Annotated in this window: 63 protein-coding genes, 4 tRNA genes and 1 other RNA gene (2 of these 68 running past the window's edge); 37 read left to right on the top strand and 31 right to left on the bottom strand. The window is 63.6% G+C overall.

The genetic code is table 11. The features are described from left to right. The 4 genes from M4578_RS18850 to M4578_RS18835 form a co-directional block, all read right to left on the bottom strand. Positions 1 to 877: the 5' portion of a TolC family outer membrane protein gene (locus M4578_RS18850; protein ID WP_258094846.1), read on the bottom strand. 569 nt of this gene lie to the left of the window's left edge; only the first 877 of its 1446 coding nucleotides appear in the window; the start codon lies at positions 875 to 877; the stop codon falls past the left edge of the window. Positions 878 to 915: 38 nt separating this feature from the next. Further along, entirely contained in the window at positions 916 to 1566 is a 651-nt protein-coding gene (locus M4578_RS18845; RefSeq protein WP_258094845.1) for a protein-L-isoaspartate O-methyltransferase family protein, read from the bottom strand. A 127-nt stretch (positions 1567 to 1693) separates the two neighbouring features. Further along, on the bottom strand, positions 1694 to 1999 hold the full coding sequence (locus M4578_RS18840) for a hypothetical protein (RefSeq protein ID WP_258094844.1): 306 nt from the start codon (positions 1997 to 1999) through the stop codon (positions 1694 to 1696). A gap of 7 nt (positions 2000 to 2006) precedes the next feature. Continuing rightward, positions 2007 to 2351 (bottom strand): ElaB/YgaM/YqjD family protein, encoded by a 345-nt coding sequence (locus M4578_RS18835; protein ID WP_258094843.1) that lies wholly within the window; start codon positions 2349 to 2351, stop codon positions 2007 to 2009. A gap of 113 nt (positions 2352 to 2464) precedes the next feature. On the opposite strand from M4578_RS18835, the gene M4578_RS18830 reads away from it, so the two are divergent. Further along, positions 2465 to 2538, top strand: a tRNA-Cys gene (locus tag M4578_RS18830). A gap of 62 nt (positions 2539 to 2600) precedes the next feature. On the opposite strand, the gene M4578_RS18825 is transcribed toward M4578_RS18830, so the two are convergent. The 3 genes from M4578_RS18825 to M4578_RS18815 are packed head-to-tail and all read right to left on the bottom strand — an operon-like array spanning position 2601 to position 4132. Beyond that, positions 2601 to 3686 (bottom strand): tyrosine-type recombinase/integrase, encoded by a 1086-nt coding sequence (locus M4578_RS18825; protein ID WP_258094842.1) that lies wholly within the window; start codon positions 3684 to 3686, stop codon positions 2601 to 2603. After that, positions 3673 to 3918: a hypothetical protein gene (locus tag M4578_RS18820; RefSeq protein ID WP_258094841.1), complete on the bottom strand. Its 246-nt coding sequence runs from the start codon at positions 3916 to 3918 to the stop codon at positions 3673 to 3675. The genes M4578_RS18825 and M4578_RS18820 overlap by 14 nt, the downstream gene beginning before the upstream one ends. Continuing rightward, complete coding sequence (locus tag M4578_RS18815) at positions 3911 to 4132, bottom strand: hypothetical protein (protein WP_258094840.1); 222 nt, start codon at positions 4130 to 4132, stop codon at positions 3911 to 3913. Before M4578_RS18815 ends, M4578_RS18820 begins: the two co-directional genes overlap by 8 nt. 136 nt (positions 4133 to 4268) lie before the next feature. Between M4578_RS18815 and M4578_RS18810 the strand changes: the two genes are divergently transcribed. Then, the gene (locus M4578_RS18810) at positions 4269 to 4949 is read left to right on the top strand and encodes a helix-turn-helix domain-containing protein (protein WP_258094839.1); all 681 of its coding nucleotides are present in this window, start codon (positions 4269 to 4271) and stop codon (positions 4947 to 4949) included. Here M4578_RS18810 and M4578_RS18805 read toward each other — a convergent pair. The 5 genes from M4578_RS18805 to M4578_RS18785 all read right to left on the bottom strand — a co-directional run bounded on the left by M4578_RS18805 (position 4919) and on the right by M4578_RS18785 (position 12297). Next, positions 4919 to 6532, bottom strand: coding sequence for a type I restriction-modification system subunit M (locus M4578_RS18805; RefSeq protein WP_258094838.1), 1614 nt, complete (start codon positions 6530 to 6532; stop codon positions 4919 to 4921). The genes M4578_RS18810 and M4578_RS18805 overlap by 31 nt on opposite strands. Further along, the gene (locus M4578_RS18800; RefSeq protein ID WP_258094837.1) at positions 6529 to 7614 is read right to left on the bottom strand and encodes an AAA family ATPase; all 1086 of its coding nucleotides are present in this window, start codon (positions 7612 to 7614) and stop codon (positions 6529 to 6531) included. Before M4578_RS18800 ends, M4578_RS18805 begins: the two co-directional genes overlap by 4 nt. Continuing rightward, positions 7611 to 8888: a restriction endonuclease subunit S gene (locus M4578_RS18795; protein ID WP_258094836.1), complete on the bottom strand. Its 1278-nt coding sequence runs from the start codon at positions 8886 to 8888 to the stop codon at positions 7611 to 7613. Before M4578_RS18795 ends, M4578_RS18800 begins: the two co-directional genes overlap by 4 nt. Beyond that, positions 8885 to 11851: a type I restriction endonuclease subunit R gene (locus M4578_RS18790; protein WP_258094835.1), complete on the bottom strand. Its 2967-nt coding sequence runs from the start codon at positions 11849 to 11851 to the stop codon at positions 8885 to 8887. Before M4578_RS18790 ends, M4578_RS18795 begins: the two co-directional genes overlap by 4 nt. A gap of 227 nt (positions 11852 to 12078) precedes the next feature. Continuing rightward, entirely contained in the window at positions 12079 to 12297 is a 219-nt protein-coding gene (locus M4578_RS18785) for a helix-turn-helix domain-containing protein (protein WP_258094834.1), read from the bottom strand. A 75-nt stretch (positions 12298 to 12372) separates the two neighbouring features. Here M4578_RS18785 and M4578_RS18780 point away from each other — a divergent pair, with 75 nt between their 5' ends. The 6 genes from M4578_RS18780 to M4578_RS18755 are packed head-to-tail and all read left to right on the top strand — an operon-like array spanning position 12373 to position 14767. Then, positions 12373 to 13218: a hypothetical protein gene (locus M4578_RS18780; protein ID WP_258094833.1), complete on the top strand. Its 846-nt coding sequence runs from the start codon at positions 12373 to 12375 to the stop codon at positions 13216 to 13218. 4 nt (positions 13219 to 13222) lie between these two features. Further along, positions 13223 to 13519: a hypothetical protein gene (locus M4578_RS18775; protein WP_258094832.1), complete on the top strand. Its 297-nt coding sequence runs from the start codon at positions 13223 to 13225 to the stop codon at positions 13517 to 13519. 10 nt (positions 13520 to 13529) lie between these two features. Then, complete coding sequence (locus tag M4578_RS18770; protein ID WP_258094831.1) at positions 13530 to 13703, top strand: hypothetical protein; 174 nt, start codon at positions 13530 to 13532, stop codon at positions 13701 to 13703. 28 nt (positions 13704 to 13731) lie between these two features. Further along, on the top strand, positions 13732 to 14298 hold the full coding sequence (locus tag M4578_RS18765; RefSeq protein WP_258094830.1) for a metallophosphoesterase: 567 nt from the start codon (positions 13732 to 13734) through the stop codon (positions 14296 to 14298). Between the two features lie 5 nt (positions 14299 to 14303). Then, complete coding sequence (locus M4578_RS18760; RefSeq protein ID WP_258094829.1) at positions 14304 to 14531, top strand: hypothetical protein; 228 nt, start codon at positions 14304 to 14306, stop codon at positions 14529 to 14531. After that, on the top strand, positions 14528 to 14767 hold the full coding sequence (locus tag M4578_RS18755) for a hypothetical protein (RefSeq protein WP_258094828.1): 240 nt from the start codon (positions 14528 to 14530) through the stop codon (positions 14765 to 14767). Before M4578_RS18760 ends, M4578_RS18755 begins: the two co-directional genes overlap by 4 nt. A 213-nt stretch (positions 14768 to 14980) precedes the next feature. Here M4578_RS18755 and M4578_RS18750 read toward each other — a convergent pair whose 3' ends face one another. The 4 genes from M4578_RS18750 to M4578_RS18735 all read right to left on the bottom strand — a co-directional run bounded on the left by M4578_RS18750 (position 14981) and on the right by M4578_RS18735 (position 19695). Next, on the bottom strand, positions 14981 to 16420 hold the full coding sequence (locus tag M4578_RS18750) for an ATP-binding protein (RefSeq protein ID WP_258094827.1): 1440 nt from the start codon (positions 16418 to 16420) through the stop codon (positions 14981 to 14983). 131 nt (positions 16421 to 16551) lie between these two features. Further along, on the bottom strand, positions 16552 to 17208 hold the full coding sequence (locus M4578_RS18745) for a hypothetical protein (protein ID WP_258094826.1): 657 nt from the start codon (positions 17206 to 17208) through the stop codon (positions 16552 to 16554). After that, positions 17205 to 18611 (bottom strand): plasmid recombination protein, encoded by a 1407-nt coding sequence (locus M4578_RS18740; protein ID WP_258094825.1) that lies wholly within the window; start codon positions 18609 to 18611, stop codon positions 17205 to 17207. Before M4578_RS18740 ends, M4578_RS18745 begins: the two co-directional genes overlap by 4 nt. Before the next feature lie 286 nt (positions 18612 to 18897). After that, positions 18898 to 19695 (bottom strand): helix-turn-helix domain-containing protein, encoded by a 798-nt coding sequence (locus M4578_RS18735; protein WP_258094824.1) that lies wholly within the window; start codon positions 19693 to 19695, stop codon positions 18898 to 18900. Between the two features lie 70 nt (positions 19696 to 19765). On the opposite strand from M4578_RS18735, the gene M4578_RS18730 reads away from it, so the two are divergent. After that, positions 19766 to 19853 (top strand) — tRNA-Ser (locus tag M4578_RS18730). A gap of 192 nt (positions 19854 to 20045) precedes the next feature. Here the strand turns inward: M4578_RS18730 and M4578_RS18725 are convergent. Both M4578_RS18725 and ygiD read right to left on the bottom strand, forming a co-directional pair. Further along, complete coding sequence (locus M4578_RS18725; protein WP_258094823.1) at positions 20046 to 21002, bottom strand: glutathione S-transferase family protein; 957 nt, start codon at positions 21000 to 21002, stop codon at positions 20046 to 20048. A gap of 11 nt (positions 21003 to 21013) precedes the next feature. Next, a complete protein-coding gene (gene ygiD / locus M4578_RS18720) occupies positions 21014 to 21835 on the bottom strand; it encodes a 4,5-DOPA-extradiol-dioxygenase (protein ID WP_258094822.1) in 822 nt (273 codons plus the stop codon). Positions 21836 to 21967: 132 nt separating this feature from the next. On the opposite strand from ygiD, the gene M4578_RS18715 reads away from it, so the two are divergent. Next, the gene (locus M4578_RS18715) at positions 21968 to 22864 is read left to right on the top strand and encodes a LysR family transcriptional regulator (RefSeq protein ID WP_258094821.1); all 897 of its coding nucleotides are present in this window, start codon (positions 21968 to 21970) and stop codon (positions 22862 to 22864) included. Between the two features lie 13 nt (positions 22865 to 22877). Here the strand turns inward: M4578_RS18715 and M4578_RS18710 are convergent, their stop codons facing one another. Both M4578_RS18710 and M4578_RS18705 read right to left on the bottom strand, forming a co-directional pair. After that, positions 22878 to 23453 carry a hypothetical protein gene (locus tag M4578_RS18710; protein WP_258094820.1) on the bottom strand — a complete coding sequence of 192 codons (576 nt, stop codon included), beginning with the start codon at positions 23451 to 23453 and terminating at the stop codon, positions 22878 to 22880. Positions 23454 to 23670: 217 nt separating this feature from the next. Beyond that, a complete protein-coding gene (locus tag M4578_RS18705; RefSeq protein WP_258094819.1) occupies positions 23671 to 23976 on the bottom strand; it encodes a hypothetical protein in 306 nt (101 codons plus the stop codon). Positions 23977 to 24117: 141 nt separating this feature from the next. Here M4578_RS18705 and M4578_RS18700 point away from each other — a divergent pair, with 141 nt between their 5' ends. The 17 genes from M4578_RS18700 (at position 24118) to M4578_RS18620 (ending at position 39534) form a co-directional block, all read left to right on the top strand. Beyond that, on the top strand, positions 24118 to 25194 hold the full coding sequence (locus tag M4578_RS18700; protein WP_258094818.1) for a hypothetical protein: 1077 nt from the start codon (positions 24118 to 24120) through the stop codon (positions 25192 to 25194). Next, on the top strand, positions 25194 to 25979 hold the full coding sequence (locus M4578_RS18695) for a 23S rRNA (adenine(2030)-N(6))-methyltransferase RlmJ (RefSeq protein WP_258094817.1): 786 nt from the start codon (positions 25194 to 25196) through the stop codon (positions 25977 to 25979). The genes M4578_RS18700 and M4578_RS18695 overlap by 1 nt, the downstream gene beginning before the upstream one ends. A gap of 33 nt (positions 25980 to 26012) precedes the next feature. After that, the gene (locus M4578_RS18690) at positions 26013 to 26690 is read left to right on the top strand and encodes a hypothetical protein (RefSeq protein ID WP_258094816.1); all 678 of its coding nucleotides are present in this window, start codon (positions 26013 to 26015) and stop codon (positions 26688 to 26690) included. Further along, complete coding sequence (locus tag M4578_RS18685; protein WP_258094815.1) at positions 26687 to 27370, top strand: hypothetical protein; 684 nt, start codon at positions 26687 to 26689, stop codon at positions 27368 to 27370. The genes M4578_RS18690 and M4578_RS18685 overlap by 4 nt, the downstream gene beginning before the upstream one ends. Positions 27371 to 27437: 67 nt before the next feature. Then, positions 27438 to 27866, top strand: coding sequence for a tellurite resistance TerB family protein (locus M4578_RS18680; protein WP_258094814.1), 429 nt, complete (start codon positions 27438 to 27440; stop codon positions 27864 to 27866). 72 nt (positions 27867 to 27938) lie between these two features. Then, on the top strand, positions 27939 to 28382 hold the full coding sequence (locus M4578_RS18675; protein ID WP_258094813.1) for a tellurite resistance TerB family protein: 444 nt from the start codon (positions 27939 to 27941) through the stop codon (positions 28380 to 28382). A 70-nt stretch (positions 28383 to 28452) separates the two neighbouring features. Then, entirely contained in the window at positions 28453 to 28896 is a 444-nt protein-coding gene (locus M4578_RS18670) for a tellurite resistance TerB family protein (protein ID WP_258094812.1), read from the top strand. Between the two features lie 391 nt (positions 28897 to 29287). Next, entirely contained in the window at positions 29288 to 30064 is a 777-nt protein-coding gene (locus M4578_RS18665; protein WP_258094811.1) for an ABC transporter ATP-binding protein, read from the top strand. Positions 30065 to 30108: 44 nt separating this feature from the next. After that, positions 30109 to 30831: a transporter substrate-binding domain-containing protein gene (locus M4578_RS18660; protein ID WP_258094810.1), complete on the top strand. Its 723-nt coding sequence runs from the start codon at positions 30109 to 30111 to the stop codon at positions 30829 to 30831. A 47-nt stretch (positions 30832 to 30878) separates the two neighbouring features. Further along, positions 30879 to 31760 carry an ABC transporter permease gene (locus M4578_RS18655; RefSeq protein WP_258094809.1) on the top strand — a complete coding sequence of 294 codons (882 nt, stop codon included), beginning with the start codon at positions 30879 to 30881 and terminating at the stop codon, positions 31758 to 31760. Between the two features lie 106 nt (positions 31761 to 31866). Next, complete coding sequence (locus M4578_RS18650) at positions 31867 to 32673, top strand: ABC transporter permease (protein ID WP_258094808.1); 807 nt, start codon at positions 31867 to 31869, stop codon at positions 32671 to 32673. Between the two features lie 104 nt (positions 32674 to 32777). Further along, positions 32778 to 33194, top strand: a complete 417-nt coding sequence (locus M4578_RS18645) for a hypothetical protein (RefSeq protein WP_258094807.1) — start codon at positions 32778 to 32780, stop codon at positions 33192 to 33194. 97 nt (positions 33195 to 33291) lie between these two features. Continuing rightward, positions 33292 to 34635, top strand: a complete 1344-nt coding sequence (locus tag M4578_RS18640; RefSeq protein ID WP_258094806.1) for a glutamine synthetase family protein — start codon at positions 33292 to 33294, stop codon at positions 34633 to 34635. A 63-nt stretch (positions 34636 to 34698) separates the two neighbouring features. Then, positions 34699 to 35382, top strand: a complete 684-nt coding sequence (locus M4578_RS18635) for a type 1 glutamine amidotransferase (RefSeq protein ID WP_258094805.1) — start codon at positions 34699 to 34701, stop codon at positions 35380 to 35382. Continuing rightward, positions 35379 to 36737: a glutamine synthetase family protein gene (locus tag M4578_RS18630; RefSeq protein WP_258094804.1), complete on the top strand. Its 1359-nt coding sequence runs from the start codon at positions 35379 to 35381 to the stop codon at positions 36735 to 36737. The genes M4578_RS18635 and M4578_RS18630 overlap by 4 nt, the downstream gene beginning before the upstream one ends. 151 nt (positions 36738 to 36888) lie before the next feature. Beyond that, a complete protein-coding gene (locus M4578_RS18625) occupies positions 36889 to 38190 on the top strand; it encodes an NAD(P)/FAD-dependent oxidoreductase (RefSeq protein WP_258094803.1) in 1302 nt (433 codons plus the stop codon). Between the two features lie 132 nt (positions 38191 to 38322). Further along, positions 38323 to 39534: a DegT/DnrJ/EryC1/StrS family aminotransferase gene (locus tag M4578_RS18620; protein WP_258094802.1), complete on the top strand. Its 1212-nt coding sequence runs from the start codon at positions 38323 to 38325 to the stop codon at positions 39532 to 39534. 111 nt (positions 39535 to 39645) lie between these two features. Here the strand turns inward: M4578_RS18620 and phaR are convergent, their stop codons facing one another. From phaR to M4578_RS18600, 4 genes are all read right to left on the bottom strand, one after another. After that, positions 39646 to 40194 (bottom strand): polyhydroxyalkanoate synthesis repressor PhaR, encoded by a 549-nt coding sequence (phaR, locus tag M4578_RS18615; RefSeq protein ID WP_258094801.1) that lies wholly within the window; start codon positions 40192 to 40194, stop codon positions 39646 to 39648. Between the two features lie 228 nt (positions 40195 to 40422). Continuing rightward, positions 40423 to 41043 carry an NUDIX hydrolase gene (locus M4578_RS18610; RefSeq protein ID WP_258094800.1) on the bottom strand — a complete coding sequence of 207 codons (621 nt, stop codon included), beginning with the start codon at positions 41041 to 41043 and terminating at the stop codon, positions 40423 to 40425. Between the two features lie 138 nt (positions 41044 to 41181). After that, positions 41182 to 42078, bottom strand: a complete 897-nt coding sequence (rpoH, locus tag M4578_RS18605; protein ID WP_258094799.1) for an RNA polymerase sigma factor RpoH — start codon at positions 42076 to 42078, stop codon at positions 41182 to 41184. Between the two features lie 219 nt (positions 42079 to 42297). Then, positions 42298 to 43335, bottom strand: coding sequence for an RluA family pseudouridine synthase (locus tag M4578_RS18600; protein ID WP_258094798.1), 1038 nt, complete (start codon positions 43333 to 43335; stop codon positions 42298 to 42300). Between M4578_RS18600 and M4578_RS18595 the strand changes: the two genes are divergently transcribed. After that, positions 43334 to 43645, top strand: coding sequence for a DUF6476 family protein (locus M4578_RS18595; RefSeq protein WP_258094797.1), 312 nt, complete (start codon positions 43334 to 43336; stop codon positions 43643 to 43645). The genes M4578_RS18600 and M4578_RS18595 overlap by 2 nt on opposite strands. Positions 43646 to 43684: 39 nt before the next feature. Here M4578_RS18595 and M4578_RS18590 read toward each other — a convergent pair. Beyond that, positions 43685 to 43768 (bottom strand) — tRNA-Tyr (locus tag M4578_RS18590). A gap of 129 nt (positions 43769 to 43897) precedes the next feature. Here M4578_RS18590 and rlmB point away from each other — a divergent pair. The 6 genes from rlmB (at position 43898) to M4578_RS18560 (ending at position 47937) form a co-directional block, all read left to right on the top strand. Then, the gene (gene rlmB, locus M4578_RS18585) at positions 43898 to 44677 is read left to right on the top strand and encodes a 23S rRNA (guanosine(2251)-2'-O)-methyltransferase RlmB (protein ID WP_258094796.1); all 780 of its coding nucleotides are present in this window, start codon (positions 43898 to 43900) and stop codon (positions 44675 to 44677) included. 158 nt (positions 44678 to 44835) lie between these two features. Continuing rightward, on the top strand, positions 44836 to 45129 hold the full coding sequence (locus tag M4578_RS18580) for a TFIIB-type zinc ribbon-containing protein (protein WP_258094795.1): 294 nt from the start codon (positions 44836 to 44838) through the stop codon (positions 45127 to 45129). Positions 45130 to 45264: 135 nt separating this feature from the next. Next, positions 45265 to 46389: a 3,4-dihydroxy-2-butanone-4-phosphate synthase gene (gene ribB, locus M4578_RS18575; RefSeq protein ID WP_258094884.1), complete on the top strand. Its 1125-nt coding sequence runs from the start codon at positions 45265 to 45267 to the stop codon at positions 46387 to 46389. Continuing rightward, complete coding sequence (locus M4578_RS18570; RefSeq protein WP_258094794.1) at positions 46389 to 46940, top strand: 6,7-dimethyl-8-ribityllumazine synthase; 552 nt, start codon at positions 46389 to 46391, stop codon at positions 46938 to 46940. The genes ribB and M4578_RS18570 overlap by 1 nt, the downstream gene beginning before the upstream one ends. Beyond that, positions 46937 to 47428 (top strand): transcription antitermination factor NusB, encoded by a 492-nt coding sequence (gene nusB / locus M4578_RS18565; protein ID WP_258094793.1) that lies wholly within the window; start codon positions 46937 to 46939, stop codon positions 47426 to 47428. The genes M4578_RS18570 and nusB overlap by 4 nt, the downstream gene beginning before the upstream one ends. A gap of 176 nt (positions 47429 to 47604) precedes the next feature. Further along, positions 47605 to 47937, top strand: coding sequence for a hypothetical protein (locus M4578_RS18560; protein WP_258094792.1), 333 nt, complete (start codon positions 47605 to 47607; stop codon positions 47935 to 47937). 80 nt (positions 47938 to 48017) lie between these two features. On the opposite strand, the gene ssrS is transcribed toward M4578_RS18560, so the two are convergent. After that, positions 48018 to 48174: non-coding RNA, 6S RNA (gene ssrS, locus M4578_RS25850), on the bottom strand. Between the two features lie 139 nt (positions 48175 to 48313). On the opposite strand from ssrS, the gene M4578_RS18555 reads away from it, so the two are divergent. Continuing rightward, positions 48314 to 48751 carry an MmcB family DNA repair protein gene (locus tag M4578_RS18555; RefSeq protein WP_258094791.1) on the top strand — a complete coding sequence of 146 codons (438 nt, stop codon included), beginning with the start codon at positions 48314 to 48316 and terminating at the stop codon, positions 48749 to 48751. A gap of 59 nt (positions 48752 to 48810) precedes the next feature. On the opposite strand, the gene M4578_RS18550 is transcribed toward M4578_RS18555, so the two are convergent. After that, entirely contained in the window at positions 48811 to 49005 is a 195-nt protein-coding gene (locus tag M4578_RS18550) for a DUF6324 family protein (protein WP_258094790.1), read from the bottom strand. Between the two features lie 105 nt (positions 49006 to 49110). On the opposite strand from M4578_RS18550, the gene M4578_RS18545 reads away from it, so the two are divergent. Beyond that, positions 49111 to 49593, top strand: a complete 483-nt coding sequence (locus M4578_RS18545) for a GNAT family N-acetyltransferase (RefSeq protein ID WP_258094789.1) — start codon at positions 49111 to 49113, stop codon at positions 49591 to 49593. Between the two features lie 53 nt (positions 49594 to 49646). Next, positions 49647 to 49723, top strand: a tRNA-His gene (locus M4578_RS18540). Positions 49724 to 50044: 321 nt separating this feature from the next. Here M4578_RS18540 and M4578_RS18535 read toward each other — a convergent pair. From M4578_RS18535 to M4578_RS18520, 4 genes are all read right to left on the bottom strand, one after another. Then, the gene (locus M4578_RS18535) at positions 50045 to 51454 is read right to left on the bottom strand and encodes an SLC13 family permease (protein ID WP_258094788.1); all 1410 of its coding nucleotides are present in this window, start codon (positions 51452 to 51454) and stop codon (positions 50045 to 50047) included. A gap of 129 nt (positions 51455 to 51583) precedes the next feature. Then, positions 51584 to 52372, bottom strand: a complete 789-nt coding sequence (locus M4578_RS18530) for a metal ABC transporter permease (protein ID WP_258094787.1) — start codon at positions 52370 to 52372, stop codon at positions 51584 to 51586. Further along, positions 52372 to 53139, bottom strand: coding sequence for an ATP-binding cassette domain-containing protein (locus M4578_RS18525; protein ID WP_258094786.1), 768 nt, complete (start codon positions 53137 to 53139; stop codon positions 52372 to 52374). The genes M4578_RS18530 and M4578_RS18525 overlap by 1 nt, the downstream gene beginning before the upstream one ends. Next, positions 53136 to 53546 carry the 3' portion of a transcriptional repressor gene (locus M4578_RS18520; protein ID WP_258094785.1) on the bottom strand. 69 nt of this gene lie beyond the right edge of the window, so 411 of the gene's 480 nt are visible here — the last part of the coding sequence; its start codon lies off the right edge, out of view — the gene reads right to left on this strand; it ends in the stop codon at positions 53136 to 53138. Before M4578_RS18520 ends, M4578_RS18525 begins: the two co-directional genes overlap by 4 nt.

Here is a 53546-nt window from a genome sequence, read left to right as displayed (position 1 = left end):
CGGTGACGGTCGGCTCCATCCGGGCCTTGGCGATGTCGATGCCCAGCTCGTTGGCCGCAACCACATGCTTGAGCTGAATCATGTTGGGATGATCGCGCAGCGCCTGTGCCTTGGCGGTCTCGACCCCGCCGGGCAGACGCGGCAGGCTGCGCGGCGTCACCAGACCGTTCGGGTAATGCCCGATCACCGCCTTGTAGGTTTCGCGATTCACCATCAGCTCGCCTTCGGCGGCGGCCAGGGCGCTGCGCGCGGCGGCAAGGCGCGCCTCCGCGGCGGCCACGTCGGTGCGGGTCACCTCGCCCACCTCGAACCGGTCGCGCGCGGCGCGCAGCTCTTCGTTGATCACCCGCACGTTGTTGCGGCGCAGCGCCACGGTTTCGGTGGCCCGGCGCATCTCCATGAAGGCCGAGACGCCGTTATAAAGAACCTGCTGCTCGACCGAGACAAGCGCCGCGCGGGTCGCCAGAACCGCCTCGCGGGCGGCGTGAAAGCCCATGACCCGCGATCCGCCCGCATAAACCGTCAGCGATGCCAGAAGACTGGCGGTGGCGGTGGTGCTGGTGCTTCCGCGCCAGACCCAGTCGGTGGTGGTGACCGGCACCAGACCGACATAGCTTGTCTGCGACTCGAGGCTGCGCTGCGACCCATAGCTGCGCGTCACGTTCCCGGACCAGCTCAGCACCGGACGCAGCGAGGCGACGGCCTGGGCGACGTCTTCGTCGGCGGCCCGCAACACCGCGCGGTTCTGATCCAGCAGCCCGCTGGTGACATAGGCGCTGGAGAGCGCGCTCGCCAAGGTTTCGGCCGAAGCCGGCACCGTCGATACCGCCGCGAAGCAAAGCCCCGCCATCATTCCGAACACCGTCCTGCGCGCCATGACTGGCTCCCTCTGCCCGATTGCCGCCTGTTCGCGCCTCAGAGCGCGAAGGCCACTTCTTTTTCAAAACCCGGAAGTACCGGCGCTGCCGCGTTGAACGCGAAGCGCCAGGTGATCGCACCGTCGATCTTCCAGCCGATCCGGACCGTGCCAAGCGCCCCGTCCATGAACAGGCAGGCGATCCGGCCGCCATCCTTGAGCTGATCGGCGATCGCCGCCGGCAGCTCTCCGACCCCGCCCTCGATCACGATCGCGTCATAGGGGCCGTGCTCGGCCGCGCCCGCGGCCAACGGGCCGGTGTGCAGAATCACATTGTCGGCATGCTCGCCCAGAAGCGCCTGCGCCTCTTCGGCCAGCGCCTCGTCTTCCTCGACGGCGACTACCGCCTCGGCAATCCGCGCGATCACAGCCGCGGAGTAGCCCAGGCCGCTGCCCAGATCGAGCACGAGGTCATCATTGTCGAGGTTGAGCGCATCGAGCATCTTGGCCAATGTGCGCGGCTCCAGCACCACGCGACCGTCTGCAAGGCGCACATTGCGTCCGGCATAGGCGGCCTCGCGCCGTGCGTCCGGCACGAAGGCTTCGCGCGGAATTTTCAGCATGGCCTCGATGATCGGGAACTTGGTGACATCCGAGGGCCGGACCTGCGTATCCACCATCATCCGGCGGCGCGTGGCGAAGTCGGTCATCTGCTAAACTCTTCCGTTCAGTATCGACTGATCCGGTTGTGCCACACTTGTTCCGAGGCCGCAATGTCTCAGGCGCTCACAAATGCCGCGGCCCCCGCCGGAAACCGGCGGAGCGCCCGAAAGCCGGTCATCGCGCCCGTCGGCCGCCATGCATCGCATGGCCCGCCGCGCGCCCCGCGAGAAACGCATCGAGCAGCGCCCCCGACGCGGCGGGCGCGGGTCTGGGACGCGCCCGGACCGGCAGCACGAGCAGCAACGCACCCGGCACCGCATAACACAGACCGAGGACAAGCGCCGCGACCTCGGTGCCATGGGCGGCGGCCAGAACGCCCCATGCCGCCACGGTCAGGAAGGCGGCGGCAACGGCCAGGCAGAGCGCCCCGGCCAGCCGGCGCCTGCCCGTCAGCAGCCATGTTTCGATGTCCTGAAGCATAGTGGGCCTATCTGCGCGCGCCGAGATAGCCCACGAGAAAGCCAGCCGCCGCCGCGAGCCCCATCGCCTGGAACGGCGTCGCACGGATGCGCTCGGCGGCGCCGTCTTCGATCTCGGCGACTTTCCGGCCGGCGTCGCGCAGCGCCTCTTCGCCCTGCCCGCGCAGATCCTGTGCCCGGGTTTCAAGCGCCTCGCGCGCGGCCTTGCCGCGGCGCTGTCCGATCTCGCCGACCAGCTCGGCCAGCGAGGACAGATCTCCCCGCAGGGCGGCGATCTGATCGCTCAGCGCGTCGATGTCGCGCTGCACCGGATCCGCGCCTTTGCCGGCGCCATTTGCGGATGTCTGTGCCATGGTCGAATCTCCCGTCTGTTGTCGGTCGTCATGGCTTTAACGCGCTGCGTCCTCACAAGGTTCCGGTTCCCGCTTGACGCGCGCCGCGCCACGCCCTAGAGAGGCGCAGCTCTGGCGAGTTGGCGGAGTGGTGACGCAGCGGATTGCAAATCCGTGTACACCGGTTCGATTCCGGTACTCGCCTCCATTTACTTTCAAGCACTTGCGTCATCATAGCCTCCTTGAGAGTGCGACCGTTTACAGGTCGGTTTACAGTTTTGTTCCATTTTTTGCCTTCTGGGCAGCTTCCAGCGCCCGCTTCACACGGTCAGTTTCGTCTTCGGAAATCACCGCATAATGCTCGATGACTTGGCTGGCGTAGCGAATGCTCCAGCCCATGTATGACGCGATATCGTTCAGCCCCAGCCCCGCCTCCAGCAGCCGCGTTGCCGCCGTGCCGCGCGCGTCGTAGAGCCGAAGATCGAACCCCTTGGCCTCAGGCGTCAGCTCTGGGATACGGTTGCGCCATCGGCTCACCGCCTTTGAAGCGCTCTCCGCATCGAGCTTTTGCCCCTTGTCCCCCACGAGGATCAGCATTCGGTCACTTGGCGTCGCATCCAACAATGCTGCGAGCTTTTGGGATACTGGAATTGTCGCGATCTTGCTGCGCTTGTTCGTACGCACGCGCAACCTTCGACCATGTCGCGTCTCGTGAATGTGCCCACGGTTGAGCCCCGCCAGATCGCCGGGGCGCAACCCCGTTTCACAGGCACAAATCAGTATGCGGCGAGCGTATTCGGGGGCAGCTCGGCAAAAGAGATCAACGTCGGCGGGTGTCCAGACAATCTCGGCCCGATCCGCCTCATAGACCTTTGGCAACTTGTGGCAGAAGTGGCGGCTGATCTTACCGTTGTTCTCAGCCCAGTTCAGGAACCTCGTAACAACCGTTCCGCAATAATCGAACTGTTTGGGCGAGTGCGCCCACTGTTGCCGCCATTCAGATACCTCACCGCGCGACTCCGGCTCGGCGAACATGGCAAACGGGTCGTCAGAGAACTCTTCCTGAAATCGCAGCATCCATTTTTTGTAGTCTTTCTGGGTACGCGGCTTCGTGCTGAGGAACTCGGCGGAGTCGAGGAACTGATCAACAACAGTCTTTGTAAAGTTGCGCGGCTCGGTCGGTCTCGCCGCATGGGTCGAAAAGGCCGCAATGTACTCAACCCCATGCTTTGGAAAGCTCATATCGCTTGACCAGAAGCAAGGACCGCCGCGCCAAGCATAATGCCGCTCTCGATACGTGCCATTCGCCAGCTTGCGCCTGACACGGTGTACGCCTTTCAATTCAATTCTTGCCACGTCGCGCTCTCCTGATCGCGACGAAACTTTCTTTGCCTGGGCCAGCCATGTCCTGACGGACCAACCCTTGAGCTTCGTCTAATCGAGCGCGGACCAACTTAGGGTCGTAAAACCCGCGTCGGCCAGGCACTGGGGTAATGCGCATTTGGCTACACCAATCCCGGAACGCGTTGTTCACGCCGGAATAACCGAGCGACTGGGCCAGCTCCTCACCAGTGACCAACTCAATCATGGCCGCCCTCCTCTAAGGGAACAGCTTCTGCTTCTGGCTGCAACAGCACTGCTAAATGCTTGGGATTCAAAAGCATTGCGCGGCCCAGTGACAGGTATTGTCCCGTTTCACGCGCCTTTGCCCGCAACGTTCGCGCCGAAACGTGCGCACCTTGCTGCCGCAGCATTGCGCACCACTCTTCCGGCGTTTTGGCTCCATCCACAACTGTCTGCATGTACGCCTCCTGAACTGCATGTAACTACACGTTTTTGCGGTCAAGCATCACAAGTCCAGAATTGTCAGCGTGTCTTTTCACTCAAGCTTAAAAACGGTAGAATACTGCCTATTTGCTAAAGGTATGAAAGTTCAACATGTCCTCCTCCCACCACCAAGGCTGGCACACGCGTCGGCAGCGCCAGAAGACTCGTCAGCAACAGAGGGATATCTGGCAACAAGATGCCACTGAAGCCCGCAAGGAGGCCCGCCGAGGACTGGACCTTGCGGCGGGCCTAAAGGCATATCGCAAATTTTTAGGACTGACCCAAGCCCGGTTCGGGTGCGAGTTCGGTTACTCTGAAAAGTCGATACGGGATTACGAGGCCGGCATTCGTGATGTGCCCGGAGCCCTCATTTCCAAGATCCTGCTACGCGGTGACACTGAACTGCACTCGCTCTTCAACGTCAAACCCGACCCTGTCCCTCGACACATAAAATCGGCCATATTTCAACGCCTTCTCGAAGCGACAAGGTATTTTCAAAAGAAAAATCTGTATGATCTATTTGACGCACAAGATGACATTATTGAGATTGGCTTCGAGCTGAAGCACTTCGGCGCTGACCAAGATAGCGTTGTTCAAGATCGTGTTGATCAGGCCTGGCAAAGCATCGACGCCATGTACAAGAACGGATGGCTTGGACACGCAAATGTGGAATGGGAACAAGAGGCATTGGAAAAGCAGCTAGAGAGCGAAAAGCGTCGCCAACTCCGTCAGCGGCGGATCAAAAAACGCGCCGCTACTCTTCAAGGCAACTCTGGCAGCCCAAGTTCCTGAAGAAACGCATTGTGTTCCGCCTTCGCCGCCGAGATCTTCTCCTCCAAGCCCTTTAGCCGCTGATTGGTCTTGATCAGATCAATTTCTTTCTCGGCTTCGGCTATGCTGACATACCGGGCAATGTTGAGATTGAAGCCCTTTTCTTCGATCTCGTCCATCTCAACCCGCCGAGAATAGCGGTCGTCTTCTTTCCGAAACTGATACGTTTCAATGATGTCTCGAATGTGCTCAGGTGCCAATTGGTTCTGACGCTTGCCCTTCTTGAACCGATCCGGCCCCGTGGCATTGATGAACAAGACGTCGTCGAATTTCTTGCACTTCTTCAACACCAGAATGCAGACGGGGATACCTGTCGAGAAGAAAAGGTTCGCAGGCAAGCCGATCACGGCGTCGATATGCCCGTCCTTCAGGAGCTTTGTTCTGATCCGTTCCTCGGCCCCGCCTCTGAACAAAACGCCATGCGGCAGGATGATCGCCATGGTGCCTTCATCTTTGAGGTAGTGGAAGCCATGGAGGAGAAATGCAAAATCAGCGGCAGACTTTGGCGCAAGACCATAGTTCTTGAAGCGTGCATCCTCACCAAGGGCCTCTGAGGGGTCCCAGCGATAGCTGAAGGGCGGGTTTGCGACTACCGCATCGAAGCGCGGCATCTTGGCGGGATTTGCCTCCCTCAGCATGTCCCAGTCATTGGTTAGGGTGTCACCGTGGAAAATCTCGAACTCGGTATCCTTGACCCCATGCAACAACATGTTCATCCGGGCTAGGTTGTAGGTCGTGATGTTACGTTCTTGGCCGTAGATCTTGCCGATGCCGCGCGGCCCAAGCTGGTTACGCACGTTCAGCAACAGGGACCCCGAACCACAGGCGAAATCGAACACACTGTCGATGTGATCCTTCTTGCCAAGCGCGGGGTCTTGGCTATCCAGGGCGACGATCTCTGACAAGATGCTTGAGACTTGTTGCGGCGTGTAAAACTCGCCTGCCTTCTTGCCCGATCCGGCGGCGAATTCGCCGATCAGGTATTCGTAGGCATCGCCCAAGGTGTCGTTGTCGGTCGAGAACCCGACCAACCCTTTGGCGATCTCCTTGATGATGCTGCACAGCTTTGTGTTGCGCTCGGTGTACCCCTTGCCCAGCTTTTCCGAGTCCAGATTGATCTCGGAAAACAGCCCGTCGAAGGTGCTGGAGAATGACTCGTTCTCGATGAACTTGAAGCCCGCCTTGAGCTTGGTTAGCAGGTCATTGTGCCCCACCCGCGCCATTTCGGCGATGCTGGCCCAAAGGTGCTCCGGTTTGATCACATAGTGTGTCTTGCGGCGCATCAGCGCTTCAAAGGCATCGACGTCGCCTTCGTTTTGTTCATACCAGACGGACAGAGGCGTGCGGCGGTCATCCTTTTCCAATGCAGGATAGTCGCGCCCAAGTTCGCGCTCTGCGGCCGCCTCGTAGTTGTCGGACAGGTAGCGCAGGAAAAGGAAGGACAGCATGTAATCGCGGAAGTCGTCCGCGTTCATCGCGCCGCGCAGGGTGTTGGCAATGTTCCAGAGCGTCTTGCCCAGTTCTTGTTGTTCTTGATCGGTCATTGGGCTGGCTCTTTCTGCTTGATGATCTCGGGCAGCTCGAAGCGATATCGTTCGAGGAACGCTTTGAAGATGTCTTTGAACAGGTCTTTGTTGTCGCCCACCATATCGCGCGGCTCATAGATCGAGTACTTGCCATGGCTCAGCAGGTTCAGGGCGCGTGAGTAAAGGGCTTCGTCGTCGATCCCGTGGATGCAGGCCGAGAAATCCTTGTATCCGAAGAACGTTGCGGTTTTCTCAAGGATGCTGCGCATCATGTTGAAATGGTGCGTGTAGAGCTGGTCGCTTTCGACGGCCATCTGCAATTCGCTTAGCATGGCGACATGGTGGAAGAACGGCGTTTCGTCGGTCGTGCGCAGGGTATGCAGCTCGACACCCTGTGGCCGGTGGTAGAAGTAGGCCTTGTGCTTGACCTTCTTCAGCTCGTTCCACATGACGTTGAAGAACAGGCTGTGATGGGTCGAAACCACCGATTTCGCTCGGTCCTTCCCGGATTTCAGCAGCTGGGCCAGATCACTGGCGACGGCAATTGCGTTGTTGTCGTCGAGGGACGAGATCGGGTCATCAACATAAATGTGCTTCACCCACTTGTAAGCCTCGTGGTTGTCGAGAACGAGCTGGCAGATCGCCAGGAAAACACACCAAATGAAGAGGTTCTGCTCGCCGCGCGAAACCTTGATGTTCTCGGTGGCATCGCGGTAGAAAATCACACGCCAGTTTTCATAGTCGATCCGAAAATTGAAGCTGGCATAGCGTTCAAGAAAACTGAAAATCCGCTCCTCCAGATCGAGCGACTGGAAATCCTCGAAAAATGCCGAGGCACTGTTGATGTTCAGATAGCGGTTTTCGTCGCCATCCAGATCGTTGTCCCAGACGAACAGGTCTTCGGTGAAGGCGTTGAAATAGAGCGTGTCGCGCTCGCCCTTCTTCTTGGCCACATCCTTGAACGCCATCGACAGACGGGTCTTGCCCGTGCCGTTATAGGCGAAAAGCAAGACAAAGCTGTGATCATTCAGATCGTCCCGGATGCGGGTGACGAGCTTGTCGATGGACTTGTACTCGTACAGTTTCGGCGTGTTCGTCATCCGTCCACCTCATCGAGGGCGGGGAAGAGCTGTTGGAGCAGGCCAAGTTTGTGCAATCTCAAGCGCTCGATGCGATTTTCCTGCGATTCCATCAGGTTGTCCGCAGCCGTGAGAACCTTTGATACCTTCAATCGTTCACTCGGATTGCGCGGCATTCTTAGCTTGATGGATTTGACGATTTCACCCGAAATGTTCCCCTGCCCACCTTGAATATAGGTGTTCACAATCCACTGCTTTAAGTGCGACCAGTACTGAGCAACAAATTCGCTGTCAGGGCCAACCTGGAGACAGATGATTGCTTGGTTAATTGCCCCCGCGATCTTGGAGACGGCAACTTCGCCGCTATTGGCACCGTAGAGAGCGATCAATACGTCGCCGGGTGCCACCAGCTTTGCTGCTGAATTTGTCAAACCCTCAGGGGTAAGAAATAGCTCCGTCCTCTCAAGCGCGATTTCGGCAGATCGGATAAAAGGAATTTCGCCTCCGTAGTATTCATCACGCGAGGTAGGAGGCGTGCCACCACTGAAAGGCTTGCATAGTTGATCAATCCGCGTTTCTTCCCAGGCACCTTCGTTTGCAAACTCTGGGAAACGGCGCTTTGGCAGGTCTTCCCCTTCGGTGGGGAAAAGCTGCTGCATCAGCCCTTGCTTGTGGTCCCTGAGCGCTTCGAGCTTTTCGGTTTCCGCCTCGATTAGGGCGTCAATCGAGGCAAGGCATTCGGCGATCCGCTCCTGCTCCTCAAAGTTGGGCGGAAATGGAAGCTGAACGCCGTAGAATTGGCTAGCGTTCAGGTTGAGCAAGCCATTGCTGCGAGCCCCGCTGGTGATGTGCGCTGCCAACTGCCGACCGTGGGTGTTCCGGTCAAACAGCCCTTTGAGAAAGGTGGGGTCGTATCCGTCTTTGAGCTTGAAGCATATGAACGCACTGGATGCCGCGACTTCGTCGAATTCGTGGAGCTGGCATACATAACCTTGCGGAAAACTCTTCGAGTTTCCCTTGTTATAGGCGAAATCGCCTCGCCGCAGGTAAGTGTAGTTCTTGTATTGCTCGCCAGAAATATCACGCCCGAACTTGTCGGCTTGTGGCACAAACCCGACGCCAGCGGTGATACTGACAGGCGTAATTTTGTGTTCCCCGACCTTTTCCTTGATGGGTTCAGAAATCTCGCCGATGGTCTCGGTATGCCAAGCGCCATCTTCCCCGAACTCTGGAAACCGGACTGTTGGTCGGAGGTCAGGCTGACCGTTCCCGTTCTTTTCGCCTGCCCGCCTCATTGCTCATACGCCCCAAGACCGGCGATCTCGCGCCCGTGGGCGCGCTTCTGCAACAGCGGGATCAGGTCTTCCATCAAGGCCAGCTCTTTCTGTGTCCTTGCCTTCCAGCCCAGATCGAGCGGGGCCAGAAGATCGCTCAGCGCCTCCCCATCAAAGATCATCCGCCGCAGGATGGCATCGACAAACGCCTGCAAGGCAGCGACATCCAACTCGTGCTTGTCCGCGATGGCCGCAAGCGCCTTGGCGTTCTTCTCGGCTTTGAATTTTTCGAACTCTTCGCGGATCGCCTTTTCGTTCAGCCCCTCGCCCACGGTCAGCGTGTCGATATAGGCTGCGATCTCCTCGCGGTCATCAAGGAACTTGGCATCCGACTGGATCAGCCCAATCAGCTGCGCGCGGGTCATCTTCTGTTTGCCCGGCTGCTGCTGCGAATAATCCGCGATCAGCCCCATGATGTAGTCATAGTCGATCACCGCCGAGGCGAAGAGCACGAACTCGAAATCGAGCTGATCGACATCTTCGGGGGTCTTGTCCGGCCCCTTGTCCTGCTGACCCTTCAGCCGCTGCGCGGTGTCCAGATAGACACCCCGGAAGCCCTGAAGTTGTTCCTTGGGCATGACATCTTCGATGGTCGCTTTGTCCTCGGGCGACAGGTCGGTGTATTGGTCGATCTGGGTGTTCAGCCGCTGGACCTCTTTGAAGAGGTTGATGAACTGGCTACGCGCCGCGTCGCCCCTGAGGTTAGGAACCTCCTCCGGCGCACAGGTCAGGCCCTGCGATTGCATGAAGTCATCTAGGGTCTTCACCGCTGTCTTGAGCTTGTCGATGGCAACCGGGGCCGTGTCAGCCAGCCAGATTTCCTTGGGAGGCCTGCTGGACTCCCCCGAGAACATTGTGATGGCTTTGTTTACGGCGTCTTGTTGCTGGCGGAAATCAAGGATGTTGCCGTATGGCTTTGTGTCATTCAGCACGCGGTTGGTACGCGAGAAGGCCTGGATCAGGCCGTGATGTTTGAGGTTCTTATCGACGTAGAGGGTGTTCAGGTACTTCGAGTCAAAGCCCGTGAGCAGCATATCGACGACAATGGTGATGTCGATCTTGTACCAGTGGGCCAAGTCCTGGTTCGGGAACTGCTGGTCTTTGATCCGCTTCTGAACATCCTGATAATACAGGTCGAATTCGTTGATGCTGTAATTGGCCCCGAATTGTTCGTTGTAGGCCGCGATGATTGCCTTCAACGCTTCCTTCTTCTTGTTCGGCTCGACGGCGTTGTCGGCCTTTTCCTGGGGCAGGTCTTCTTGCAACTGCTTGACGTCCTTGCTGCCTTCGGCAGGAGGCGAGAACACGGCGGCGACGTTCAGCGGCACGAAATCGGGATCAGCGGCTAGGCGTTCCGCCTGGATGGTCTTGAACAAGCCATGGTACTCGATGGCGTCATTAATCGAGGCCGTCGCCAGAACCGCGTTGAAGCGGCGACTCGCCGTTACCGCGTCATGCTTTTCAAGGATCGTTTCCACGACCTTGCGCTTCTGCACCGTGTCACCAGCTGCCTTCGCGCCCTTCCCATCGGGCTTGAAGTAGTCGACGTGGAAGCGAAGGACGTTCCGATCTTCAATGGCGTGGGTGATCGTGTAGGCGTGCAGCTGTTGCTGAAAAATGTCATCGGTCGTGACATAGGAGGCCTGTTCGCCGTCTATCTGCTGATATGACGCGTTTTCATCGAAAATTGGCGTTCCGGTGAAACCAAAGAGTTGAGCATTGGGGAAGAACTCTTTGATCGCGCGATGATTTTCGCCAAACTGGGAGCGATGGCACTCATCGAAAATGAAGACGACGCGTTTGTCGCTGAGCGGCGCGAGGCGCTCCTTGTAGTTCTTCTTGTTCGTGCCATCCAGAGCCAGTCCCAGCTTCTGGATTGTCGTTACGATCACTTTGTCCGCGATGTCGTCGGAGAGCAGCCGACGGACAAGAGTCTCCGTGTTGGTGTTTTCCTCAACGCAGCCTTCTTGGAAGCGGTTGAACTCCTCGCGGGTCTGCCGGTCGAGGTCTTTTCGATCCACCACGAACAGGCACTTCTCAATCTCGGGGTTGTCCTTGAGGAGCGTCGAGGCCTTGAACGACGTCAGGGTCTTGCCGCTGCCGGTCGTGTGCCAGATGTACCCGTTTCCGCAGTTCTGCTGGATGCAATCGACAATCGCCTTGACGGCGTAGATTTGGTACGGGCGCATCATCAGGAGCTTTTGCTCGCTCGCGACCAAAACCATGTATCGGCTGATCATCTGCCCCAGAGTGCATTTCGCCAAGAATTTCTCGGCGAACTGGTCGAGGTGCGTGATCTTCCTATTATCTTCACTGGCGTATTGATAAAGCGGCAGAAAGCGCTCATCCGCGTTGAAGCTGAAATGACGGCTATTGTTGTTCGCAAAATACCAGGTGTCGCTACGGTTGCTGACGACAAACAGCTGTAGGAAGCACAGCAAGGTTTTGCCATAGCCATTCCCAGGATCGTTTTTGTAATCGACGATCTGCTGCATCGCACGACGCGGACTGATCGTGAGAGTTTTTAGTTCAATTTGCACCACCGGAACGCCGTTGATCAAAAGGATCGCGTCATACCGATGGTGGCTGTTTTCGGTGTTTATGCGGAGCTGGTTGATGACCTCGAAGTGGTTTTTGCACCAGTCCTTGGTATTGACCAAAGTATAATCCAGGGGCGTGCCATCTTCGCGCTCTAGCGTATTCTTTTCTCGCAACATTCGCGCCGCGGCAAAAACGTCGGGAGTAATAATTTCCTCCAAGAGGCGCGCAAACTCAGCATCCGTCAATTTGACACGATTGAGCTTCTCAAAGTGGAAACGAAAATTATTCTTCAGTGCGTCCAGGTCACGAATATCGCCCCTATATTCGTACTTTAGCTCCTGTAACTTCCGGAGCAAATCCAACTCAATTTCGTTCTCTTTCATTCGCCCACCGCCCCAACACAACGCTTGCAGGTGTTTCCTGTCGTTTGCTTACAGATAGCAGCAGTTTCTCGCAGTTGCAGCCCCTATCGAACGACCATCGGCACATACCGAATTTACCGAAGAAGCACTCTGACAGGCCTTAACACCGAGCCAAGCCGCATCCGCAGCCTACACCCATAGCAACCGCTTACCAGTCTCAGCGCATCAAACCCATATCCCAAGTTCCGTCAGCCCGCACTGAACAGTTCAGCCACAGGCACCCCAAGAGCCTCAGCGATCCGAAGGATCGTCTTGAGGCCCGGATTCCGTTCCCCACGCTCGATGCCGCCGATGTAGGTTCGGTCCAGCTCCACGGTCAGGGCAAAGCCCTCCTGCGAATAGCCCTGTGCCTTGCGCAGCTCGCGCAGGCGCTTCCCGAAATCCTCGACTGTAAACTTGCGCTCCATACCGCTGTAGCGCAAAAAAGGTGTTTAATCGTCCACGGACTAATCGTATCAACTTGGATAGCAGAGGAGATTTCGATGAGTTTCGTACGATTTGCCCGCAAGTTGTTCATGGCTTCGCTGATTTCCGGTGCAGCGGTGGCCGCCTACGCGCAGGACAGTCTGACCGAAACGCTGACTCCGGAGCCGCGCCCTTACCCCTACGCGATCCTCGACATTCAGCCGGGAGCGGCGGCGATGGAAGCGAGCAGCATGTTCGGGGAGCGGATGATGCTGATCCTTGTGCCTGAGCAAGTAGCGCTGCGTGTCGAAAACGGTGAGGGGCGCGCCTTTGCGCTGAGCTTCGACCAGAAACTGGTGACGCAGGGCGTGGGGCTGCACACCCGCATGGGCCGCGATCCCTATGCCGAGATCAACGCCACGCTGGCGACCGAGGCCATGGGTGGACGGGTGCTGCAAATCAGGCGCACGATCCGTGAACCGAACGAGAACCTGCCAGAACCTGCCGCGCTGATCGCGCAGTTGGAAGAGCGCTATGGTCCGCCCTCCAAGCGCGACGGGAGCAGCGCAACCTGGGCCTGGGGCGAGGATGGCTTCATCCCCGATCTCGACGGCCAGCCGCTGCATGAGATCACCACAGTCAGCCAGTTTGGGTCGCGCAAGACGATCCAGTACCGACCCTGCTCAACGGGATTCAGCGCCGATGCCGAGTACCGCTTTCGCCAACACCGTGAAACGCCGATCATGCCGGGTTGCACGGCGCTGTTCACGGTTGGGGTTAGCGGCGGCGCGCAGATCTCGACGGTCAGCTTTTCGCTGACCGATTTCGACCTGATCCGCCAGCATGTGGCCGAGGTGGATCGTCAGATCCTCGAAGCCTTGACCACCGACGCGCCGGTCGCGCCCGCCGATATGGACCTGTGACGCCATGACAGACGCCACAGCGGAAACCCAGACCTGCCCGTTTTGCTACACCGAATTGGACGCCCGTGCGACGGTCTGCGGCCAATGCGGCGCTGTCAAAGACCTCACCCCCGCTTGGATGAGCCGCCTGAAGTTCTATGGATTGAGCATCGGGCTTGTGCTGGTCGGAGTGTTCCTCGCCTTCGTGGACGGCAAGGGGATCAATTGGTGGGCGGTGCCTTTCGCGGTGATCGGAGCCGCCTTTCTGGTGATGGGCCGAAAAGTCGACCTCTCCAACCAGCTTTGGCACCGTAAGGAATGAGGAGGCCTCTATGGCGTGGTATGATACACTGGCGTGCAAGGAGCAGCGTCAGGAACTTTTCGCTTTGGCAGAGCGCGACCGATCCGAGGCTGAAGAGGCCCGCTTTCAGGAATTGATCGACCTTGTGAAGAAATGCGATGCATACAACAAGGCCGCCGAGGACTTCGTAAACGGCGCGCCATGAGCGGCAAGCCGCCGCGCAAGGTTGAGTGATGGCACATTGGTACACGGCGGACCCGCATTTCGGGCATGAAGCGATTTTGGCTCATGCCGCGCGGCCCTTCCGCAGCATCGAACATATGGACGCAACCCTGATCGAGCGGATGTGGAGCCGTGTCGGCCCCGAGGATGATCTTTGGATCGTCGGGGATTTCGCCTTTGGCCCGAAGGCAAAGGATGAGGACTGGCTGCTCGGCCTCTTCGGGCAGCTTCCCGGCGCGCGCAAACATCTGATCACCGGCAATCACGACCTTGCCCCGACACTGGCCCTGCCGTGGGACAGTATCGCTCCCTTGGCTGAGGTGCCAGACCCCGAGGTCGAGCGCCCGATTACGCTATGTCATTATCCGATGATCACCTGGAATCACGCCCGCAAAGGCGCGCTGCATTTCTTCGGCCATGTTCATGGTAACTGGCGCGGCTCGTCCAATGCGGTGAATGTCGGCGTCGATGTCTGGGACTATGCCCCCGTCAACGCCAGCGAAGCCGCCGCCCGCGCCCGCAGCTTGCCGCCCAACAGGCACTGGCAGGATGCTGAGCCACGGGCGAAAGCGAGGTAATCCAAATGTCCCGCTCTCACCGCAAAACCCCGATCACTGGCGTAACAAAAGCCCCAAGCGACAAGACCTTCAAGACCAGCGAACACCGCCGGGCACGCCGCGCCCTGAACCAGATCGACCTGACCGCAGATGACGCGCCTCATGAAAAGCAATTCGGCGACCCATGGCGCGCCGACAAGGACGGCAAGCACCCTTTCGACCCGAAGGAAAACCCGGAGTTGATGCGCAAATGACCCGCAACCCTGAGCACCGCCCGACGCATCACGGCAACAACAAGCCATTCCGCATGAAATGCACGCTCTGCGGCACCATTGCGGAAAGCTGGCACTATGCAGCCAAAGCGCCGAAGGGGGCGACGAAGGGCATGGCGTCCTGCGCGTGCGGCAACATCACCGTCGACAGCCTGGGCTACAAGAACCTCGGGCGGGTTTTCGAGAAGCAGCCAGGCACAGCGGAAGGCGTGGAATGACCCGCGATTCTCCGCATCAGGTGCGGAGAATAGGCCCTATAATCTCCGCACCCCGCCTGAAACCCCACAATCGCTCAATACTTGGCGTCTCGCTCATGTGGATTTTCCGGCTCCCGTGTGGCATCCGGCCCCGCCTGACATCGCCCGCCATAAGGCAGGGGAAGGCGGGGTGGCCATGAGCTTTGAACAGACCAGCAAGGCTGCCTCAATCCCTCAGGGCGCTCGCCCTTCGGCGACGTTCTTGCCAACCTGATAGCAATGCAGGGCGCAGGGAAAGTGCCGGATGAGGACCCCGTCAATTTCGCTCTCGGCGGTGATCGTCTTCGTAGTCGCCCCTGCGGGCACGCTGTTGGCAAAGTTGCGTTTGGCGAACTCGACAAGCCCGCGCAATTCGCCTGGTTGATCACTGGCGTAGCGGTCGGACCATTTGATTTCATATGCCCAGGTCGGCTTGAGGCGCGCCGGATCGACACGAACCAGATCAACTTCCAGATCGGTCCTTCCGTGCTTCCACCGCGCATAATGAAGGTTTTTCATCAGATCAGAGTGGAACCACTGCGAAAAAATCGCCGTCTCAGCCATCGCGCCCATCGCATCGTCACCATCGGCAATCGGAGCGAATAGCGCGGCGCGCATTGACGGGTTGGTCAGGTAGACCTTGAAGTTTCGCATCCGCTGAAATGTCTTACCAGTGTCATCTACACGGCGAATTCGGACAATCAGAAAAGCGGCTTCCAAGTATTCGAGATACTTTGTGATCGTGTTCTTGGCTACGCCCGAGCTTTGAGCCAGGCCGTCGAGACTGATTTCCTGCCCTGTATGGTAGGCTATTGTCGTGAAAAGCCGGTTGAGTTCCTGAATGTCCTGAATGCCATAGAGGCTGGGGAGGTCACGCAGCAAAACCTTGTCGATGATATCACGGCCAAGGAAACGCTGCACATCCGCTTGAATCGCCGGGTTGAGAACCGCTTCCGGATAGCCCCCGAAGTTCAGGTAATTGATGAACTCTTCGTTCAGCCGCTCGATATCGGGGGTGGAAAACCGCAAGGTAGCTCCAAGCGGGGCGGATTTGATCAGATCGGTTTCCAACTCCCTAAATGCGAGGAATTCGGCAAATGTGAGTGGCGGAAGGAAAAAGTCAGTGAAGCGACCTGCGCCCGATTCCTGACTTTTCAGGCGCAGCGCCGCCGCCGCCGAACCGGATGCGATGAACCTTGTGTTCGGGTGCTGGTCGGTCAGCACCTTGAGATGGACTTCCCAGTCTTTCAGATACTGGATCTCATCAAAGACGATGATCCGCCTTGCCTGCGCATCGTGCTCAGTCTCTTCCTCAAACAGGTCAATCAGGCGCGAGAGCGGCATTCCGCTATAGAGTGGCGTGTCGATGGATACGAACAGGATGTTCTGGCCGCTGAACCCCTCGTCTATCGCCTTCTCGATCAACTGACGCAGCATGACGGTCTTGCCAACCCGTCGCGGCCCCATCAGGATGGTTGAGCGTCGCACAGACCAGTCCAGGGCAAGCGTCGAGAAGGGGCTAAAATAGGCGCGCGTCTTCTCGGTCGGACTTCGAGTGATCTTATACGAAGTATCCCACCACGGGTTATCCCGGCGGAGACTTTTGAGGATGTCTGATTTCGCGATTTCAAGCATGTTTCTATAGTATCAAAGTATTGATCTTATGTCAACGAAAGCGCTCATAGCACTGATAACATGAAAAAATCCATGTAGTACTAGCGAGCCATACTCCCTGTCTGGACAGCCTCTTACGCTTAACTTCACGCTTAGTCTGCACGCACCACCCGGAACATCCGCCCGTTGTAGCGGGCGAGATCCGACAGTCCTGGGGCGTTCCAGCGGGTGATGGTTTCGCCTTGCGGCACCACGATCATTACGCGGTTGCGGTAGGGGATCAGATCGAACCCGATTTGATGCCGCAGGTCTGCAAAGTGTTCCAGATCGGCGCGCGCTGCATCGCGGTCGGCATCAAGCTGCGCCAAATCGGCACCCATCGCTTCGATCTCGGCGGTCAGCACAGCCTCACGGCTTGCCAACCGATCTGCGAGGGCATGCAAAGCAGCTTCGCCTTCGGCCCGTGCCTGGGCAATCTCCTGGGTGTTCTCGGCTCGGATACGAGCGGCCTCGGTTCGTGCTTCATCGAGCATGCGGCTGGAAACTGCCCCGGTCAGCGCCAGCACCAAAGCCCCGACGAGCGCGACTAGAACGACACCAACAGTCACACGGCGGCGAAGGACCGCGATCCTACTGCTATCGGCTTTGACGGCCTCAGACAGGGTTTGCCGGGCAGCGTCCAGTTCCGCGAGTTTGCTCTGGGCCTCGGCCAACCCCTCCCTCAACTGCGCAAAATCATCCGCAGCCGTGGTGCGGGCTTCAGCTTTTTGTCGCCGTATTTTTGCAAGACGTTCATCGAATTCATTCATGGCTGGCGACCGGGTTGTCGATCTAGCGCCGCCTTCACAGGCTCTGCAATCTGTTCGGAGACTGCCGCTTGTTCCGTGGGCGACAGCCGTTCGGAGAGCAGCGTCCAAGCATCGTGTAGAACCTTCATCGTGTCCTTGATCAACTCGACCAGGTCGAGCTTCTTCGCCCGCTCCCGAAGATCATCATCGCGGATGATCCAGACTCTCGGGTCGGCGGGATCTGGACGCACCGAACCATCAAGCACCCCAAGAAACAGCTCCAGAACAACGCGCGCGGCCTCTTTCGCCGCATTGCGCAGCGCGTCAGCCCGATCCTGGTTGAGCTGCGCCTGTGCATCACGCAGGCGGCGGGCTTCCTGTTCGGCCTCCTGCCGGGCGCGGTGAAGGTCGGCGCGTTCCGCTTCGCGCTGTTGCCGATGCTGAGCCTCAAGTGCCTCCTGCTTTTGGTCAAGCTGCCGCTGGATACGCGCTTCAGCATTCTGGGCATCCCGCGTAGCCTGCTCGCGCAAACGCTGCGCCTCTGCACGATCCGCTTCCGCCTCTTCCAGCGCCTGATCCGCCAGGTCGAGCTTTTCCGCGATCTCCTCGGCCTTGACAGCCAGTGACCGCTCCAGACCGTCTTCCGCGTCAACGACATCTTCCAGCCGCCCGTCGATTTCTTGGCTGATCTGGGCCGTCAGCTTTGCTGCATCCTTCCGCGCCTTCCATTGCTGGCGGCTGAGGCGTTCGCGTTTCGGGCCAGTTCGGGTCAAGCCAGAGGCCAGACTGACATGCTCATAGTAGTGGTCCTGCAATTCCCGCGCCCTCGCGCGATAGGCAGCATTGCCCAATTTCAGCGCAGCTTTGTCGTCATGACCGGCGGCACGGGCAACCTCCATCGCCTCCTCCTTGGCTTGCCAAGCCGGGTTGAGCTGGCGTGCCGAACAGGTCGGATCGTCCAGCGGCAATATGTAAGCGTGGATGTGCGGGTGCTTTTCGTCCCTATGCTCGATCACGGACACCAGCTTGTCGCCGAACTGAGCCTTGAGCCAGGCAAGGTTGTGGTCTCGCCAGCGCTCGTAATCGGCGCGGGCGTCGGGTTTCGTTTCCACCAGATCGGTCGGCAGGGGATGCGATGCGACAGCCGTCAGCAAAGTGTGTCGGTCCTTGCGGATGCCCCGCCGGGCCGTCCGGCCATCCTTCAGGGTTACGTCAACCCCACCGGCGGCAACCATCTCGTCGTGCAGCTTGCGGACCTCGTCAGCGGCCACGCCATAGACGAGAGACGGCGGGCGAGGATCGGCCACATGCTTGCTGTATTCAGGCACACGGGAGGCCTCGGCGAGCACTTGTTCGACAGATTGCCCACCCTCATTGGCTTTGCGTGAATAGGACTGAAGGTGCATGAATTGGGGACCGGACATCACAGCCCCCTAGTTTGATAAGAAACACAATATGGACCGACTATTATGTTGCAAGCAACATGTCGGCCAGGGCGCTGCCCCCCTGAACCCCGCCAAGCGGCTGCGCCGCCGGTCCCACCGGGACCGAAGCAGCCAGCGGCGGCTACAAACCTCTTCCTTCGCCAGCCGTGTGGAAGGCGCTTCGGAAGAGATTTGCGGAGAGGCCTCATTGCCCGGCAGACCAGAAGCCCAAGCGCAGCACAAAAGCCGGTAGAGCAGAAAAACAGGCGCACCTCGACGACCACGATCATGACGCCATCCTCAGCTCGGACGAAGAATTCGCGCGGATGGCCTTTTCCAGCTTCTCAGGCACCGCCCGGCCAGACATCCGATAAATCTGAGAAAGCTGGGTGTGCCAACCGATGCTTCCCTGCGGCTCCGGCCAGCTTCCGGGCAACAGGTAGCAACTCCGCCCCTGCTCGTCGCGAACATGTCGAAATAGTCGGTCCAAGCGTTCAAGCCCGACCGCCTGCAACCTGTCATTCCATGTTCGCTCAAAGACGCCGCCGCCGCCGGGCACCAACCGGAGCGCAATACGGGATTGCCCCTCATCAGGCAAATCCCGTGTCAGCGCTCTTTTTTCCTTTGTTTTTTCTTTCTCTTTTATTGGTGGACATTTTTGTCCGGGTTCGCGCGACATTTCTGTCTGGGTTCCGGGACAGAAATGTCCGCCTTTGGGGCCGCGAAGGGGGACAATTTTGTCCGTCTTTCCCGCCTCCTCTTTTTCGCGTAACTCTTGGGCTGCCTGATGCGATGTTTTGGACGGCACGTATTCGGTAGACTGCTTTTGACCATTCCCGCGCCTGATCTCGAACCACTTACCATCGAGTTCCTTGATCAGGCGCTGGATGGTCTTTTCGCTCTTCAGCCCGAGATCTTCGCAAACCGTTGCATGTGACGGCCATGCTTTGCCGACATTGTCGTTGTACCTAACCACGGCAAGGTATGTGGCGAACTGCACGGCACGAGGGCTGAGCGAAGTGTCAGCGAGCAGAAGGCGAAGCCATTGAAGCTGAACTTCTTTGAACGGGCGCAAATCACTCATCGCACACCTCCTCTGGAGGCGTTTACAGTTTCCTTGTAAGTCCTTGATTTCCCGTCGTGAACAAAACGGGGGCGTTTACAGGAAAGTCCAATAAAATCAGCGATCACAACCGGATTGCAAATCCGTGTACACCGGTTCGATTCCGGTACTCGCCTCCAATATTCCCAAGCACTTGCGTCACCCGGCTTGGATCCCCCCTTCCCCGGAATACAAACGGCTTTCCCCGGCCCGGCCAGTCCAGCAAACCCGGTCGGTTTCCCTCACGCATTGTGCAACATTGCCCCGCATCAGGCATAGCAAACGGACCAGGACGCCCCCAAGCCCCCTGGTCCCCGACAAGCCGCGCCGCGTCAGGCCAGAAGCGCCTCGATATGCGCGGGCCCGGTCGGGCGGATGCCCGTGGGGTTGAGCGCCTTGACCGAGTAATAGCCCCGCGTGATGTGATCCATGTTCACCGTCTCACGCACGCCCGGCAGCGCAAGGATACGCGCCATATAAGCCGAAAGACGGGGGTAATCCCGGATCTGCCGCCGGTTCGTCTTGAACAGACCGTGATAGGCCGCATCGAAGCGGATCAGCGTGACAAAGCTGCGCAGATCGGTCTCGGTCAGACGCGCGCCGAACAGGTAATCTCCCGTCAGCCGCGCCTCGAGCTCGTCCAGCATCTCGAACACACCCTCGACCGCCTCGTCATAGGCCGTCTGCGTCAGCGCGAACCCCGCCTTGTAGACACCGTTGTTGAGCAGATCGTAGATCCGCGTATTGAGCGCGTCGATCTCCGGACCCAGATCCTCGGGGTAAAGCCGCAGATCGGACGGCGCGAGATGCTCGAACGCGGTGTCGAACATCCGCACGATGTCGGCGCTCTCGTTGTTCACCATGACGTTCTGCGCCATGTCCCAAAGCACCGGCACCGTTGCGCGGCCGGTGAAGGCCGGATCCGCGCGGGTGTAGAGCTCGTGCACGTAATCGGAGGCGAAGAGCGGGTCCTCATGCGCGCCGGGATAGGCGCCGAACCGCCAGCCCTCGTCCGTCAGCGTCGGGTTCACCACCGTGACCGGGATCAGATCCGTCAGCCCCTTGAGACTGCGCGCCATCAGCGTGCGCGACGCCCAGGGGCAGATATAGGCCACGTAAAGCCGGTAGCGCCCCGGCTCGGCCTTGAACCCGCCCGTGCCGGTCGGGCCCGCGGACCCGTCCGGCGTGATCCAGTTGCGAAAGCTCGATACCTGCCGCACGAAGCGGCCTTCGCCATCGGCCTTCTGCACGGGCGTCCAGCCCTTGCTCCATTTGCCGTTCACAAGCATCGGAGGTCTCCTCAGTAATAGATGAAGCTGCGCATCGAGACCGAACCGAGGTCGATCGCGTCATTCATGAAGAGCAGCCTGTCCTTGTCGTCCGACGCCCCCGCAACGGTCAGCGCCGGCAGGTAGTGGTCGAGCGAGGGATGCGCCATCTGCAGCAGTTTCCCCAGCTTGGGCCGGTTCGACAGCGCGGCGATGTCGCCCTCGGCAAGCCGGTCGGCGAAGAGCGTGTCGAATTCCTCGGCCCAGTCATGCGCCGGACCGCCGCCCCAGCGCACCGCGCGCAGGTTGTGCACCACATTGCCCGAGCCCAGGATCAGCACGCCGCGATGGCGCAGCTCGGCCAGCGCGCGACCGATCTCCACATGATGCGGCAGGTCCGCGCGCATGTCGATGGAGAGCTGGAACACCGGCACATCGGCCTCGGGATAGAGGAATTTCAGCACCGACCAGGCGCCGTGATCGAGCCCCCAGGTCTCGTCGCCCTCCGCATGGTGGCTGGCCAGCAGCGACACCACCTCGGCGGCCACCTCGGGCGCGCCGGGCGCCGGGTATTGCTGGGCGAAAAGCTCCGGCGGGAAGCCGTAGAAATCGTGGATCGTCTTCGGCGCCCGCGATACGTTCACCAGCGTCGAACCGCGCGTCATCCAATGCGCGGAGACCACCAGGATCGCCTGCGGACGCGGCAGGTTGCGGCCCAGCTCAGCCCAGCTCCGCGAATAGGCGTTGTCCTCGATGGCGTTCATCGGGCTGCCGTGGCCCAGAAACACGACCGGCATCCGGTCCGAGGCTTTCAGACTGTCTTTCAGCTTTTGCAGCGATTGCGAGATGCTCATGGCCCTCTCCCTGAAAAATATATGCGCGGGCAACGGCCCGCGTCGATGAGATCAAGATGCCCCTTGCCCTCATGGAATGAAATGGCGATTATATGGAATAACCATCCCCAATGCGTTCTCAATAAACCGCCCATGGATCTGATCGACGGCCTGCGGGCCTTTGTTGCCACCGCCGAAACCGGCTCTTTCACCGCCGCTGCCGACCGGCTGGGCCTGTCGAACCGGCTGACCTCGAAATACGTGGCCGAGCTGGAAACCCGGCTCGGGGTACGGCTGTTGCAGCGCACCACGCGGCGGGTGGGGATCACGCCGGCGGGAGAGACGCTGCTGTCGCGCGCACCGGCGCTGCTCGACGATCTCGACGAGATGCTGGCCTCGGTCACCGAGGATACGCACGGCTTTTCCGGCACGGTGCGGATTTCGGCGCCGGTGACCTTTGGCGAGAAATACGTCAAGGATCTGCTCAGCCGCTTCGCCGCGCCGCATCCCGATCTGACCATCGACCTGCGGCTCAACGATACGCATGTGGATCTGGCCAGCGACGGGATCGACCTGGCCTTCCGCATCGGCGAAGGCGCGATCTCGTCGCTGAAGCGGCGCAAGCTGGGCAAGATCCGCAGCAATCTTGTGGCGAGCCCGGACTATCTGGCGCAGCACCCAGCCCCGCAAAGCCCGCAAGATCTGCGCGATCACGCCTGCATCGTCGATACCAACCGCGCCGATCCGACGCGCTGGAGCTTTCTGCGGGACGGCGCGGCCGTCTCGGTCTCCGTGCCGACCCGTTTCATGGTCAACAGCGCCCAGGTGGCGCGAGATCTGGCGGTGGCGGGCGACGGCATCGCCTATTGCCCGGTCTTCGTGCTGGGCGACGACATCGCGGCCGGGCGGCTTGTGCCGCTGCTGACGGGGTATGACAGCCCCACCCATCCGATCAGCGCGGTCTATCTCGAGGGCCGCACCCTTCCGCGCAAGATCCGCGCGCTGATCGACTTTGCCGTCGAGGATATGCGCCGGTCGGGCATGAGCTGAGGCTCGGCCCGCGTCAGAAGGCGCTGTTCTCCTCGGCCTGGATCGCCGCGACGCAGGCGTCGAAGTTCCGGCCCCGGTATTCCAGAATCGCAAAGCTCTCGCGCGAGAAGGTCGCCTCGACCCAGAACTGGATCAGGGCAAAATCCTCGTCCTCGCCGGCGGTGGCATCCTTCCAGGCAAAGCCATGCTGCCGTTCGTTCTGGCGGACCGCCATGACCCAGTCCTGCGGTTCCTTCCAAAGCGCGCCCGGGCGGAGAAAGCCGAAATCGTCGGACGCGCCGTATTTGCCGTTCAGCGCGCTGCGGATACCGTCCATCCAGGAGCGGATGCCATGGCCGTAGCGGTCATTCTCGAAAGGCTTCGAGATGGCCATGATGCGGCAGATCCCCGTGGCTTCGCTGTGCCAGACCGCATAGGTCGGAAAATCCGGATGCGGCTGCGGCACCGAACTCAGAGGCGGGCGCGGGCCCGGCTCCGACACCTCATAATTTCCGATGGGATCCCCGATCGTCACACCGAAGGGGCCCGCCACCGCCATGGCCGCCCACAGCACCCCGATCCAAAACGACACCAGACCGGCTAGTTTCATGGCCTCCCCCCAAACGATTGTCCGCCTGCGCCCAGAAGACCCGCTCACCTGTTAATATTCGGTGAATTTTTCGCCGGCATCCGGCGGAGTTGGCACGGTCAGAACAGGGTCTGGAACAGACAGAGCCAGCCCGTCCCGCCCTCAGCGATACAGAACCTGGTCCCCACGCGCTCGCCCACGAGAGAGAGGAACACCGCAAAAGAGGCGCCATGGGTCATCAGCACCCTCGCCGGCTTGCGTTCGCGTGACCATGCCCATCTCGGCGCTCAGCATCGGAGACCGGCGGTTGAGGCTGCGGAACGCGCGCACCATCCCCCGCGCCAGCCGGGAATGCACCCGAAGCGCGTTGCCGTTGATCCAGGTAAAGCCGCACCGCCACGCAGAGCAGCAGGGCAAAGGCCGTGCTGACCTCACGCCGATAGAACTGCAACAGACCGAAGATCGGGATATAAGTGGTGATGACCATGCCCCGGATGAAGTCGGCTTTCTGCCAGACCATGACGAAGATCCGCAGATCCTCCATCCGTTCCCTGTCGCCGCCGCTCGTCACTCCCCCGGCCCGAGAGGCGCGGAGCGGTCGGAAAGGAAAGCCCTTCGCCGCACCGCCCCATGGCGTCCGGCGCGGCGATCCTCTAGAGAAACGGGAAAACCCGGCACAGGATCCATGCAGCACCCCGACCTTCTGATCCATATCGGCCACGGCAAGACCGGCTCGACCTCGATCCAGCGCACGCTCGATGCCAACCGCCCGCTGCTGGCGGCGGCGGGCGTGGTTTTCGGAGATGCGGACGGGCATGCCAATCACCAGCAGATCTTTGCCCATCTCACCGGGCTGACCAAGGAGAACCTGCCGGGCTATGTGGACCCGGCCGAAGAGCTGAAGAAGGCCCGTGGCGATGGTGCCCGGCTCTGGGCGGCACTGGAGGCGCGTATCGCGCAGGCGCAGCCTCGGCTGGTGGTGCTGAGCTGCGAAAACCAGTTCCGCACCTATCCGGACGCGGCGTTCGAGCGGATGAACGGGTTGCTGCGCCCGCGCTTCGGCGACATCCGGGTGATGGCCTATCTGCGGGGGCCGGCCTCCTATTTCCTCTCCGCGGTGCAGCAGGACCTCAAGAAACGGCCGGAATTCGTGCTGCCTTCGGCCAGCCGGTTCCGCGACGCGCTGGAGCCCTGGGCCGAGAAGGGCCCAGGCAGGATCGCGCTGCGCCGCTTTGCCCGCGACGCGCTGGCCGAGGGCGACGTGGTGACGGATTTCATCGCGCAATATCTGCCGATGACCGATCCCGCCGCCTATCGGCGCGTCGCCGACGACGAGAACGAGACGGTCAGCGCCGAGGCGATGGAGGTGCTCCAGCAATATTTCCGCGGGCAGATCAAGGCGCCGCACCGCCATTACGACCGCCGCCCCCAGCGCTACAAATGGCTGGTGCGGCACGCGGATGCCGCCGTGCCCGGGCAGGCGAAACCCCGGCTCCTGCCCGGTCTGCGCGAGGTGATCGAGGCCCGCTGCACCGATCTCGACTGGCTGGCCGACCGCTTCGGCCTGCGCTTTCCCGAGATCGGCCAACCCGCGATGCCCCGGGAGGAGGCCGAGCGCGCCCATGCAGCGCTGCGCGACGTGGCCGATATCTGCACCGTCGATGCCGGGCGCAAGCAGGCGCTGCTGGACGAAATCGCCCGGATCGCCCGTGCCGAAACCGCCCCGCTGGCGCGGCTGCGCCGGGTACTGAGGAAATCCTGATGCTCTCCTACCAACACGGTTATCACGCGGGAAACCTCGCCGATGTGCAGAAACACGCGCTGCTGGCCTGGATGCTCGCCTACCTGACGCGCAAGGACAAACCGCTCAGCTATATCGAAACCCATGCCGGGCGCGGCCTTTACGATCTCGGCAGCGCCGAGGCGCAGAAGACCGGCGAGGCCGCGCAGGGCATCGGCGCGCTGGCCGGCGCCCTGCCCCCCGGCCATCCCTATGCCAAGGCGCTTGCGACGATCCGCGCGCAGCACGGACCCGCCGCCTACCCCGGCTCTCCGCTCATCGCCGCGACGCTCCTGCGCCCGCAGGACAGGCTGCATCTGGCCGAGCTGCACCCGCAGGAACACGCCGCGCTGCGCCAGGCCGTGCAGGGGCCGAATATCTCCGTGCACCGTCAGGACGGGTTCGAACTGGCGCAAAGCCTCTGCCCGCCGGAACCGCGCCGCGGGCTGCTGCTGGTCGATCCCTCTTACGAGGTCAAGCAGGATTACGACCGGATTCCCAAAGCGCTCGGCACCATCGCGAAGAAATGGAACGTGGGCATTCTGGCGCTCTGGTATCCGATCCTGACCTCGGAGCTGCATGCGCCGATGCTGCGGGCGCTGACGCAGGCCCATCCCGAGGCGCTGCGGCACGAGATTCGCTTTCCGCCGGTCCGCGAGGGGCATCGCATGATCGGCTCGGGATTTTTCGTGATCAATCCGCCCTGGGGCCTGTCGGAAGAAGCAAAACGGCTCGATTCCCTCTTCGCGCGGATCAAAAAGCGCTGAGCGGTTGCGACAAAGCCGTGTATCCTGCCCGGCATGCGCTGGCTCGTCTTCCTGCTTTGCGCCACCCCGGCGCTGGCCTGCGAGGACCCGATCTGCGAGGTTCCCGCAGACAGCCTGCGCTTTACCCGGATCATCGACTTTTCCACCCTGCCCTCGGGCTATGGGGTGGGCCGTGCCTTCTCTGGCGTGATCGACGAACCCGGCGCCAGCTTCGGCGAGCGCTTCGACGGGCAGGCGCTGGACACCGGCACCGGCCATGACCATCTGGCCGGCCTGCCGCTGCCGCCGCTGCGGCTGCTGGCGGGCGCGGACGGGTCCAATCTCGGCACCATCAGCCTCTGGGGCGACAATGTGCTCAAGGGCCACGGGCCGCGCGGCTTTCCCGATGCGGGGGCGGTGGGCGAAGGCGCCATCGCGGTGCTGTTCGACCGCGACCAGCCGGCGCTGGCGCTGGACATCCGCGGCGGCGAGGGCGGGACGGTGACGCTGGTCTTCTTCGACCGCGCCGGGCGGCAGATCCAGCGGATGACCCGGCATGTGGAACGCGACACCGGCACGCTGACGCTGCTGCGGCGCGGCGGGCTGACCGACATCGCGGGCTTCACGGTCGAGAACCAGGACCCGGAGGGGCTGGGCATCGACAATCTGCGCTTCGAGTTCCGCGAACTGATGGGCGCCCTGCCCGCGCCCCGGCCGGAGGCGCCCGCATGAAATATCTCGCCCTGCTCCTGCTGCTGGCCACCCCGGCCCACGCCGACGGCTTTGCCGCCCTGCCTTATGCAGAGCTGGAGGCGACCCCGCACCGCCGCGTGAGCTTTGACATCCTGCCGCCCGCCACCGAGCCCGGCCACGTTTTCAACGCGCCGCTGCGCTTCGACGGGCTGAGCATCGGCGAACGGCTGGCCGGGCAGACCTGCGCCGAGACGGTGACCGCGCAGGACCGGTTCGATGCGCTGCGCGGCGTTCCGGCGCTGCCGCTGGGGGCGCTGGCGGGCGCGCGGGGCCAGAACCTCGCGGTGGCGCAGCATGCGGGGTTCGGATCGAACGCGCTGTTCCCGCTCGGGCCGCGCGGCGCCACGAGCCGCGGCGGCCGAGGCGAGGGCGCGGTGGCGCTGCTCTTCGACGAGGGGCAATGGCGGCTGGGGCTCAGGCTGCACGCGGATTATGCCGATCCGCTGGGGGCCCGGGCGCCGCGCGGCACCATCACGCTGCGGTTCTGGGACGGGGCGGGCCGGCTGATCGCCGAACAGGCCCTGCGCGCGGTCTCGGGGGTGGTTTCCATGGCCTGGCAAAGCGATGTGCCGATCCGCGCGCTGACAATCGTCAATACCGACCCCGGCGGCATTGCCGTGGACGACATCCTGTACCAGACTGCTCCCGCGACAGGCTAGAAAGGACCGCGATGCTTCAGGACTGCTGGAACGAGCGCCACTTGGCCAGCCGGAAGGACCGCCCGGCTTGGGCCGGAACCTGAGGTTCTGGCTGAGCGCGCCGGAGGCGGCGCCCTTCGATCCCGGCGACGCCCCGGTGGCGCTGGGGGCGTTGCTGGTCCGTCTCGCGCGGCGCGAATGCGCCTGCCTGAGAACCGAAAGTGCCGCCATCGACGCGATCCTGGCGCGGCGATACGACCTGACCGCGCAGGAGGCCGCCGAGATGCGCGAGACCTGCGAGCGGATCGAGGCCGCCGCCCCCGACACGCCGCGCTTTGCCGCGAGCCTGTGCATGGCCGTGGCCTATGCCGAACGCCGCGCCGTTGCGCTCTGCCTCTGGGAGATCCTGCGGCAAGGCGCGCTGCATCACAGCGAAGAGGCCCGGATGATCGCGCTCACCGAGACGGTTCTGGGGGTGCATCCCGACGACATCGCCGCGGAACGGCGCGCGGGCTGAGCGTTTTCCCCTGTCGCGGTGGCCGCGCCGCTGGCAGACTGCGGCCAAAGACAGGCAAGAGGAGACCCGGTCATGTTCGAGCGACTGAAGGCATTTTTCCATCTGGGCGAGATCCCCGAAACCCCGCTGCCCGAAATGGATGCGGCGCATGCGCTGGGGGCGCTGCTGGTCAAGGTCGCCATCGCCGACAACGCCTATCTCTTCGAAGAGGTCGAGCAGATCGACCGCATTCTCGCCGAAGCCTATGATCTCAAGCCGCTCGCCGCCGCCAAGATGCGCGCGGGCTGCGAGAAGCTGGCATTCGAGACGCCGGGCATCGAGGAGATGGCCGCGCGCATCCGCGAAGGGGTGGATTACGAGCACCGCCGCGCCGCGGTCGAGGCGATGTGGAAGGTGGTGGTCGCCGACGGCATCAGCGACAACCGGGAAACCGAGATCGTCAATCTGATCGAGGGGCATCTGGGGCTGGAGCGCGCGGATTCCGAGGCGGCGCGCGTGGCGGCCTCGATCCCCTGAGCGGCCCGCGCGCTCACGGCTGCGCGACGGGCGCTTTCCCCGCCGCGTTCCGGGCGCTATATGTCCTGACATGTTCGCAGATTTTCTCCAGCGGCTGGTTCAGCCCAATCCCGACCGCCTTCCCGATGCCGATGCGCGGCTGGCGCTGACCGCGCTGCTGGTGCGGGTCGCCCGGGCCGATGAAAGCTATGACGACAGCGAGCGGAGGCGGATCGACAAGATCGCCGCCGCGCGCTTCGGGCTGTCGCCCTTCGAGGCCGCAAAGCTGCGCGGCGAGGCCGAGGTGCTGGAGGCCGAGGCCCCCGACACGGTGCGCTTCACCCGCGCCATCAAGGACGCGGTGGATTACGAGCACCGCATCGGCGTGATCGAGGCGCTCTGGCAGGTGGTGCTGGCCGACGGGGTGCGCGAGGCCGAGGAGGACGCGCTGCTGCGGCTGGTCTCGAACCTGCTGGGCATCAACGACCGGGATTCGGCGCTGGCGCGGCAGCGGGTGGAGCGTCAGGCGGGGTAAGGCGCTTTGACCTGCGGGAGCGGTGGGCGGGATTGCCCACCCTACGATGGCGGCACCTTTGAGCCTGCCGAGACGCAAGCCGGGCATGGCGGCGGCCCGCCGGGACGGGCCATGGCTCTGGCATGACGCCGGGTGCGAGGCTTGATCTTATGAAATGCGCAGCGGAGCAGCCGCTTTTGGGCCACGGGCGTCGGTAGGGTGGGCAATCCTGCCCACCACGCGGCGCCTCATCCTTCGCCACGCCCAATCCCCCAGCAAATACCGCCCGTTTCCCGTGCAAATGCCGCATGACGCGGCGAAACCCGCAGCCATGGCGGCGTTTTGCGCATTGCCAAGCGCGCGCCTTTGCGCCCATCCTCGCCCTGTCTTTCAACCGCCGCCGAGGTGAGGCTTGCCCGACCCCACGCCCGTTATCGAGATCACCAATCTCCACAAGGCCTATGGCAGCCTGGAGGTTCTGAAGGGTGTGCATGTCACCGCCCATCGCGGCGATGTCGTTTCGCTCATCGGCTCATCGGGCTCGGGCAAATCCACGCTGCTGCGCTGCTGCAACCTGCTGGAAGACAGCCAGCAGGGCGAGATTCTCTTCAAGGGAGAGCCGGTGCAGTGGAAGGGCGACGGCCATCACCGCCGCCCCGCCGATCCCAAACAGGTGCTGCGCATCCGCACCAACCTGTCGATGGTGTTCCAGCAGTTCAACCTCTGGTCCCACATGACGATCCTGCAGAACGTCATGGAGGCGCCGCTGACGGTGCTGGGCCGCGACCGCGCCGAGGTGGAAAAGGCCGCGCGCGGCTATCTCGACAAGGTCGGCATCGGCGACAAATGCGACGCCTGGCCCGCGCAGCTTTCGGGCGGCCAGCAGCAGCGCGCCGCGATCGCGCGGGCGCTCTGCATGGAACCCGAGGCGCTTCTGTTCGACGAGCCGACCTCGGCGCTCGACCCGGAACTGGAGCAGGAAGTCGTCAAGGTGATCAAGGATCTGGCGGCCGAGGGGCGCACCATGATCATCGTCACCCATGACATGAAGATGGCCCATGATGTGAGCGACCACGTGGTGTTTCTCCATCAGGGGCGGATCGAGGAAGAAGGCCCGCCGGAGACGCTTTTCGGCGCGCCCAAATCGGAACGCCTGCAAGGGTTCCTGAAATCCACCACCCACGCGTAAAAGCGCGGGGTGCGTCAAAAGACCAACCAAGGGAGCAAGACCACATGAAAAAGATCCTTCTCGGCACCGCCGTTCTGGCGTTTTCCGCCGGCATGGCGCTGGCCCAGGACGTTGTCCGCATGGGCACCGAGGGCGCCTACCCTCCGTATAACTTCATCAACGACGCGGGCGAAGTGGACGGGTTCGAGCGCGAATTCGGCGACGAGCTTTGCAAGCGCGCCGAGCTGACCTGCGAATGGGTCACCAACGAGTGGGATTCGATCATCCCCAACCTCGTTTCGGGCAACTACGACACGATCATCGCGGGCATGTCGATCAACGACGAGCGCGACGAGGTGATCGACTTCACCCAGGATTACATCCCGCCCGCCACCTCCTCCTATGTGGCGCTGAGCGAGGACGCCGATCTGTCGGGCGTCGTCGCCGCGCAGACCTCGACCCTGCAAGCGGGCTATATCTCGGAATCCGGCGCCACGCTGCTGGAATTCGCCACCGCCGACGAGATCGTCGCGGCGCTGCGCAACGGCGAGGCGGACGCGGTGTTCTTCGACACCGATTATCTGGCGCCGATCGTCGAGGAATCCGCCGGCGAGCTGATCTTCGTGGGCGAGCCGGTGGTGCTGGGCCGCGGCACCGGCATGGGCATCCGCGAAAGCGACACCGAGCTGAAAGACAAGTTCGATGCCGCCATCACCTCGATGAAGGCCGACGGCTCGCTGAACACGCTTCTGGTGAAGTGGTTCGGCGAAGACACCGACACCTACTGATGTGAGACGGGCGGCGGGGCCCCGGCCCCGCCACCCTTTCCGCGCCCATGTTTTCCTATTGCACCGACCCTTCGGTCCTCGCGGCCCCGGCCTGGTTTGCCTGCTACCTGACGACGGGCAAGCTGATGCTGTTCTACGCCTCCTTCGGGACGGTGCTCTTGCTGCTGGCGATCACCGCGCCGGTGGCGCTGGGGTTCGGCTTTGCGGGTGCCGCCGCCGCCCGCGCGCGCTTTGCGCCGCTGAGCTGGCTCGGCAAGCTCTATATCGCCATGGTGCGCGGCGTGCCCGACATCGTGTTCTTCCTGTTCTTCGTGATCGCGCTGGATCAGGGGCTGGAATACCTGCGGCACAAGGTCAAATGCCCCGACTGGGATCAGCCGATCCGTCAGGGCTCGGATTTCATCGTCTGTCAGGCGGCCAAGCTGCCGCTCTCCACCGCGCCGCAGATCTGGCACGAGATCTACGGGTTCACGCTGGCCGTCGTGACCTTCGCCATCGTCTTCGGCGCCTTTGCCGCCAATGTGCTGTTCGGCGCGATGCGCGCGGTGCCGCATGCGCAGCTGGAAACGGCGGAGGCCTATGGCATGACCCATCGCCAGATCTTCTGGCGGATCCTCATTCCGCAGATGTGGGTCTATGCGCTGCCCGGCCTCTCGAACCTCTGGATGGTGCTGATCAAGGCCACGCCGCTGCTGTTCCTGCTGGGGGTCGAGGACATCGTCTACTGGGCGCGCGATCTGGGCGGCGCCAAGACCGCGCGCTTCACCGATTACCCGCATGGCGACTGGCGAGTGTGGTATTTCCTCGGGCTGCTGGTCTTCTACCTGGCCTTCACGCGGCTTTCCGAGATCGTGCTCGACCGGCTGATGAAAAAGCTCACCCACGGGCAGGCGACCATGGGCGGCGAAGCCCAGAGGAAGGCGGCATGAGGCGGATGTGCCGCGCCGCAGGGGAGCGTTGCCCCGGTCCGCTGCGCGGACAGAAGGGGCGTATTTTGAAAGAGAAGAAGGGCAGAATCGCGCAGGGGGACCGCGCATGAGCTGCTGGGATGTGGTGGCGGATTACGGGCTGCGCTCGCTGGGGATCGGCGAGCGGCTGCTGCCGCGCGACGATTTCACCATCTGCAAGCAGGTGGTGCTGATCGGCTCGGGCATGATCTGGAACGTCTATTTCGGCGTGGTGGCGCTGATCTCGGGGTTCTTTCTGGCCACGGCGGTCGCGGTGGGCAAGGCGTCGAAGATCACCCCGCTGCGCAAGCTGTCGGAATGGTTCATCTTTGTCTTCCGGGGCTCGCCGCTCTTCATCCAGTTCTTCTTTGCCTATTTCCTGTTTCTCAGCCTGAAATCGGTCTCGCCCGTCTTCTCGCCCTTCACCTCGGCCTGGCTGGGCGCGCTGGTGGTGCTGTTTCTCAACACCGCCGCCTATTCCGGCGAGATCTTCTATGGCGCGCTGCTGTCGATACCCAGGGGCGATGTCGAGGCGGCGGATGCCTACGGGTTCTCGGGCTGGCCGCGGTTCCGCAAGATCGTCTGGCCGACCATGCTGCGGCTGGCCTGGCCCGCCTATACCAACGAGGCGATCTTTCTGTTCCACGCCACGACGCTGGTGTTCTTCTCGGGCTTTCCCGCCTGGCAGCAGCGGGGCGACGCGCTTTATTACGCGAGCTACTTCGCCGACAAGACCTTCAACCCGTTCATCGCCTACCCGATCCTCGCGGGCTATTTCATCGTTCTGACCCTGACGATCATCGGCATCTTCGGCGCCATCAACCGCCGCCTGAACCGGCATCTGCCGCAGGCCCGCAAGACGCGCATCCGTTACCGCCCGAACCTCATGCGCTGAGGCGCCCCCCGGGCCATGCCGAAACCGCTTTGCGTCCGGGCCGCCTGCGCGCATGATGACGCCGGGCAGTGTCGCCTGCCCGCGCTCAGCCAAGCGAGGACCCCATGCCAAAGCGCACCGCCGGCCTTCTGGCCGCCGTCATCGCCACCGGCCTTTTCGCCACCCCCGCCCTGCCGCAGACGCAGTCTCGCGTCGAATTCGAGAAAGGCGCATCGGGTGCCACGATCAGCGGGACGATCAAGGGCAACGCCTATATCGACTACCTGCTCGGCGCCGGGAAGGGCCAGACGCTGGAGGCGCGGGTGATCGTCGATGGCACCAACGGCAACGGGACGATCTATTTCAACATCATGCCGCCGGGCGCCACCTGGGAGGCGCTCTTTGTCGGCTCTCGCGACGGGCATGAGGCCAACGTCACCCTGCCCGAAAGCGGCGACTACACGATCCGAGTCTATCTGATGGGCAACGACAAGGACGCGGGCAAGACCGTGGGATTCCGGCTGCCGGTGTCCATCCGCTAGGCGCAGCCGCGCCACGCCCGCGCGTGGCGCGGCTTTTCCCTTGCCAGCCCCCTGCGGGCCGCGCTATCCATAATTTGATCAAATTCTGGATAGACCGATGAACGACCCGAAAAGCTGGCTGCGCAAGAACCCGCAGGTCCGCACCATCCGCGTGGCGGCCTCCGACCTCAACGGACAACCGCGCGGCAAGCGCGTGCCCGCGCGCTTCGCCGACAAGGTCGTCGAAGAGGGCACACGCTTTCCCATGTCCGTGCTGAACCTCGACATCTGGGGCGAGGACATCGACGACAGCCCGCTGGTCTTCGAGACCGGCGACCGCGACGGGGTGCTGAAACCCACCGAGCGCGGCTTTGTGCCGATGCCCTGGCTGGAGGCGCCGACCGCGCTTCTCCCGATCTGGATGTATCGCGAGGACGGCCGCCCCTTCGAGGGCGACCCGCGCCATGCGCTGGCGCAGGTGGTCAAGCGCTACAAGGCGCGCGGGCTGACGCCGGTGGTGGCCGTGGAGATGGAGTTTTTCCTGATCGACGACAGCGGCAAGTCGCTGCAGGTGCCGCTCTCGCCGCGGTCTCAGAAGCGACGCAAGGCCGCCGAGGTGCTGTCGATCCGCGCGCTCGACGCCTTCGACATCTTCTTCACCGATCTTTACGATGCCTGCGAGGACATGGACATTCCCGCCGACACGGCGATTTCCGAAGCCGGGCTCGGGCAGTTCGAGATCAATCTCATGCACCAGCCGGATGCGTTGCGCGCGGCAGACGATGCCTGGCTTTTCAAGATGCTGGTGCGCGGGCTGGCGCGGCGGCACGGGTTTGCCGCTTCCTTCATGGCGAAACCCTATGAGGATTATGCCGGCTCGGGCATGCATGTGCATTTCTCGGTCCTGGACGCGGACGGCAACAACATCTTCGACGACGGTGGCCCCAAGGGCACCGACCAGATGCGTCACGCGGTGGGTGGGCTGATGGAAGCGATGCATGACAGCACGCTGATCTTTGCCCCGCATCAGAACAGCTACGACCGGCTGGTGCCCGAGAATCACGCCCCCTGCGGCATCTCCTGGGCCTATGAGAACCGCACCTCGGCGATCCGCATTCCCGGCGGCAGCCCCAAGGGACGCCGCATCGAGCACCGGGTCGCGGGCGGCGACGTGAACCCCTACCTGCTGCTGGCGACGCTGCTGGGCGCCGCGCTGAACGGCATCGAGGACATGACCGAGCCGCCCCCGCCGATCACCGGCAATGCCTATGCGCAGGATCTGCCGCTGATCCCCGGCACCTGGAAGGGCGCGATGGACGCCTTCGAGGACAGCAGTGTGATGCCGCGCATCCTGCCCGAAGGGCTGATCCGCAACCTGCTGCTGACCAAGCGGCAGGAGCTGCATTTCATGTCCGAGCTCTCGCCCGCCGAGCAGGTGGAAATCTATCTCGACACGGTCTGAGCCCCCCTTGCCGCGTTCCGGCGGCGGGACTAGGCTCGCGCCCATCAACGACATTGGTGCTTTATGAAAATCGGCATTCTGCGAACCGGCCTCGTCCCCGACGTTCTTGTCGAGGAGGCTGGCGATTACCCCGAGCTGTTCCAGCGGCTGCTGGGCGGTCAGGGCTTTGACTTCCAGACCTGGAGCGTGGTCGAGAACGACTTTCCGCAGGGCCCCGGGGACGCCGATGGCTGGCTGATCACCGGCTCGCGCCACGGTGCCTATGAGGATCATCCCTGGATCCCGCCGCTGGAACAGCTCATCCGCGACATCTATGCCTCCGGCAAGCCGCTGGTGGGCGTTTGCTTCGGCCATCAGATCATCGCCCAGGCGCTTGGCGGCAAGGTCGAGAAATTCGAGGGCGGCTGGACCGTGGGGCCGACGCTCTACCGCTACCCCGACGGGGTGAAGCTGGTGCATGCCTGGCATCAGGATCAGGTGACCGAGCTGCCGCCGGGGGCGGAGGTCGTGGCCTCGGCCGAGCGCTGCAAATACGCGGCCCTGCTCTATCCCGGCCATGCCTATACGGTGCAGCCGCACCCGGAATTCGGCGACGATTTCGTCAAGGGGCTGATCACCCACCGCGCGCCGGGCGTGGTGCCGCAGCCGCTGCTTGAGGACGCCACCGCCAAGCTGGCCACGCCGCTCGACAGCGCCGATCTCGGCGCGCAGTTCGTGCGGTTTTTCAAGGAAGGGCGCATCGCATGAGCGACTGGTCGGAAAAACTGCCCGAAGCCGCCGCCGCCTATCTGGAAAACCGCCGGCTGGACGAGGTGGAATGCATCGTCGCCGACCTGCCGGGCATTGCGCGCGGCAAGGCGGTGCCCGCCTCGAAATTCGCGCGCCAAGCCTATTTCCACCTGCCGGATTCGATCTTTTACCAGACCATCACCGGCGAATGGGGCGAAGCGGCGGGCGAAGAGGGCTTTATCGAGCGCGACATGATCCTCAAGCCCGACATGTCCACCGCCAGTGCCGCGCCCTGGACCGGCGACTGGACGCTGCAGGTGATCCACGACGCCTTTGACCGGCATGGCGAGCCGATCCCCTATGCGCCGCGCAACGTGCTGAAACGCGTGGTGAAGCTCTATGAGGAGCAGGGCTGGAAGCCGGTGGTGGCGCCGGAGATGGAATTTTTCATCGTCGCGCGCAACCTCGATCCGGCCAAGGAAATCGAGCCTATGATGGGCCGCTCGGGCCGCCCCGCCGCCGCGCGCCAGGCCTATTCGATGACCGCCGTGGACGAATTCGGCCCGGTGATCGACGATATCTACGATTTCGCCGAGGCGCAGGGGTTCGAGATCGACGGCATCACCCAGGAGGGCGGCGCCGGGCAGCTGGAGATCAACCTGCGGCATGGCGATCCGGTGAAGCTTGCCGACGAGGTGTTCTACTTCAAGCGGCTCATTCGCGAGGCGGCGCTGCGCCACGATTGTTTTGCCACTTTCATGGCGAAACCCATCGCCAACGAGCCGGGCTCTGCCATGCATATCCACCATTCGGTGATGGATGTGGAGACCGGGCGGAACATCTTTTCCGGCCCGCAGGGCGGCGAGACGGACGCGTTTTTCCACTTCATCGGCGGCTTGCAGACCCATCTGCCGGCGGCGGTGGCGGTGATGGCGCCCTATGTGAACTCCTACCGCCGCTATGTGCGCGACCACGCGGCGCCGATCAATCTGGAATGGGGCCGCGACAACCGCACCACCGGCATCCGCATTCCGCTCTCGGGACCGGACAGCCGCCGGATCGAGAACCGGCTGGCGGGCATGGACTGCAACCCCTATCTGGGAATCGCCGCCTCGCTGGCCTGCGGCTATCTGGGGATGATGGAGGAGCGGCGGCCGTCGAAGCAGTTCCGCGGCGATGCCTATGAGGGCGAGGGCGACATTCCCCGCGTGCTGGGCTCGGCGCTGGATCTCTGGGACGAGGCGGACGCGCTGCACGGCGTGCTGGGACCGGAATTCGCGCGGGTCTATGCGATCGTGAAACGGGCGGAATACGAGGAGTTCCTCGCGGTGATCAGCCCCTGGGAGCGCGAGCACCTGCTGTTGAACGTCTGATCCGGCGGGGCGCTGACGCGCGCAGGCTGTCTCGGCGCCGGGCTTTGCCCTTTGCCTCGGGGCCCGTGGGTCTGTGACGCCTATGAGACGGGCCTGCCTGTGGCGCGGGTCCGGCCATGCGTATTTGGAAAGAGAAGAAGGGAGGGGGTGCGTGAACCTGCTGTTTTCCAACGACAAACGCGGCTTCTATCCCGAGAGCTGGTACGCCGCCACCGCGTCGCATCTTCCGGCGTTTCCGGTTCTGAAAGGCGAGATCCGGGCCGATGTCTGTATCGTGGGGGCCGGGTTCACCGGGCTGTCCGCGGCGCTGCATCTGGCGGAGGCCGGGCGCGACGTGGTGGTGCTGGAGGCGCATCGGGTGGGGTTCGGCGCCTCGGGGCGCAATGGCGGGCAGCTGGGCTCGGGTCAGCGGCAGGACCAGCTGTCGCTGGAGGCGATGGTGGGGCAGGACGACGCGCGCCATCTCTGGGATCTGGGCGAGGAAGCCAAGGATCTGGTGCGGGATCTGATCGCGCGCCATGGCATCGACTGCGACCTGCGCGACGGCGTGGCCTGGTGCGGCTCGCGCGCCGGCGAGGTGGCGCATCTGCATGACTACGCCGCGCATATGGGCGACGCCTATGGCTACGAGATCGAGACGCTGGACGCGGAGGCGTTTCACGCGCTTTGCCCCTCGCCCGATTACAAGGGCGGGGTGCTGGATATGGGCGCGGGGCATCTGCACCCGCTGCGCTTTGCCCAGGGGCTGGCGCGGGCGGCGGCGGCCGCCGGGGCGCGGATCTTCGAGCGGAGCCTTGTGCTGCAGGTGCAGGAGGGCGGCGACTGCGTCGTGCAGGGCGAAAGCGGCAAGGTGCGCGCGCGCCAGGTGATCTATGCCGCCAACGGCTATCTGGGGCGGTTGCAGCCGAAGGTGGCGCGGCGGGTCATGCCGATCAACAATTTCATCGTCGCGACCGAGCCGCTGGGGGACCGGGTGCGGGAGGTGCTGACCCGCGACGTGGCGGTGGCGGATTCGCGCCATGTGGTGAATTATTTCCGGCTGAGCCCGGACAGGCGGCTGCTGTTCGGGGGCGGCGAGAGCTATGGTTACCGCTTTCCGAAGGACATTGCCGCCACGGTGCGCAAGCCGATGCTGGAGATCTTTCCGCATCTTAGGGGCGTGCGCATCGACTACGCTTGGGGCGGCACGCTGGCGATCACCATGAAGCGCCTGCCCTATCTGGTGCGGCTGGCGCCCAATATCCTCTCGGCCTCGGGCTATTCCGGTCATGGCGTGGGCACCGCCGTGCATGCGGGGCGGCTGCTGGCCGAGGCGCTGCGCGGCCAGTCCGACGGGTTCGACGCCATGGCCGCCCTGCCCGTGCCGCCCTTTCCCGGCGGCCCGGCCTTCCGCAGCCCGCTGCTGACGCTGGCGATGACCTGGTACGCGCTGCGCGACCGGATCGGCATCTGACCCCCTGTCGCAACCTGTCGCAACGTTGCGTCACCCCGCGAAAAACCGCGCCCCTTCGGGCGCGGTTTTCACTTGGCTGTCACAGAGCTGCTGTTTAAGATTTCACAAAGCCAGTATTCGGGATTTTGAAATATGGACCGTTTGCCCAACATGCATGACGCCGAGCCGATCCCGGCGGAGGCCCGTGCCGAGATCGACCGCCTGCTGCAATCGGGCGACCTCTTCCGCTACACCGCGCCCGAGGATGCGCCGGTGGCGCTGCTCGAACGGGAATTCGCCGCCCTCATGGGCGCGAAATACGCACTGGCGGTGTCGAGCTGTTCGGCGGCGCTGTTCCTGTCGCTGAAGGCGCTGGGGCTGCCGCGCGACGCGCGCGTGCTGCTGCCCGGGTTCACCTTTGCCGCCGTGCCCTCCTCGGTGGTGCATGCGGATTGCGTGCCGGTGCTGTGCGAGGTGGGCGACAATTACCGCGTCGATCTGGCGGATTTCGAGGCCAAGCTCGATGGCGTCTCGGCGGTGATCATCAGCCATATGCGCGGCCATACCTCGGATATGGACGCGATCATGGCGCTTTGCGACGCGCGCGGCATTCCCGTGATCGAGGATGCGGCGCATTCGCTGGGCACCGTCTGGGGCGGACGCAAGATCGGCACCATCGGCAAGATCGGCTGTTTCTCCTTCCAGAGCTACAAGCTGGTGAATGCCGGCGAAGGCGGTGTTCTGATCACCGACGACGCAGATGTCGTGGCGCGGGCGGTCATCCTTTCGGGGGCCTATGAGCACAACTGGAAGAAACACATGAGCCGCGGCGACAATTCCGCCGATCTGGAAGAGGCCTTTGCGCGCTGGCAGAACAAGCTGCCGCTCTACAATCTGCGCATGTCCAACCTCTCGGCGGCGGTGATCCGCCCGCAGCTCGGCCATGTCGACCGCCGGGTGCGCGACGGGCGCCGCAACCACGATTTCGTGGCCGCGCGGATCACCCGCAGCCCCTGGATCGAGGTGCCCGAGAAGCTGGGCCCGGAAGAGCGGGCGCCGGATTCGCTGCAATTCAACCTGGTGGGCATGGATCGCGACGAGATGCGCGCCTTTGCCGAGGCCGCGGATGCGATGGGGGTGAAGGTGCAGGTCTTCGGCCTGTCGGCCGACAACGCCCGCGCCTTCTGGAACTGGCAGTTCATCGGCGAGATTCCCGAGCTGCCGCGCACCCGTGCCATGCTGGAACGCGCCTGCGACACCCGCCTTCCGGCGCGGCTGACGCTCGAGGATTGTTCTGCGGTGGCGGATGTCCTGGTGAATGCCGCCGAGGCGGTCATGGGCGAGGCCCGCGCTTACGGCACCTGACGGTCGCTGACCGGCGCATAAAACGCCAGCGGCCCGGTCGGGCCGCCGGCTTGTTCCGGTGACCATAGGCTTGCCCGCCGCCCCGCGCCAAGGCGCGCGGCGGGCAGCCGGTCACTTGCCCATCTTGGACAATTTGGCCTGAAGCTCCGCGAGCTGCTTCTTGATGGCGTCGAGGTCTTCGCCCTCTTCGCCTTCGCCCTCGGGGCCGGACCATTGCGAACCCATGCCGCCGGTCATCGCCTTGAGGAACGCCTCCTGCTGCGCCTGCATCGCCTCGAACCCGGGTATCTTGGGCATCATCGGGTTCATGTGGCTCATGCTTTCGGCCCATTTCGACTGGCTGTCGCGGAACGCCTCGAAACTCGCCGCAAGGAATTGCGGCACCACCGAGGTCGCCTGGGTCGTGTAGCTGCGCACCAAATCGGTCAGCACATTGATCGGCAGCACCGACTCGCCCCGACTTTCATGCTCGGCAACGATTTGCAGCAGATATTGCCGGGTCAGGTCGTCGCCCGATTTCAGATCGACGATCTGAACATCGCGCCCGTCGCGGATGAACCCCGCGATGTCCTCGAGCGTGACATAGTCGCTCGTCTCCGTATTGTAGAGACGGCGGCTGGCGTAACGTTTGATCAGCAACGGTTTTTCTTTATCAGCCACGTGGCGCCCTCCCTGGCATGCAGCGTTGCAGAAAAGCCTATGCGAGCGCAGAAAAAAAGAAAAGCCTTGCGTTACCGGAAACAGACTCGGCGGTTCGGAGCCTTGGCCGTTTCTGGACAGCGGCGCCGGATCTTGGCCGGTCTCCTTCCTCGAAACGAGCACGGCCCCGGTCAGATCTCAGACGGGCCACCCCGCGTTCCGGCCGAAACGCGACCGGCATCCGACTGTTCAGTGAAAGGCTGCCTCGCCGGGGCCATGCCGATAGGCGAAGGCCATCTCGATATCCGCCTGCGATGTCCGGCCCTGCGACAATGGTGGCACCTCGTCCTTGGGGAAATAGCCCCATTCGAGGATGTCGGCATCGCGTGGCAGATCCGATGTTCCCGTGACGTCACAGGCGAAGAACAGCTTGTAAAAATCCCGGACATCCGGCGCATGGGCGCCCTTGGCCTTGTGGCGGACGCCAATCAGCGCCGCCACGCGCACCTCGAGGCAGGTTTCCTCGCGGATCTCCTTGGCAATGTTCTCGGCGGGCGAGAGGCCGATATCGGCGAATCCGCCAGGAAGCGCCCACAACCCGTCCGCCCGCTCACGGACCAGAAGGATTCTGTCGCCGGAAAAAACCGCGCCGCGCACATCGACCTTCGGCGTGGCATAGCCCTGCGCAAACGGGCCGACCAGGGCCTCGATCCGCGCGACCGGCACGGTCCCGAGGGCCGCCATCATCTCGACCGCGATCTGTCCGATTTCCTGATAGCGTTCCTGATCGTAGCGGTCGGTCGCATAGGTCGCACCTGTTGTCGCCAAGGCCTGAAGGCGCTTGGCATAGCGCAGCCAGATGTCTTCCATGCCATGCCCTCCGGAACGCCCCACGCCGGTGCAAAATGCCCAAGCCGGGCAGAAACGCAAGATGCCGGGTGCCCCATAAATGCAAAACGCCCGCCCCGTTTCCGGGGCGGGCGGTCTGTCTCGGGACAGGCAGCGGCTTTACGCCTCGGCCATCATCCCCTGTTCCTCGGCCAGCTCGCGCATGCGCTTTTGCAGCTTTTCGAACGCACGCACCTCGATCTGGCGGATCCGCTCGCGGCTCACGTCATAGACACCCGACAGCTCCTCGAGCGTCACCGCCTGTTCGGTCAGCCGGCGCTGGGTCAGGATGTCCTTCTCGCGGTCGTTCAGCACGTCCATGGCCTGCGCCAGCAGGCTGCGCCGCGCCTCCAGCTCGTTGCGCTCGGCGTAATCGGCGGCCTGGTCGGCGTCTTCGTCCTCCAGCCAGTCCTGCCATTGCATCGAGCCGTCGTCATCGCTGCCCACGGTCGCGTTCAGCGAGGCATCGCCGCCCGACAGGCGCCGGTTCATCGAGATCACCTCGTCCTGTGTCACGCCCAGATCGGTGGCGATCTTTTCCACATGTTCCGGGCGCAGGTCCCCTTCTTCCAGCGCGCCGATGCGCGACTTGGCCTTGCGCAGATTGAAGAACAGCTTCTTCTGCGCCGAGGTCGTACCCAGTTTCACCAGCGACCAGGACCGCAGGATATATTCCTGGATCGAGGCGCGGATCCACCACATGGCATAGGTCGCCAGGCGAAACCCTTTTTCCGGGTCGAACCGCTTGACCGCCTGCATCAGACCCACATTGGCCTCGGAAATCACCTCGGCCTGCGGCAGCCCGTAGCCGCGATAGCCCATGGCGATCTTGGCAGCGAGGCGCAGGTGGCTGGTGACCAGCTTATGCGCCGAAGCGGCATCCTGATCCTCGACCCAGCGCTTGGCCAGCATATATTCCTCTTCCGGCTCCAGCAGCGGGAACTTCCGGATTTCGGAGAGATAGCGGCTCAGCCCCGCTTCGGGGGACGGCGCCGGGAGATTGGCATAGTTGCTCACGTACCCTGTTTCCTCCAATGTTACGGGCCTTAACATCCCATATGGGCGCCCGTGTGTGAATTTCAAGCCTTATGGCCGTCAAACCTTGATACGACGGTAACGCAGCTTTCCGTCGGTCGGAGCCGTCAAAATGACGCGCTCACCGAATTGGGAAGACGGTAACACTCGTGCAGGAATGCTGCGATTTCCAAAAACCGCACCCGAGTTGTGCGAAAATCGCTATACGCCAGACGTCGCCCGCAGCGCAGTCAGAAGCTGGCTCATATCCTCGGGCAGCGGCGCCGCGAAGCGCAGGCGCGCGCCGGTCACCGGATGATCGAAGCCCAGCTCCGCCGCGTGCAACGCCTGACGGTCGAAGATGTGCACCGCCTCTGCCGCTTGCGGCCCCAGCGCCTTGAGCGGCGGCTTGCGCCGCCCGCCATAGACCGGATCGCCCACCAGCCCGTGGCCCGCATGGGCCATATGCACGCGAATCTGATGCGTGCGCCCGGTTTCCAGACGGCATTCCACCAGCGCCATGGCGGGCGGCTGCCCGAAACGTTCCAGCACCCGTGCCCGTGTCACCGCGTGCCGCCCCTGCCCGTCGAAATAGACCGCCTGGCGCTGCCGGTCGGTCTTGTGCCGCGCCAGCCCCGACTGGATCCGGATCACGCCCCCCGGCTCCACCGAGACACCGCGCGTGCCCACCAGACGCGGATCGCCCGCGTCGGGCACCCCATGGACCACCGCGAGATAGGCGCGCTCGGCGCTATGCGCCTCGAACTGCGCCGCGAGCCCGTGATGCGCGCGATCCGATTTCGCCACCACCAGCAGGCCGGAGGTGTCCTTGTCGATCCGGTGTACGATGCCGGGCCGCGCCACCCCGCCGACGCCGGAAAGCCGCCCGCCGAAATGATGCAGCAGCGCATTGACCAGCGTGCCCGTGGGCGTGCCGGGCGCGGGATGCACCACCATGCCGGCGGGTTTGTTGACCACCACGAGGTCGTCGTCCTCCCAGACAATCTCCAGCGGGATGTCCTCGGGACCGATATGGCTCTCCTCGGCCTGCGGGACGGCAATGACGATCTCGTCGCCCTCGGCCACCTTCGCCTTGGGATCGCTCAGCACCTCCGTCCCGCGCGTCACCGCGCCCTCGGCGATGAGTTTCGCCAGCCGCGTGCGCGACAAGGCCGCTTCCTCTGGCACATCGCGCGCCAGCGCCTTATCAAGGCGCGGCGGCGGGGCTTCCCCGATGACGATGCGCAAAGGTGTGTCCATGTCCCAGACTCCAGACCCCGAGAACCTGCCCGAACCGGCCAACCTGCGCTTTCTGCGCCTGCTGGTGACGGTGCTGACGGGCGTGATGATCGCGGGGCTTCTAACCATCCTCGCGATGATTGTCATCTCTTACCGGACCGCCCGCGCGCCCCTTCCCGAGACCATCACCCTGCCCGGCGGCGCCACCGCAACCGCCTATACCCAGGGATCGGACTGGTACGCCGTGGTCACCGAGGATGACCGGATCCTGATCTTCGACCGCGCCAGCGGCGACCTGCGCCAGACCATAAAGATCGAGTCGCAGCCCTGAGCTGCGTTGCGGAGACACTGTAGCAAGGAAAGAGGAAAGTGGTGGGCGACCTTGGAATCGAACCAAGCGTGCGTCTCCGCGAGGGAGTTACAGTCCCCTGCCACACCTTGCGGCCTGTCGCCCACTTTCCCGCCGGTGACCCGGCGTGTGCGGCTGATTACAATCGCCCAAAACCATCGTCAACAGGAAAATCCCTTGCGATGCGGACGGCGTGGAGGCAAGGAACCGGCACCGCAGCAAAAGGGGCGCGTCATGGTCAAGAAACCGAAATGGGTGGTGGAAAAGGAGCAGGCGAAAAAGGCCCGCGCCGCCGAAACCGTCTGGCTCTTCGGGCTGCACGCGGTGCGCGACGCGCTGATGAACCCGCGCCGCGAGAAACTGCAGCTAGTCGTCACGCCCAACGCCCAGGCGAAACTGGCCGACGCCATCGAGGCCGCCGGCATCGCGCCCGACGTGCAGGACCCGCGCAAATTCCAGGCACCGCTCGATCCGCAATCGGTGCATCAGGGCGCGGCGCTCGAGGTGAAACCGCTCGACTGGGGGCGGCTCGAGGATGTGGCGCTTGGCGATGGCACGCGCCCGCCCCGGCTGGTGCTGCTCGACCGGGTGACCGACCCGCATAACGTCGGCGCCATCCTGCGCTCGGCAGAGGTGTTCGGCGCCCAGGCGGTGATCGGCACGCTGCACCATTCGGCCCCCGAAACCGGGGCGCTGGCCAAGACCGCCAGCGGCGCGCTCGAACGCCAGCCCTATCTGCGCGAACGCAACCTCGCCGACACGATCCGCGCGCTGCAGGAGATGGGCTATCTGGTGCTGGGCCTCGACGGCGAGGCGGAGGTCACCATCGAAGCGGCGCTCGACGGCATCCGCGACCGCGCCGTGGCGCTGGTGCTGGGCGCCGAAGGTCCGGGTCTTCGGGAAAAGACGAAGGAGACCGTGGACCGGCTGGTGCGCATCGACTTCGCCAGGGGCTTCGGCTCGCTCAACGTCTCGAACGCCGCCGCCGTCGCGCTCTATGCAGCGCGCCCTTAGATCAGCGCTCTATGCAGCGCGCGCCTGATACAGCGCTCTATGCAGCGCGCCCTTAAAACGATGCTCTATGCAGTACGCCCTTAAATCGGCGCTCTGCGCCGCGCGTCCCTGCCCCCCGGATCTTGCGTCCGGCGCGGCGACCGCCCATATCCCGGGTCATGCCGAACACCAAGATCGCCACCTGTTCCTATTGCGGCAGCCGCGCCGCTCTGGTCCTCGATGCCGGACGGCACGAGCTCGTCTGCGCCTCCTGCGGCGCACCGCTGCACGAGCTGAAGCAGCTCCGCAGCGCTGCGGTCAACCGAAATGCACCGCGCCACCGCCCGGCGCCGTTCTCCGAAGACCGGACGAAACGCGAAAAGGCGCAACGTAAGGCGAAGAAGAAAAAGAAATCCCTCGGCAAGAAAGCCGCCAAGGGGCTTTTCGATCTGCTCGACGACATCTTCGACTGACCCCGCCCTTTCATCTTTCCGCAAAGACTCGAAATGGCGCAGCGCCCCCGCCCGCAAAGCGGCTGTGCTCAAAACCGCCCTAGCCAAGCGCCGCCGCATCTCTTATCTGGCAGAGACGAGATGAGAGGTGTCGATATGGCGGATTACGAAAACCCGGGGCCCGTCGAGGCGAACTGGAAAGATGCGATTTCCTCGGTCGAGGAAATCATCGAGGACGCCCGCAACGGGCGGATGTTCATCCTCGTCGACCACGAAGACCGCGAGAACGAGGGCGATCTGGTCATCCCCGCGCAATGGGCCACCCCCGACGCGATCAATTTCATGGCCACCCACGGGCGCGGGCTCATCTGCCTGTCGATGACGCCGGACCGCTGCGACAAGCTCGGGCTGCAGCTCATGTCGACGAACAACAGCTCGCGCCATGAAACCGCCTTCACCACCTCGATCGAAGCCCGCGAAGGCGTGACCACCGGCATCTCCGCCGCCGACCGCGCCAAGACCATCGCCGTGGCCATCGACGCCTCGAAAGGCGCCGCCGACATCGCCACGCCCGGCCATGTCTTTCCGCTGCGCGCGAAATCCGGCGGCGTGCTGGTGCGCGCGGGCCATACCGAGGCGGCGGTCGACGTCTCGCGTCTCGCCGGCCTCAACCCGGCCGGCGTGATCTGCGAGATCATGAACGAGGACGGCACCATGTCGCGGCTGCCCGAGCTGGTGGCCTTCGCCCAGAAACACGGGCTCAAGATCGGCACGATTTCCGACCTCATCTCCTACCGCCGCCGCAACGACAACCTCGTGCGCGTCGAGAAGGAAGAGAGCATCACCTCGGAATTCGGCGGTGACTGGCAGATGCGGATCTACACCGACACCACCCATGGCGACGAACATATCGTGCTGAGCAAGGGCGATCTTTGCGCCCCCGGCCCGGTGCTGGTGCGGATGCATGCCATGGATCCGATGATGGACATCGTCGGCACCGGCCATACCGGCCGCGCCGATGAATTCCGCCAGGCCATGCAGGACGTGGCCGCCGAGGGCCGCGGCGTGGTCGTGCTGCTGCGCGACACCGCCATGAAGCTCGACCCGCAGGAGGGCAGCTCGCCCAAGACGCTGCGGCAATACGGGCTTGGCGCGCAGATCCTCTCCTCGCTGGGTCTGTCGCAGCTTGTCCTGCTCACCAATTCGCCCATCCCGAAAGTTGTCGGGCTCGAAGCCTATGGGCTCGAGATCGTGGGCACCCGCAAGATCGGAGGTGCCTGATGGCCTCGAATGAAGCGCATTACACCCTGCCCCGCCCGGAATTCGACAAGCCGGTCAAGATCCTCGTCGTCGTGGCGCCCTATTACAAGGACATCGCCAACGAGCTGGTGAAGGGCGCCATCGACGAAATCGAGGCGGCCGGCGGTTTTCACGAAGTGGTCGAGGTGCCCGGTGCGCTGGAGATCCCCAGCGCCATCGGCATCGCCGAGCGGATGTCGAATTTCGACGGCTACGTAGCGCTCGGCTGCGTGATCCGCGGCGAGACCACCCATTACGACACGGTCTGCAACGACAGCTCGCGCGCGCTGACGCTGCTGGGGCTACAGGGGCTCTGCATCGGCAACGGCATCCTGACCGTCGAGAATTACGAACAGGCCCGCGTCCGCGCCGAGGCGGCCGGGCAGAACAAGGGTGGCGGCGCGGCGGCGGCGGCCTTGCATCTGATCGCGCTGGCCCGTAGGTGGGGCGGCGCCCGCAAAGGGGTGGGATTCGTTCCCGCCCGCGACGAATATCAGGTGGCGGGCGCTTCGCAGGGAAAAGACAGCGCATGACCACCCCGGCCCCCAGCCCGGCGCCTTCCGGCAATCAGAAACGGCGGATGAAATCCGCCTCGCGGCTCTATGCCGTCCAGGCGCTCTACCAGATGGAACTGGCGGGGCTGACCGTCGAGAAGGTGCAGCACGAGTTCCTCGACCATCGCTTCGGAGCGGAGATCGAGGAAGGCGTCGAGATGATCGAGGGCGATGTCGAGCTGTTCGGCAAGATCACCTCGGAAGCGGTGAACTGGCAGGCGCGGATCGACCAGATGACCGATCGGGCGCTGGTGGCGAAATGGCCAATCGACCGGATCGACCCGACGCTGCGCGCGCTGTTCCGCGCCGCCGGCGCCGAGCTGGTTGCGCTCGACACGCCGCCCCGGGTGGCGATCACCGAATATGTCGATGTCGCCCGCGCCTTCTTTCCCGAGGGTCGCGAGCCGAAATTCGTCAATGCGGTGCTCGACCACATGGCGCGCGAGGCCAAGCCCGAGAGCTTCTGAGCCCTCGTCGGCCAAAGCGCCGCGGCATCGCTCCGGCTGCGCCCTGCGACCCTACGCCACTTGTCCTTTGCCCAGATACATTCCAATTTAAGGATGCAAACAAGGGCAATGCCGCTTTGCGCTTGCCAAACCGACGCAGTGCGATACCCTTTATCGCGCAGCAAGGAGAATACGTCATGCCTCGCCTCGTGCGCCTTTACATCCTGCAAATCCTGGCCGGCTTCGCGCTGTCGACGGTCTTCGTCGGTCTCCTGCTCTGGCAGAACGTCGCCAATCTCTATCATCTGGTGACCCATTCCGATGCGGGGATGCTGGCCGTCTTCCTGCTCTGGCTGTTCAACGGCCTGGTCTTCGCCGGCGTGCAATTCGCCATCACCATCATGCGGATGCAGGACAACGGCACCCCACCCGCCGGCGGCAAGCGCGCCCGTGTGCAGGCTCCGCAACCCGCTCGTATTCCGGTCGAGGCGCAGGCCCGGGGCAACGGCAAGGCCCGCCGCCTGATCTGAGCCCCACGACATCGCCGACACAGCCAAAAGCGCCCCTCAGGGCGCTTTTTTATTGTCCGGGGTCGGAAAGCGGCGTTGCGGCGGGAACCACGCCAACCGTGGGGTTATCTCATTCCCGAGGACCTGTATATACAGGTGGGCGCCAGGTAACCGGACCAGGGCCCGGACAGAGCCAGCTCCCTCGGAATTGCTTAAGGCCACCGGAATGCAACCATGTCACGAGAAGGGCAGAACCCGCCTGATCGCGAGATAGGCTGCGCAGCGCGGCTCGGCAAGGGGGCCGCATGCAAATCCTGACCGGAGATCGCATGGCTTGCATTTGTTCATGAAATGTTCATACTTTCCCCTCATGAGTCTGTCTCCCGATCCCCCCCTGATGCCCGGGCAATGGCTGGCCCGCGGCGTGTGCCGCCATCTTTCGGCGGGGCATGGTTTCGCCGTGGTCGAGGAATTTGTGCCCGAGCGCGGCAAACGCGTGGATGTGATGGCGCTGGGGCCGAAGGGGGAACTTTGGGTCGTGGAGTGCAAGAGCAGCCGCGCGGATTTCCTGTCGGACGGCAAGTGGCAGGGCTATCTCGAATGGTGCGACCGCTATTTCTGGGCCGTGGACGAGGCGTTTCCCACCGATCTGCTGCCCGAGGGCACGGGGCTGATCATCGCCGATGGCTACGATGCGGAGATCCTGCGCATGGGCCCCGAGAGCAAACTTTCCGGCGCCCGGCGCAATGCGCTTATCCGACGGTTCGCGCAGCATGCCGCGCGGCGGTTGCAGACGCTGCGCGACCCCGGGGCGGTTCTGGACGGTTGGGGCTGAGCGGACAAATTCCTTCGAAGGAATTTGCAACTCTCTTCAAAGAGAGTTGCAACGCGGCGTCACCGGCGCGGCTTGACCTTGCGGGCGGCGGCGGCGGCCGCGCGGAGCTCCTCGGCGATCTCCTCGGCCTCTTCGGGGTCGAAATCCATCGGCACCTCGAGATCGCCGGCGCTGACGTACAGCCGCACCATGCCGTGATCGGTCGGGCCGATCTGCAGATTCGCTTCGATGTCGCGTTCGGTGTTGATGCTCATGTCGCGGCCCTTCATCCCCTGCCGCCCGCCTGCGCGGCTGCGGCATTTCTGCGAAGTAGCTCCGGCACGCTTGATTTGCAAGCGGCCCGGTGAAACCCTCCCGCCATGACACTGCCCGTCCTGAAACCCTATACCGCCGCCGACCGCCCCTGGCTCGTTGCCGCCCATGGCCGGCTCTACGCCCGGGACGAGGGGTTCGACGACAGCTTTCCGGCGCTGGTCGATGACATCCTCCGCAGCTTCGAGGCCGAACACGACCCCGCCTGCGAGCGCGGCTGGATCGCCTGGGAGGGCACAGCGCGGCTCGGCAGCATCTTCTGCGTGCGGCTCGACGACGAGACCGCCAAACTGCGGCTGTTTCTGCTGGAGCCAGAGGCGCGGGGCAAGGGGCTGGGGCAGCGTCTGCTCGAGACCTGCATGGGCTTTGCCCGCGACAAGGGCTATCGCCGCATGACGCTCTGGACCCATGAAAGCCACCGCGCGGCCTGCGCGCTCTATGCCCGCAACGGCTTTGACTGCATCAGCGCAAAACCGGTGCACAGCTTCGGCGTGGCGCTGGTCGAGCAGCATTGGGACCGCGTGCTCTAAGGCCGGATTTTGGCTTGCAATCGCCGGACCGCGGCGCTATCTCCCGCGGGCGTGCCGCCTTAGCTCAGTAGGTTAGAGCGCTTGATTGTGGATCAAGAGGTCCCCCGTTCGAGCCGGGGAGGCGGTACCATCTCCCCCAGAGATCCAATTTTCCCGGACTGGCAGAGACGGTCAGGCTGCGGTCGGGCGCATTGCGCGCTTGCGTCATGACAGAGGATGCAGCGAGGCGGGAAGCCGGCGGGTGCCCGCGCATCTCTGCACCGCCGCCCGCCAGCTTCCCCGGCCCCGATCTGGAGGGATACGCCGGGGCCCTGAGCCCCCGGCATAAAGCGCCAGAACCTGAACGCAATCGTTAGCTGCCCTCTGCCCCTATGGCAGATTGCCGCCGGTCCCTCGCGACCGCCCGCCACACCCTGCCCTTGGCCCTTGCAGCGCCGGGCGGATGGCTGCCTCAGAACCAGCCCAGCAGACGCCACCACAGGTAATCGAGCGGCAGCAGAAGCAGCAGCGTCAGCAGGCTCAGGCTGACCGTCGCCTTGGCGAGATGCCCCAGCCGTTCCCCCGAAAGCTGCATCGCCACCACCAGCGGCCCCGCCTGATAGGGCAAGACCACCGTCGAAAAGGCCACGACCTGCGTCATCAGCACCGTCTCGAGCCCGAACCCCGTCAGTTCCGACAGATCCTGCGCCAAGGGCGTCAACACCGCCGGCACCCCGGGAATCGTGGTGAACAACCCGGTCACCATCCCCATCCCCGTCAGCGAGAGAAAATTGGCAAAATCGCGTCCCGGCCCCAGCGGCAACGCCGCCGCAAGTCCGCGCCCAATCATCGCTCCAAGCCCCGAGGCATTGACCAGCGCCCCCAGCGCCAGCGCCCCGACGACGAACAGCAGCATCCCGAAATCGACGGAGGATTTGAACGCCGGCGGCGTCACCACCCCGATCCCCGGCAGGAGAAGCAGCACCGCCGCGCCCAGCCCGACCCAGGCAGGGCTGACGCCGTGCAGGCTGTCGGTCATCCACAGACACAGCGTCACCAGCAAGATCGCGGAGGTGCGCAATTGCGCAAAGCGGTCCACCGGCCCCGCCGCGCCCGCTGCACCGGGCACCGCCTCCGTATCGAGCGGCGCGCCGATCCGGTCCGGGAACAGCCACAGCACCACAATTACCGCCAGCGCCGATTTCACGATCCCAAGAACGGGATAATGCAGCGCGAGATACTCGGTATAACCGAAATGAGTGCCGTAGATGGTCTCGGCCCCGCCGGCGAGAATCATGTTGGGAATGTTCGAGGGCAGAATGGCAAAGCTCGGCATGTTGCAGCCAATCGCCAGCACCGCCGCGATGCCGATCCGCCCGTTCGACCCGCGCCCGAACCCGCAGCGCTCTGCCAGCGCCATGCCGATCGGCACCAGCACCACCGCCCGCCCCAGCGACGAGGGCATCACAAAGCCCAGCGCCATCGCCACCAGCATCAGCCCGCCGATGAGCCTGGGATAGCTGTGGGTCAGCACTGGCCCCATGAATTCGGCCAGCCGGCGGCCCAGCCCCGACACCGTGATCGCCGCACCGATCACAAAGCCCGAGACGATCAGCCAGGTCGCCGTCGAGCCGAAGCCCTGAAACACCAGCTCTGCCGGCGCCAGCCCGAGGATCAGCACCACCGCGAAGAAGATCAGGCTGGCCAGATAGCCCGGCACCACCCCCGTCCCCCAGAGCGACAGCGTGACGAGCACAATGCCCAGAATCCGCGATTGCTCGGCGCTCAGCGCCGCCGGCGGCATCAGCGCCAGCCCCAGCGCCACCGCGACCACCGCCGCGACCAGCGCGGATTTTCCCGAAAACCTGATTTTCTGGCTCATGACACGCCCACGCCTCGCAACTCTCATGCGTTTTGCATATGATTTCTGAGAGAGGCGCAAGGCTGGCCGCCCGGACCAGATGTCGCGGGGCGCGCTGGCGAAAGCGCCGCAGCGGCTGACCGCGCGGTGTCAGCCGGTCAGCCGGCGCAACACCGTGGTCACCGCAAAGAGAATCGCCGCGGCGCAGACCATGGAAGGCCCGGCGGGCGTGTCGAACACATAGGCCCCCCAAAGCCCGCCCAGCGCCGCAAGCGCGCCGAGCCCGGCGGCGATCCCCGCCATGGCTTCGGGGCTGCGCGCGAAGGGGCGCGCGGCAGCGGCCGGGATCAGCAGCATGGCGCTGACCAGCAGCGCCCCCACCACCTTGATCGCCACGGCCACCGCCAGCGCCAGCGCCAGCGTCAGGATGCGCTGTTCGCGGCGCGGATCAATGCCGCTGGCCCAGGCCAGATCGGGCGAGACGGTCGCCGTCAAAAGCGCCTGCCAGCGCCAAGCCAGCAAGGCGATGACCGCCGCGGCCCCGCTCCAGATCACCGCCAGATCGCCGCGCGTCACCGCCAGAATATCGCCGAAGAGATAGGCCGACAGGTCGAGCCGCACGCCGGGCACGAAGGTCACCGCCACAAGCCCGAAGGCCAGCGCGCTATGGGCCAGCACCCCCAGCACCGTATCCATCCCCAGCCCGCGCTCGGACAGCGTGGCGACCAGCAGCGCCATGATCAACGCCACCCCCAACGTGCCCGCCACGATGGGCAGCGACAACGCCAGCGACAACGCCACCCCCAGAATCGCCGCATGGGCGGTGGCATCGCCGAAATAGGCCATCCGCCGCCAGGCCACGAAACAGCCCAGCGGGGCCGCCGCCAGCGCAAGCCCCAGCCCGGCAAGCGCCGCGCGCACCAGAAAATCGTCGAGCATCACCCCGCCTCCGCCGCTTTCGGCGCCTGCGCCGCCGCATGGTCGTGGCCGCAGGTCTCGTCATGCACATGGCTGTGCTCGTGCCGGTAAAGCGCCAGCGCGCCATGTGTGCCGGTGCCGAACAGCGCCCGGTACTCCGCCGCCTGCGCCACGATTTCCGGATGCCCCTGGCAGCAGACATGGCCATTCAGGCACACCACGCGGTCCGAGGCGCTCATCACCACATGCAATTCATGGCTGACCATCACCACCGCGCAGCCCAGATGTTCCCGAATATGCTCGATCTGCTGATAGAACGCCGCCGATCCCGGCTGATCGAGCCCCTGCGTCGGCTCGTCGAGCAGCAGCAGCTCGGGCCGGGTCAGCAGCGCGCGCGCCAGCATCACCCGCTGGAACTGGCCGCCCGACAGGCCCGACATCGGCCGCTCGCCCAGCGCCTCGGCCCCCGCCTCCGCAAGCGCGGCCCGGCGCTCTTCGGCGGGCACCCGCCGGGGCAGCGACAGGAAGCGCATGACCGTCATCGGCAGCGTCGGATCCATCAGGAGCTTTTGCGGCACATAGCCCAGCCGCAGCCCGGGCTTGCGCCGGATGCGCCCCGCACTGGGTTTCAGCGCCCCGATCAGCGTGCGCAGCAGCGTCGATTTGCCAGAGCCGTTGGGGCCGACGATGGTGACGATCTCGCCCGGTGCGATGGCGAAATCGACCCCCTGCAAAACCTCGTGACCGCCCAGCGAGACATGCAGCCCCGTGGCCTCGATCAGCGTCATGCCCGGGCCTCCCGGCACTTCGGGCAAAGCCCCTCGGCCTCGACGACCATGCGCGCCACCTCGAAATTCAGCCCCGCCGCGGCGCTGCGCACCGCCTGGGCAATCTCGCGCGAGGGCATCTCGGCCACCGTTCCGCAGCCCGAGCAGATGAGAAAGGCCGGCGCGTGGCGCTCGCCCGGATGGGCGCAGGCCACAAAGGCGTTCAGCCGCTCGATCTTGTGCGCGAAGCCGTGGCTGACGAGGAAATCCAGCGCCCGGTACACCGTGGGCGGCTGTGCCCCCTGCCCCTCGGCGCGCAGCACGTCGAGCAGCTCATAGGCCCCCATGGCGCGATGTTCCCGCAACAGGATCTCAAGCACCCGCCGGCGTTGCGGCGTCAATTGCAGCCCCTGCGCGGCACAGGTGTC

It is taken from the genome of Salipiger pentaromativorans (assembly GCF_024721115.1).
Taxonomy (GTDB): Bacteria; Pseudomonadota; Alphaproteobacteria; order Rhodobacterales; family Rhodobacteraceae; genus Salipiger; species Salipiger pentaromativorans.
The sequence above is the reverse complement of the archived record's forward strand: the minus strand, read 5'-3'. Positions and strand labels throughout refer to the sequence as shown.

Bases quoted from the DNA above. Each gene is read 5' to 3' on its own strand.
- M4578_RS18845 (WP_258094845.1), bottom strand. From the start codon at position 1,566: ATGACCGACTTCGCCACGCGCCGCCGGATGATGGTGGATACGCAGGTC.
- M4578_RS18840 (WP_258094844.1), bottom strand. From the start codon at position 1,999: ATGCTTCAGGACATCGAAACATGGCTGCTGACGGGCAGGCGCCGGCTG.
- M4578_RS18835 (WP_258094843.1), bottom strand. From the start codon at position 2,351: ATGGCACAGACATCCGCAAATGGCGCCGGCAAAGGCGCGGATCCGGTG.
- M4578_RS18820 (WP_258094841.1), bottom strand. From the start codon at position 3,918: ATGATTGAGTTGGTCACTGGTGAGGAGCTGGCCCAGTCGCTCGGTTAT.
- M4578_RS18815 (WP_258094840.1), bottom strand. From the start codon at position 4,132: ATGCAGACAGTTGTGGATGGAGCCAAAACGCCGGAAGAGTGGTGCGCA.
- M4578_RS18810 (WP_258094839.1), top strand. From the start codon at position 4,269: ATGTCCTCCTCCCACCACCAAGGCTGGCACACGCGTCGGCAGCGCCAG.
- M4578_RS18805 (WP_258094838.1), bottom strand. From the start codon at position 6,532: ATGACCGATCAAGAACAACAAGAACTGGGCAAGACGCTCTGGAACATT.
- M4578_RS18800 (WP_258094837.1), bottom strand. From the start codon at position 7,614: ATGACGAACACGCCGAAACTGTACGAGTACAAGTCCATCGACAAGCTC.
- M4578_RS18795 (WP_258094836.1), bottom strand. From the start codon at position 8,888: ATGAGGCGGGCAGGCGAAAAGAACGGGAACGGTCAGCCTGACCTCCGA.
- M4578_RS18790 (WP_258094835.1), bottom strand. From the start codon at position 11,851: ATGAAAGAGAACGAAATTGAGTTGGATTTGCTCCGGAAGTTACAGGAG.
- M4578_RS18785 (WP_258094834.1), bottom strand. From the start codon at position 12,297: ATGGAGCGCAAGTTTACAGTCGAGGATTTCGGGAAGCGCCTGCGCGAG.
- M4578_RS18780 (WP_258094833.1), top strand. From the start codon at position 12,373: ATGAGTTTCGTACGATTTGCCCGCAAGTTGTTCATGGCTTCGCTGATT.
- M4578_RS18775 (WP_258094832.1), top strand. From the start codon at position 13,223: ATGACAGACGCCACAGCGGAAACCCAGACCTGCCCGTTTTGCTACACC.
- M4578_RS18770 (WP_258094831.1), top strand. From the start codon at position 13,530: ATGGCGTGGTATGATACACTGGCGTGCAAGGAGCAGCGTCAGGAACTT.
- M4578_RS18765 (WP_258094830.1), top strand. From the start codon at position 13,732: ATGGCACATTGGTACACGGCGGACCCGCATTTCGGGCATGAAGCGATT.
- M4578_RS18760 (WP_258094829.1), top strand. From the start codon at position 14,304: ATGTCCCGCTCTCACCGCAAAACCCCGATCACTGGCGTAACAAAAGCC.
- M4578_RS18755 (WP_258094828.1), top strand. From the start codon at position 14,528: ATGACCCGCAACCCTGAGCACCGCCCGACGCATCACGGCAACAACAAG.
- M4578_RS18750 (WP_258094827.1), bottom strand. From the start codon at position 16,420: ATGCTTGAAATCGCGAAATCAGACATCCTCAAAAGTCTCCGCCGGGAT.
- M4578_RS18745 (WP_258094826.1), bottom strand. From the start codon at position 17,208: ATGAATGAATTCGATGAACGTCTTGCAAAAATACGGCGACAAAAAGCT.
- M4578_RS18740 (WP_258094825.1), bottom strand. From the start codon at position 18,611: ATGTCCGGTCCCCAATTCATGCACCTTCAGTCCTATTCACGCAAAGCC.
- M4578_RS18735 (WP_258094824.1), bottom strand. From the start codon at position 19,695: ATGAGTGATTTGCGCCCGTTCAAAGAAGTTCAGCTTCAATGGCTTCGC.
- M4578_RS18725 (WP_258094823.1), bottom strand. From the start codon at position 21,002: ATGCTTGTGAACGGCAAATGGAGCAAGGGCTGGACGCCCGTGCAGAAG.
- ygiD (WP_258094822.1), bottom strand. From the start codon at position 21,835: ATGAGCATCTCGCAATCGCTGCAAAAGCTGAAAGACAGTCTGAAAGCC.
- M4578_RS18715 (WP_258094821.1), top strand. From the start codon at position 21,968: ATGGATCTGATCGACGGCCTGCGGGCCTTTGTTGCCACCGCCGAAACC.
- M4578_RS18710 (WP_258094820.1), bottom strand. From the start codon at position 23,453: ATGAAACTAGCCGGTCTGGTGTCGTTTTGGATCGGGGTGCTGTGGGCG.
- M4578_RS18705 (WP_258094819.1), bottom strand. From the start codon at position 23,976: ATGGAGGATCTGCGGATCTTCGTCATGGTCTGGCAGAAAGCCGACTTC.
- M4578_RS18700 (WP_258094818.1), top strand. From the start codon at position 24,118: ATGCAGCACCCCGACCTTCTGATCCATATCGGCCACGGCAAGACCGGC.
- M4578_RS18695 (WP_258094817.1), top strand. From the start codon at position 25,194: ATGCTCTCCTACCAACACGGTTATCACGCGGGAAACCTCGCCGATGTG.
- M4578_RS18690 (WP_258094816.1), top strand. From the start codon at position 26,013: ATGCGCTGGCTCGTCTTCCTGCTTTGCGCCACCCCGGCGCTGGCCTGC.
- M4578_RS18685 (WP_258094815.1), top strand. From the start codon at position 26,687: ATGAAATATCTCGCCCTGCTCCTGCTGCTGGCCACCCCGGCCCACGCC.
- M4578_RS18675 (WP_258094813.1), top strand. From the start codon at position 27,939: ATGTTCGAGCGACTGAAGGCATTTTTCCATCTGGGCGAGATCCCCGAA.
- M4578_RS18670 (WP_258094812.1), top strand. From the start codon at position 28,453: ATGTTCGCAGATTTTCTCCAGCGGCTGGTTCAGCCCAATCCCGACCGC.
- M4578_RS18660 (WP_258094810.1), top strand. From the start codon at position 30,109: ATGAAAAAGATCCTTCTCGGCACCGCCGTTCTGGCGTTTTCCGCCGGC.
- M4578_RS18655 (WP_258094809.1), top strand. From the start codon at position 30,879: ATGTTTTCCTATTGCACCGACCCTTCGGTCCTCGCGGCCCCGGCCTGG.
- M4578_RS18650 (WP_258094808.1), top strand. From the start codon at position 31,867: ATGAGCTGCTGGGATGTGGTGGCGGATTACGGGCTGCGCTCGCTGGGG.
- M4578_RS18645 (WP_258094807.1), top strand. From the start codon at position 32,778: ATGCCAAAGCGCACCGCCGGCCTTCTGGCCGCCGTCATCGCCACCGGC.
- M4578_RS18640 (WP_258094806.1), top strand. From the start codon at position 33,292: ATGAACGACCCGAAAAGCTGGCTGCGCAAGAACCCGCAGGTCCGCACC.
- M4578_RS18635 (WP_258094805.1), top strand. From the start codon at position 34,699: ATGAAAATCGGCATTCTGCGAACCGGCCTCGTCCCCGACGTTCTTGTC.
- M4578_RS18630 (WP_258094804.1), top strand. From the start codon at position 35,379: ATGAGCGACTGGTCGGAAAAACTGCCCGAAGCCGCCGCCGCCTATCTG.
- M4578_RS18620 (WP_258094802.1), top strand. From the start codon at position 38,323: ATGGACCGTTTGCCCAACATGCATGACGCCGAGCCGATCCCGGCGGAG.
- M4578_RS18610 (WP_258094800.1), bottom strand. From the start codon at position 41,043: ATGGAAGACATCTGGCTGCGCTATGCCAAGCGCCTTCAGGCCTTGGCG.
- M4578_RS18595 (WP_258094797.1), top strand. From the start codon at position 43,334: ATGTCCCAGACTCCAGACCCCGAGAACCTGCCCGAACCGGCCAACCTG.
- M4578_RS18600 (WP_258094798.1), bottom strand. From the start codon at position 43,335: ATGGACACACCTTTGCGCATCGTCATCGGGGAAGCCCCGCCGCCGCGC.
- rlmB (WP_258094796.1), top strand. From the start codon at position 43,898: ATGGTCAAGAAACCGAAATGGGTGGTGGAAAAGGAGCAGGCGAAAAAG.
- M4578_RS18580 (WP_258094795.1), top strand. From the start codon at position 44,836: ATGCCGAACACCAAGATCGCCACCTGTTCCTATTGCGGCAGCCGCGCC.
- ribB (WP_258094884.1), top strand. From the start codon at position 45,265: ATGGCGGATTACGAAAACCCGGGGCCCGTCGAGGCGAACTGGAAAGAT.
- M4578_RS18570 (WP_258094794.1), top strand. From the start codon at position 46,389: ATGGCCTCGAATGAAGCGCATTACACCCTGCCCCGCCCGGAATTCGAC.
- nusB (WP_258094793.1), top strand. From the start codon at position 46,937: ATGACCACCCCGGCCCCCAGCCCGGCGCCTTCCGGCAATCAGAAACGG.
- M4578_RS18560 (WP_258094792.1), top strand. From the start codon at position 47,605: ATGCCTCGCCTCGTGCGCCTTTACATCCTGCAAATCCTGGCCGGCTTC.
- M4578_RS18555 (WP_258094791.1), top strand. From the start codon at position 48,314: ATGCCCGGGCAATGGCTGGCCCGCGGCGTGTGCCGCCATCTTTCGGCG.
- M4578_RS18550 (WP_258094790.1), bottom strand. From the start codon at position 49,005: ATGAGCATCAACACCGAACGCGACATCGAAGCGAATCTGCAGATCGGC.
- M4578_RS18545 (WP_258094789.1), top strand. From the start codon at position 49,111: ATGACACTGCCCGTCCTGAAACCCTATACCGCCGCCGACCGCCCCTGG.
- M4578_RS18535 (WP_258094788.1), bottom strand. From the start codon at position 51,454: ATGAGCCAGAAAATCAGGTTTTCGGGAAAATCCGCGCTGGTCGCGGCG.
- M4578_RS18530 (WP_258094787.1), bottom strand. From the start codon at position 52,372: ATGCTCGACGATTTTCTGGTGCGCGCGGCGCTTGCCGGGCTGGGGCTT.
- M4578_RS18525 (WP_258094786.1), bottom strand. From the start codon at position 53,139: ATGACGCTGATCGAGGCCACGGGGCTGCATGTCTCGCTGGGCGGTCAC.